Below are 57,671 nucleotides of genomic sequence, written 5' to 3'. Positions count from 1 at the left end.
AGCGCGAGCGACGCCGGACCCCAGCGCGCCGCGCGCCCCGCCGCGAGGCGCGCGGCGAGCTGGTCCGCCCGTGATGCGGTCCCCTGGGAGTGCCGCTAGGCTGCGCGCCGCATGACCTCGGAGGCCATCGTCGCTCTCGTCATCCTCGGGCTCGCGATCGCCCTCTTCGTGAGCGATCGCATGCGGCTCGACGTGGTGGCGATGACGTCCTTGCTCGCCCTCACGATCTCCGGCGTCGCCACCGTCCCCGAGGCGCTCGCCGGGTTCTCGAACCCGGCCGTGCTCATGATCGCCGGCCTCTTCGTCGTCGGGGCCGCGCTCACCGACACGGGGGTCGCCGACTGGCTGGGCCAGCGCCTCGAACGCTTCGCCGGCGGGGGGGAGGCCCAGGTGACCGTCGCGGTGATGGGCGCGACAGCGCTCGTGTCCGCCTTCATGAGCTCCACGGGGACCGTGGCGATCCTCCTCCCGGTCGTCGGGACGCTCGCGCTCCGCCGCGGGATCGCGCCGGCGCGGCTCTTCATGCCGGTCGCGTTCGCGGCGCACCTCGGGAGCAACCTCACGCTCATCAGCACCCCGCCGAACCTGCTCGTGAGCGAGGCGCTCCGCGAGGCGGGGCGAGCGCCGTTCCGCTTCTTCAGCTTCACCGCCCCGGGCCTCGTCGTGCTCGCGGTCGGCGTGGCGTACATGGTCGCGATCGGCCGCCGCGCGCTGCCCAGCAAAGGAGACAGGGCCGAGGCGGGCGCGCCGCGGTCGCTCTCGCTCGACGATCTCTCGATGGAGTACGGCCTCGGCAGCGCCCTGCGCGCCGCGCGCGTCGCGCCCGGATCGCGCCTCGCCGGCCTCACGCTCGGGGAGGCGAACCTGCGGGCGGACTTCGGCGTGACCGTGGTCGGCATCGCGCGCCCCGGGCCCCACGGCCTCGAGGCGCAGCGCGTGGTGCCGCAGACGGCCTTCGCCGCCGGCGACGAGCTGCGCATGCTCGGCAGCGACGCGGCGATCGCGGCGCTCGCCGACCGCTTCGGGCTCGAGGCGCTCTCGGCGCGCCCCGTGTTCTCGCTGCCGCCCGAGGAGTCCCTCGCCGAGGTGGTGCTGCCGCGGCGCTCCGGCCTGACGGGGAAGACCCTGAGAGAGGCCAGGTTCCGCGACCGCTACCGCGCCAGCGTGCTGTCGATCCGGCGGGGCGACGGCTGGCTCCCGGTGTTCCACGCCACGCCCGAGCTCAGGGATCTCAAGCTCCGCGCCGGCGACACGCTGCTCGTGAAGGGGCGGCTCAAGCACCTGAAGAACCTGCGCGACGAGCGGCGCGATCTCGTGCTCGTCGCCGAGCCCGACGCGCGCGGCGACGTCCTCGTCGATCGCGCGCGCGCCGCCTTCGCCCTGTGCATCACCCTGGGCATGCTCGTCTGCATGGCGTTCGGGTGGCTGCCCAACGTGATCGCCGTGCTGCTCGCCGCGCTCCTCCTCGTGCTCGCGCAGTGCGTGCGCCCGGTGGACGCCTACCGCGCCGTGAACTGGGAGAGCGTCGTGCTCATCGCCGGCATGGTCCCCCTCGCCGCCGCGCTCGAGCGCACCGGCGCGATGGGGGCCGTCGTCTCCGCCGCCGAGGGGCTCCTCGCGGGGGCGCGCCCCACGGTGGTGCTCGGCGCGCTCGTGCTCTTCACCTCGACCATCGGGATGGTGCTCTCGAACACCGCGACCGCCGTGCTCATGGCCCCCCTCGCGGTCCGGCTGGCCGGGGCGCTGGGCCTCGCGCCGGAGCCGCTGCTCCTCGGGGTGGCGTTCGCGTCCTCGGCCGCGTTCGCGACGCCGATCGCCTCCCCGGTGAACATCCTCGTCATGGGGCCGGGCGGCTATCAATTCAAAGACTTCACCCGCGTCGGCCTGCCATTGCAGCTCCTCGTGCTGGCCACCACCCTGATCGTCGTCCCGCTCGTCTGGCCCTTTTGAGCGCCGGTCAACGCGCCTCCGCCGCCCGCCGGGGACTGCCGCTCGCGAAGGACGCGAGAGCGCCGCGGACGTCGTGTCATGACCTCTCGGACATTTCCCCGCTCCCCGGCCACAGGCACGCTCGCGTCTCGCCTGCACGCTGCCGCGCGCAGCCCGCCGGACCGCGCGGGCGACGGCTCTCCAATCTTGCGCATTCCGGAGCGATCATGTAGCGCAGGATTTACGGTGATCGCTCGCAGAGAACTCATGCACATCGCGGCGTGCCCGCCGCGTGGGCCGATGGCCGTCGCCCTCGTGCCGCCGCCGCGGGGTGACGCATGAGGGAGCGGCTCGAGAGCCTGCTCCTCGTCCTGGCCGTCGGCTCCGTCGTCGCCATCGGCGCCAAGCGCGTCGGGGTCCCTTACAACGTCGCGCTCGTCTTGATCGGGCTCGTCCTCGTCGTCCTCGACGTGCTGCCGAACACGCCGATGGACCCGGAGGTCATCCTCATCGCCTTCCTCCCGGTGCTCGTCTTCGAGGGCGCCCTGGCCGCCGACGCGGACATCCTGCGCGCCGCGAGCCGGCCAATCCTCGCGCTCGCCGTGCCGGGGGTGCTCATCTCGCTGCTCGGCACCGCCGCGGTGGCGACGCTGGTGCTCGATCTCCCGTTCGCGGCGGCGCTCCTCCTCGGCGCGCTGCTCGCCATCACCGACACCGTGAGCGTGCTGCTCGCCTTCCGGAGCGTCCGCGTCCCGCACCGGCTGGCCGCGATCATGGAGGGAGAGAGCCTCTTCAACGACGGCACGGCGCTCGTGCTCGTGCTGATCGCCTCGCGCGTCCTCGCGAGCGGCACGTTCGACCCGGTCGACACCTTCCGCGCGCTCTCGATGGCGATGCTCGGCGGCGCCGTCCTCGGCGGCGCGTTCGGCGCCCTCGGCGCGGTCCTGCTCCGCCGCACGCCGGACCACCTGACCGCGATCCTCGCCTCGCTCGTGCTCGTGTTCGCCACGGCCCTGCTCACCGAGCGGCTCCACGCCTCGCCGGTCATCGCCGTCGTGGTCGCCGGCGTGGTCGTCGGCAAGGCCGCGCGCCGCCACCTCGAGCCCTCGCGCGTGCTCGCGCTGGAGGGGTTCTGGGAGACGACCGGCTTCCTCCTCAACGTGCTGCTCTTCCTGCTCGTCGGCATGCAGATCCAGGCGGACATGCTCGTGCGCGAGGCGGCCTCCATCGGCCTCGCGCTCATCGCCCTGCACGCGGGCCGGGCGGTCGCCGTCTACGGCTGCTTCGGCGCGCTCCGGGCGATGACGCGGGAGGTCGTGCCGCTGCGCTGGCAGCACGTGATGCTGGTCGGCAACATCAAGGGCGCGCTCTCGATGGCGGCCGTCCTCAGCCTCCCGAAGGACATGCCGTTCCGCGAGCGGCTGATCACGATCGTCTTCGGCGTGACCTTCGTGACCCTGGTCGTGCAGGCGCTGCCGTTCGCGCGGCTGCTCAAGCTCCTGCGGGTCGCGGCCCCGAGCGCCGACGCCGCGCTCGACGGCGCGAAGGCGACGCTCATCGCCGCGCGGCGCGGCCAGGCGGAGCTCGACGACCTGCTCGCCGCGGGCCTCCTCTCCCGCAAGGAGCACGCGGAGCGCCGGGCCGCGTTCCAGCGCCGGGTGATCGCGGCCGAGGCGGCGCTCCAGTCGCCCCAGGGCGAGGCGGAGCGCGACCACCTCACCGATCTCGCGCTGCTCACGGCGGAGAAGGCGGCGCTGCTCGACGCGGCGAGGCGCGGGCTCATCGCCGACGAGACGGCGAACGCCCAGGTGGGCGAGATCGATCGCGAGATGATGAAGCTGCACGAGCACGAAGGAGGCCACTGAGATGCGCGTTCTCATCGCGGGCGCCGGGCGCGCGGGCCTGAGCGTCGCGGTCCACCTCGCGAAGACGGGCCACGACGTGACCATCGTCGATCGCGACGAGTCGATCGCCAACAGCGCCTTCGAGCGCCACGGCCTCGTCTCGCTCGTCGGCGACGCGACCGACGCCGGGCTCCTCAAGGAGGCCGAGGTGGGGCGCGCCGACGTGGTCGTGGCCATGCTCCGCCGCGACGCCGACAACCTCGCCGTCGCGCTCCTCGCCCAGGCGGCGGGCGCCAAGCGCGTGATGGTGCGCATGCGCGACTCCGACTACCGGGGCGTCTACGTCCGCGCGGGCGTCCAGCGGATCCTCTCCGAGATCGACGTCTTCATCGGCGCGATGGCCACCGCCATCGAGCACCCGGGCGTCCGCCACGCGATGGTGCTCGGCGCCGGCGAGTCGGTGGCGTTCGAGCTCGACATCCCGGCCGACGCGGCGGTCGCGGGCCGCTCGGTGAGCGTCATCGCCGGCAGCGCCGGCTTCCCCTCGTCGTGCGTCTTCGCCGGCGTCTACCGCCCCGACGGCCGCGTCGAGGCGCCGCGCGGCTCGTCCATCGTCGCGGGGGGCGCCACCGTGCTCCTCGTGGCCGCGCGCGACGAGCTCGCCGACGTCATCGCGTTCTTCCTCCGGCGCGAGCTGGGGAACGGCGGGATCCACGAGCGTCGCTGACGCGAGGGCAGGTGTTTCCATGGTGAGGTGCGCGGGCTACACGGGCTTGTCGGCATGGCTGGGCGCGGCGCTGGCCGCCGCCATCGCGGGGTGCGGCGGCGATGACGGGGCCGGGGCGGCGGCGGGCGGCGGCGTCGCGGCGGCGGTCTCGTACTACCGCGACGTCAAGCCGATCTTCGACGCGCGCTGCGCGGGGTGCCACAGCGCCGGCGGCGTCGCGCCGTTCTCGCTCGAGGGGCCCGACGCGGCGGTGCCCTGGGCCCCGCTCATCAAGCGGGCCGTCGTCGAGCGCACCATGCCCCCCTGGCCGGCCGACGGCGCCTGCGCCGACTACGTGGGCGATCGGTCCCTGTCCGAGCGGCAGATCCAGACCATCGCCGCGTGGGTCGACGGCGGCGCGGCCGTGGGCGACCCCGCGGAGGAGGGCCCGCCGCTCGATCGGCCGTCGAGCCCCGAGCTCGAGCGCGTGGACCGGACGCTCGAGATGCCGGTCGAGTACACCCCGCAGACGGGGCCCGACGACTACCGCTGCTTCGTGATCGACTGGCCGGAGGAGAGCGTGCGCTACGTCACCGGCTTCGGCGTCAGGCCCGGCGAGGAGCGCATCGTCCACCACGTGATCGCCTTCATCGCCGCGCCGGAGATGGTCGCCGACGTCGAGGCCCTCGACGCGGCCGACCCGGGCCCGGGCTATCCCTGCTTCGGGGGGCCGGGGATCAGGCCGCGCTGGCTCGGCGGCTGGGTGCCCGGCGGCGGGAGCCTCACCTTCCCGGCGGGGACGGGCACCCGGATCGAGCCGGGCTCCAAGCTGGTCGTGCAGGTCCACTACAACACGCTGACCGCGGGGAAGCTGCCGGATCGCTCCGCGATCGACGTGATGCTGGAGAGCTCGGTCGATCGGGAGGGCTCCACGCAGCCGTGGACGAACCCGGCCTGGCTCACCGGCGACGCCATGACCATCCCCGCCTTCGAGGCCGACGTCGTCCACCGCTGGGGGGCGCAGCCCACCCGGGCGCTCGCCGGCGGCGCGCCGATCGAGCTGCACATCGCGGGGCTCCACATGCACACGCTCGGCAAGCGCGCGCGCCTCGAGATCGAGCGGGCGGACGGCAGCTCGGAGTGTGTGCTCGACATCCCGCGCTGGGATTTCCACTGGCAGGGCAGCTACACGCTCGCCCAGCCCAAGGTGCTCCACCCGGGCGACACGCTGTCGCTCGAGTGTCACTGGGACAACACGCCCGAGAACCAGCCGATCATCGACGGTAAGCCGCGGGTCCCCGGCGATGTCGTGTGGGGTGAAGGCACGAACGATGAGATGTGTCTCGGCACCTTCTACATGACCGAGCTCTGATCTCCGCCGCGGAGCGTCGAGCCATCGAGTCCGATCACGCGCTGCGGCGACAGCGCGTCACACCCCGAGCGCTGGACGTGGCGCCCTGCGCCGTCGCTTCGGGCGTCCCCGGCGGTGTCGATACGGAGTCCATCCGGCCGCACCGGGTATATTCGTCAGGCCACCGCTGAGCCAGGCGCGCCCTCGTGAAAGAGAAAACCGCTTCGACCCTCTCGCAGGCCGCCCTGCCCCCCGGCGGGGCGGAGACGCAGCCGCGGGCGTCCGAAGAGCCGCCGCCGTCGAGCTTGATGCCGTCGAGCGCGGGCCCCTCGAGCTTCAGCCCGCCGAGCCGCTTCGAGGAGTACCGGCTCGTCCAGAAGCTCGGCAGCGGCGGCATGGGGGACGTCTACCTCGCGCACGACACGCTGCTCGACCGCATGGTCGCGGTGAAGCTCATCCGCGCGGAGACGGCGGACGCCGAGGTGCGCGCGCGGCTGCTCGCCGAGGCGCGCGCCGCCGCGCGCATCCAGCACCCGAACGTGGTCGCCATCTACCGCGTGGGCGAGCTCCGGGGACAGCTGTACATCGTGTCGGAGTTCGTCCGCGGCCAGAGCCTCGACCGCGTGACCGTGCCGATGCCCTGGCAGCGCGTGCTCGAGCTCGGCGCCGGGCTCGCGCGGGGCCTCGCGGCCGCCCACCGCCGGGGGGTGCTGCACCTCGACATCAAGCCGGCCAACGCGGTGCTCACCTTCGACGGCGAGGCGAAGCTCCTCGACTTCGGCCTCGCCAAGCTCCTCGACCCGGCGGCGGTGCAGGCGCCCGCGATCCGCGGCGTCGCGCCGCCGCCCGGGGCGGGCGACGACGCGGCGCTCGGCGACGAGCCGCTCGACGGCGGGATCCGCGAGGCGGCCGAGATGGCGGCGCTGCTGCTCGACGCGACGAAGGGCGTCGACGGCGGCACGCCCCACTACCTGCCGCCCGAGCTGTGGTGCGGCGAGCTGGCGACGCGCCGCTCCGACGTGTACTCGCTCGGCGCGCTGCTCTTCGAGCTCTGCGCCGGCGTCCCGCCGCACGACGACGTGCCGATGCTCGATCTGCCGCGCGTCGTCCAGTGCGAGCGGCCCCGGCCCCTCGCCGCGCTCGCGCCGGGCGTCGACGCGCGGCTCGCGGCGGTCATCGAGCGGTGCCTCGAGATCGACCCCGCCGCCCGCTTCGCCTCGGGCGACGAGCTGCGCGACGCGCTCGAGCAGCTGCTCGCGCGGAGCCGGCACGCCTCGATCGCGCCGGAGGGCAACCCCTACCGCGGGCTGCTCGTCTTCGACGTCGAGCACCGCGCGGTGTTTTACGGGCGCAGCTCCGAGACGGGGACGATCCTCGACCGGCTGCGCTCCGAGCCCATGCTCGTCGTGGCCGGCGACTCTGGCTCGGGCAAGTCGTCGCTCTGCCGGGCCGGCGTGCTCTCGCTCGTGCTCGAGGGCGCCCTCGGCGGCGGGCGCGCCTTCCAGGCGGCGATGATGGTGCCCGGCCGGCGCCCGCTCGCCGCGCTGGCCGCCGCGCTCGAGCCGGTCCTCGGCGCGCCCGCCGAGCGCATCGCCGAGGCCGTGCGCGCGGCGCCGGGCTCGCTCGTCCGCGACCTCCGCGCGCGCCTCGGCGAGCGCGGCGGGCTCGTGCTGTTCATCGACCAGCTGGAGGAGCTCGCGACCCTCAGCGGCCCCGCCGAGGCCGCGCTCGTCGGCGAGGTCCTCAGCGCCTTCGCGGCGCGCTCGCCGTCCCTGCGCCTGCTCGCCACGGTGCGCGGCGACTTCCTCGCGCGCGTCGCCGGCATCTCCGGCCTCGGCGACGAGATCGAGCGCGCGCTCTACCTGCTCCGCCCGATGTCCGCGGACAAGCTCCGGGAAGCGATCACCGGGCCGGCGCGGGCCAAGGGGGTCGCGTTCGAGTCGGACGCGGTCGTCGACGCCCTCGTCGAGTCCACGGCCCGCGCCGAGGGCGGGCTGCCGCTCCTCCAGTTCGCGCTCGCCGAGCTCTGGGACGCCCGCGCCGCGCCCGACGCGCCCCTCAGCAGCGCGGATCTCGCGCAGATCGGCGGGGTCGAGGGCGCGCTCGCCCGCCACGCCGATCGCGTGCTCGGCCGCATGCCGCCCGCGGTCCACGCGGCGGCGCGGCGGCTGCTCGGCGAGCTCATCACGCCGCAGGGCACGCGGGCGCGGCGCGCGGAGGCCGAGCTCGCGCGGCCGGGCGGCGACGAGGCGGCGCGCGCGGCGCTCGAGGCGCTCGTGCAGGGCCGCCTCCTGTTCGCCCGCGAGGGCGAGCAGGGGACGGTCTACGAGATCGCCCACGAGGCCTTGATCCACGGGTGGGGGACGCTGCGCCACTGGCTCGAGGAGCAGCGCGAGCAGCGGGCGATGCGCCTGCGCCTCGACGCCTCCGCCGCCGAGTGGGAGCGGCTCGGCCGGCGCCGCGACGCGCTCTTCAGCGCGCGCCAGCTGATGGAGGCGAAGGGCCTCGATCCGGGCGATCTGCCGCCGCGCGAGGCGGCGTTCCTCCGGGCGTCGCGGCGCGCCGTCCTGACGCAGCGCGTGGCCCGGTGGGCGCTCGCCGTGGGGGTCCCGCTCGTCGCGGCGCTGCTCTACGGCGCGCTGGAGCTCAGGGCGGCGCGCCAGCTCGCCGCGCGGGCGGACCGGAAGATCCAGGAGGCCGCGGACATCTCGGCCGCGGCGTCGCGCGAGGGCGCCGCGGCCGAGGCGCTCCGCGCCGAGGCGCTCGCGGCGTTCGACGGCCGGCGCCGCGACGAGGGGGAGGCGCTCTGGGAGCGCGCGCGCAGGCGCGCCGCCGAGGCCGAGCGGCTCCACCTGCAGGCGAGCCAGAAGCTGGAGGCGGTGCTCACGCTCGACGGCACCCGCCGCGACGCGCGCGAGCTGCTCGGCGACGTGCTCTACGAGCGCGCGCTCGCCGCGGACGGCCGGGGCCACCCCTCGCTGCGCGACGAGCTGCTCCAGCGCATGACCACCTACGATCCCGACGGCGTGCGCCGGCAGCGGTGGAGCGCGCCCGTCGAGGTGGCCATCGAGACCGACCCCCCCGGCGCCGACGTCACGCTGGAGCGGTACGAGACCGACGCGGAGGGGCGCCGGCAGCTTGTCGACCTGCGGGTCCGCGGGTCGACGCCGCTCTCGGGCATCGCGCTCGCGCAGGGCTCTTACCTGCTCACGTGCGAGGCGCGGAACCGCACCATCGTGCGGTATCCGTTCCTGGTCCGCCGCGGCGAGCCGCGGCGCCTCTCCATCCCGCTGCCGCCCGCGGGGGACGTCCCTCCCGGGTTCATCTACATTCCGCCCGGACGATTCCTCTTCGGCGCCGCCCTGGACGACATGTACCGGTGGGCGTTCCTCTCGACCGTTCCCCTTCACGAGATCAGCACGGGCGCCTACCTCATCGCGCGGCACGAGACGACGTTTCAGGAGTGGCTCGACTACGTCCAGACGCTCCCGAGAGAGTCCCGCGAGCAGCCGTCCATCATCCAGGCGGGCAACGGCGCCATGACCGGCGCCCTCGGGCTGCGCCGTCTGCCCAGCGGCGTATGGCAGCTAACGATCCAGCCCACGGTGCAGGCCTACACGGCGCGCGCCGGCGAGCCGCTCGTCTATCCCACGCGGGAGGTCCGGGCGCAGCAGGACTGGCTTCGTTTCCCGGTCACGGGCATCTCGTTCGCGCAGGCGACCGAGTATGCCGCGTGGCTCCACAAGACGGGGCGTGTCCGCGGAGCCCGGCTGTGCACCGATCACGAGTGGGAGCGCGCGGCGAGGGGCGCCGACAGTCGGATCTTCCCGCACGGGGACACGCTCTCTCCCGGCGACGCCAACTTCGATGAGACCTATGGCAAGGAGAGCTCCACGATGGGTCCAGATGAGGTGGGCTCGCACCCTGCCTCACGTAGTCCCTTCGGGGTCGACGACATGGCGGGGAACGTCCTCGAGTGGGCCATTTCGTCGATAGAGGTCGACAAAGTGCTTTTGCGCGGCGGGGCTTACCTCTACGATCAAACATCGGTCCGGAGTGACAACCGGACCGTCGTTGACGGCACCTTCCTCGATCCGGTGATTGGGCTCCGCATCTGTGCTTCCTTTCCTCCACCTCCGTAAAGGGTGACGAGGATCTGCGGCGCCCGGGCAGCGCCGAGAGATGCCGCGCCCCTCGCGGGAGCGGAGCCCGACAGCCGGGAGGAAGATCGTCGGCGCGCAGGGCGTCATGGCTTGAGCGTCAGCGTTCGGAGGCGATCATGTTTCAGCGAGGGTTCCTGGCAGGGGCGATGGTCGGGCTCATCTCCGTGGGTGTCGGTTGCGTCGCGGAGGTCGAGGGCGGCGAGGGCGACGAGGCGCCGGCGGAGGGCGCGCTCGAGCTGCAGGCGCTCAACGATCTCACCTTCAACGGCACCTACCTGAACGGCACCCAGCTCAACGGGGTCCGCTTCAACGGGGTCCGCTTCAACGGGGTCCGCTTCAACGGGGTCTCGCTCGACGGCGCGACGCTGGTCGGGACGCGCGCGAGCGACGGCAAGCCCGTCCGCGGGGTCGACTTCATCGGCGCGGAGGCCGAGGCGGTCCTGGACGATCGATCGATCGTGATCGTCCGCATCACGAACGTCGTCGAGCGCGACGGGATCGCCTATTACACGGTGAAGTACAACGCCGGCGGCGCGGGCTGGGCGAACGTCTGCGGCGAGGGCGTCGAGGCGATCGCGGTGAAGGGGACCTGGGATCCGGTGACCGGCGCCTTCTCGGACGACGGGGGCCAGTTCACGTTCGCCTGCCAGGGCGCGGCGATCGCGAAGTGCGCCGAGTGGGGCTACAGGGACTGGCAGACCACGGCGGAGTGCGACGGGAAGCGCTGCGAGAGCAGGGATCTCTCGTACTTCCACAAGGCGTGCGTCCGCATGGTGCGCGCGGACTACTGCGGCGACGGCGCGCCGCACACGCGGGCCGGGACGGCGATCGACGTCTGGGATGCGCTCGGCATCCAGCGCGAGACGGCGGGCTCTGGCATGAGCCTCGAGGCCGAGTGGACCGTGGACGGCGCCGCCTGCATCCGGCGCACGCGGTGGCGGGGCGTCGTCGGCAATCCGGATCGCGACTACGTCATGGCGCATTGCCCGGAGCGGTGGGCCGGGGCCGATCCGAGCTGCGGCGGGCCCGGCTCGACGTTTAACAAGGAGAGCGGCTTCACGACGCCGCTCGCCGAGCGGCGCCTCCTGCGGAACGCGTCGTTCACGACGAACGTGAGCCCGCTGTAGCGCGGGTCGCGGCGCTCAGCTCTTCGCTGCGGCGAGGATCGCGGCGGCGTGCTCCTTGGGATCCACCTCGAGCCAGACCTGCTTGATCTTGCCGTCCTTGCCGATGAGGAAGGACTGGCGAGCGGAGAGCTCGTTGCGCAGCGGCACGCGGAACGCGGTGGAGACCGCGCCGCCCTCGTCGACGACGAGCGGGAACGGGAGCTCGTATTTCTCGACGAAGGCCTGGTGGCTCTGCGCGTCCTGGGTCGAGACGCCGTAGACCTCCAGCCCGGCGGACTGGAGATCGGCCCAGCCGTCGCGCAGGCCCTTGGCCTGGATGGTGCAGCCCGGCGTGTCGTCCTTCGGGTAGAAATAGACGAGCACCTGCTTGCCTTGCAGGCTGGAGAGCTTCACCTCTCGGCCGTCGTGCAGCTTGAAGGTCACGTCGGGCGCGGCGTCGCCGGGCTTGAGCGCGGCGGGCTTGGCGGAGGCGCCCGTCGTCTCGGAGGGCTTCTCGGCGGCCTTGCGGGGCGCGCCGGAGGGCTCGTCGCAGCCGGCGGCGAGGGCCAGCGCGGCGAGCGCGATGGCGAGGGTGGAGGCGAGGTGCGTCGTGCGCGTCATGATGGCGTGCATCGTTCCACCGGCCTCCGCGAACGGCAAGCGCGCGTCGGGCGGCGGCGCGCGCCGCCGCTGAGGTTGCCAGGGCCATGCGGACGTTGGCAGGGGATCGGGGGCGCTTGCGAGCGCGCGAGAGGATCGAGGAGAGACACCGCCAGCTCGTCAGGAGACTTGGTGAGCCGACTCGGTGTCTCCGGCGATCGAAGGGGTGAGCGTCAGGCTCGTTGTCCAATCCGCGCCTCGCCGCTCAGGGCCGGCGCAGGCGGCGACCCGCGCGCGCCACCCCGCGCCGGCGCCGACAGCAGGCGAGCAATGCAAAACGTCCTGACGAAAAGCTAAGGTGGCGCCCGAGGCGCGCTCCACGCTATATCTGCGTTTGCCATGCGCTGGACACCTGGGAAACGCAGTGCGAACCTCCGAGATCTCCGCGGCGTCTCCGGCGGAGCGAAGCTCGGCGTCGGCGGGACGGTGATCCTGCTCGTGCTCTCCCTCGTCTTCGGGAAAGATCTCCTCTCCTCGGGGCTCGGCCAGGGCGTCTCGCTCCCCGGCGCGCAGCGCGAGCGCGCGAGCTCGCCCGAAGAGGAGCGGCTCGTCGACTTCGTCTCCTTCGTCCTCGATGACACCGAGGCCGTGTGGAAGCAGGTGTTCAGCCGCATGGGGCAGACCTATCCGGCGCCGCAGCTGACGTTGTTCACCGACTCCGTGAGGTCGGGCTGCGGCGTCGGCGAGGCGGCCATGGGGCCGTTCTACTGCCCGGCCGATCGCACGGCGTACATCGACCTCGGCTTCTACCGCGAGCTCAAGGCGCGGTTCGGCGCGCCGGGCGACTTCGCCCAGGCGTACGTGCTCGCCCACGAGATCGGCCACCACGTGCAGAACGTGCTCGGCATCGAGCGAAAAATGCGCCAGCAGCAAGCGGCGCGCCCGAACGAGCGGAACGCGCTCTCCGTGCGCATGGAGCTCCAGGCGGACTGCTTCGCCGGCGTGTGGGCCCACTCGACGGCGAAGCGCGACCTGCTCGAGGAGGGCGACGCCGACGAGGCGCTCCAGGCCGCGTCCGCGATCGGCGACGATCGGCTGCAGAAGAGCGCGACCGGCAGGGTCAACCCGGAGACGTGGACGCACGGCTCGTCCGCGCAGCGGGTCGCCTGGTTCAAGCGCGGCATGCGGGGCGGCCGCGTCGAGGACTGCGATACGTTCGCGGAGGCCTCGCCCTGAAGGCGCGGCGCGCGTCCGAGGCGGCCCGCCCCCGCGCCGGACCGCGCCGGCGCCGACGGCCGCCGATCCTGCCCACGGCCCGCGCGCCTCGGGCGGCCGCCGCCCGGAGGGGCGCGTTCCAGACGACCGCGAATACGGCCGGCTGAGCCCGCGGCGCCTCGTCCGGGCCGGCAGCGCCGTGAGGCGCATGAAGAGCGGCTCGCGACAGCTCCGCGCGACGGTGTACCCTGCTCGCCCGCCGATGGTCTCGCCGTACGGTGCCCCTCGCTTCCCGCCGCAAGGCCGCTCGCTGCGCGATCGATCCCGCCCGGTGGCGCCGTGAGCCTGCGCGAGGCGACCGACCCCTGGACCGCGGCGCCGCGATCGATCGCGGAGATCGTCGAGGACAGCCTCCCCCAGATCGAGGTGCGCTGCCGCCCGCGGGCCATCGCCACGGTCGTCGCCCGCGTCACGGCCGACCTGGGCGACGAGGATCCCCCGCGGCCCGCGCTGCTCGCCGCGCTGGCCCGGTGCGCCGACGGCGCGGCCGCCGAGGTCGACCGGCTGCGCAGCGCCGAGTCCGCGCTCGTTGTCGCCTACCAGTCGGCCGCCACCCCGGCCGAGCGGCGCGAGCTCCTCGCCCGGCAGCTCCGCGTCTGGGCGCGCGAGCGCAAGAAGACCGGCGCCGCCTCCCCCCTCGGCTGGGCCGCCGCGCGCGTCGAGCAGGCCGGCGACCTCTCGGCGCTCGCCCGCAACCTCGACCTCGAGGCGGCCCAGGAGCGCTTCGCCACGGCCATCGCCGACCGCCTCGACGAGATCGAGGTCGCCTACCACGCGCTCACCCACCTCGCGCAGGACCTCGACCCGCCCGACGCGCTGCACGTCGTCCGCGACGGCGGCGTCCTCCGGCTCGCCATCGCGCACGCCGAGCCGAGCCGCCCCGCGCCCGTCCGCCGGGCCGCCATGCTCGCGGCCGTCGCCCTCCTGCACCGCATCCCGGCGCGCGAGCGGCTCGGCCACCTCGGGCTCGACGCGGCCCGCTCGGTGCTGGCGTGGTCGCGCGGCGTGGGCGCGTCCCGCTGGGTGCAGATCGCCGCGCTCGAGATCGGCGTCCTCCTCTTCCCCGACGAGGCGTTCTCGCTGCTCGCCGAGCGCATCCGCGCGCGCGACCCGGCGGACAAGGACGGCCCCATCCTCCGCCGCAACGCCCTGCGCCTCCTCGGCGCGGCCGCGCGCCCGTCCGCCCCCGTGATCCCGCTCGGCGAGGCGCGCGCGGCGAGCGCGGCGCGGCCCGCCGGCGCCGCCCAGGACCCGCGCCGCTGGAACGGCGCGCAGGCTGGCAACGGCAGCAAGCCGAGCGCCGCGCCGGAGGCAGCCTCGTCCGGGGGCGCCGTCGAGGGCCCGGGCGGCGCCGAGCTGCCCGACGCGCCCGCGCCCGACTCGGCGCCCCGGCTCAGCGCGGAGACCGCCGCGAGCGCGCCGCCTGCACGCGCGGCCGCCGCGAGCGCGGACCCGCTCGCCATCGCGCTCCTCGCCCGCGACGACCCGAGCGAGCACGTCCGCCAGGAGCTCGTGCGCCAGCTCCTCGCCCTCGGCAGCGCCGAGGCCCTCACGGCGCTCGCCGAGGTCGCCGAGGGCGACGGGTCGCCGCGCGTCCGCGGCTACGCCATGCGGGAGCTCTCGCGCTTCGCGACCGACCACGCGGACGCCGTCCCGCACGCCGAGCGCGTCGTCCGCTTCGCCCTCGTCAAGCCCGGCCCGCCGCTCGCGTCCCGCGCGGCCCTCGAGGCGGTGCGCACGCTCTGCGCCGGGCCCTACGCCCCGCTGCCGCCGGCGACGTTCGTCGACCTGCTCGCCGAGTTCGCGAGCCGCCCGGCGATCTCGCCGGATCTGTCCGACGAGGCGGCCGCGGCGCTGCGGCTGCTCGAGGTCGAGAGCCGCCCGGTCGCCGAGCACATCCGGCAGGCGCTCGTCGCCGCGGCCTCGGAGCTCCTCGAGGGCGAGAGCGCGCCGGTCGAGATCCCGGGCGACGCCGAGCCCCGGGACATCGAGCGCGCGCTCCTGGTCGCCTCGCGCGGCGACATGACCTACACGCTCCGGCGCCGCGGCCGGGGCCGGTACGTGCTCACGCGCGGCGAGCCGCGCGGCTTCCGCCTCTGGCGGCTCATCCACGAGATGCGCACCCCGATGCCGGACAAGCGCAAGGGGTGGATCCACACGAGCGGCCGCCTGTTCGCGGGCGAGCTCGTCGCGCCGCCGGTCGGCATGGCGGAGGTCACGCCCACGCGCGTGCCGGGCGAGCGCCACGTCTACCCGCCCGTCGGCGGCTGGGGGCCGTTCGTTCCCCGCATCGACGATCTGCTCGCCGCGGCCAGCCTGACCCAGCGTGAGATCCGCCTCATCACGGCGCGCGGGACGGTCACGGTGCGCGCGCCGGCCAAGCTCGCGCACCGGCTGCGCGCGCGCGCCCTGCTGACGTGGCGCTACGACCGCTACGCGCAGGCCCGCATGCGCGCGCTCGTGGCGCAGGAGCCGGCCGAGCAGAAGAAATTCACGCTGATGACCGGCGAGCTCGGCTTCACGGTCGCGCTCGGCGACACCGGGGGCGAGGTCGACGGCCGCCCGTTCGCGCTCGAGCCGCACCTGCCGGGCAAGTACCTCGCCGTCGCGCTGCCCTCGGCGCTCCAGCTCGGCCGCGACTGGCTCGTCGGCCCGTCGGTGCCCGTCTGGATCGACAGCTTCCTCTCGTACCTCGTGTCGCCCGCGGGCAACGTCCCGACACAGCTCGCGTGGATCGTGTTCCTCGTCCTCGCGTACATGGTGCTGCGCGCCGCGTGGATCATGACGCAGATCGAGCGCGCGCGCCGGGGCATCCCGCTCACCATCGGCGGTTGGGGCACGCGCGGCAAGAGCGGCTCGGAGCGGCTGAAGGCCGCGCTGTTCCACGCGCTCCGGTACGACGTCGTCGTGAAGACGACCGGCTGCGAGGCGATGTTCATCCACGCGATGCGCGACCTGCCCGCGCAGGAGATCTTCATCTACCGCCCCTACGACAAGGCGACCATCTGGGAGCAGCGGAACATCCTCGCGGCCGGGAGGAACCTCCGCGCCCAGGTGTTCCTGTGGGAGTGCATGGCGCTCCAGCCGCTCTTCGTGGACACGCTCTGCTCGGAGTGGATGCGCGACGAGATCACCACGCTGACGAACGCGTACCCGGATCACGAGGACATCCAGGGCCCCGGGGGCGAGGACGTCGCGCGGGTGATCGCGCGCTTCATGCCCACGGACGGGCTGTCGTTCACGACCGAGGAGCAGATGCTCCCGCTGCTCAAGGACCAGGCGCAGCGCAAGGGGACGAACCTCGTCGCGATCCCGCCCATCGACGCGGATCTCTTGCCGGTGGATCTCCTCGATCGCCTCCCGTACCAGGAGCACCCGCGCAACGTGGCGCTGGTGCTGGCGCTGGCGGATCACTTCGGGGTCGATCGCGAGTTCGCGCTGGTCGAGATCGCGGATCACGTGATCCTCGACCTCGGCGTGCTGAAGACGTACCCGACGGTGCAGTACCGGGGGCGGAAGCTGACGTTCTCGAACGGGATGAGCGCGAACGAGCGCGCCGGGTTCATGTCGAACTGGACGCGGCTCGCGTTCGACAAGCACGACATGGACGCGACGCCCGGCAAGGCGACGGTGATGGTGGTGAACAACCGCGCGGATCGGGTCGCGCGGTCGCGCGTGTTCGCGCAGATCATCGTCGAGGACATCGGGGTCGATCACGTGGTGCTGATCAACTCGAACCTCGGCGGGATGATGCAGTTCATCACGGAGGGGCTCGACGCGCGGTTGCGCGACATGGTGATCACGGGCGACGGGGGCAAGGAGCGCGCGCTCGAGCGCTTCGACGAGCAGATGAAGAAGGTCGGCGTCCCGGCGCGCGCGGGCGCGTTCGAGGACGATCTCACCCGGATGCTGCGCGCGCTGCCGACGATCGACGAGGCGGCGGCGGCGGCGATCGTGGGCGGCCCCGAGGTCCTGGGCAAGAAGGGGGAGCCCGAGGCGATCGAGGCGGCGGTGAAGAAGGCGCTGGAGGCGCACGCGCCGCCCGCGGGCGAGGACGACATCCGCCCGGACATCGTCCACCACGCGGCGCGGCTGTCGCGGCGGCTGGCCCGGCGCGACAAGGCGCGCGCGGAGGTCGAGGCGGCGCTGTCGCGGGGCGCCGACGCCGAGGCCAACCAGGCGTTCCGGGCGGCGTTCCGCGAGCTGTTCCTCGAGCGCATCGCGGTCCTGTGGAACGCCGACGCCAAGGGGGACAAGGTGATCGACTTCATCACGCGCGAGGTCCCGCCGGGGTTCGACGCGCGGCTGATGGGGTCGCAGAACATCAAGGGCACCGGGCTCGACTTCGTTTACCGGTGGCTGTCGATGGACCGGGTGCGGACCGCGATCGAGCGCATGCAGAGCAACCCCTCGGCGCGGCGCGAGGTGCTGACGTTCTTCCTGTCGTACTCGGATTTCGGCCTCATCGATCTGCGCGAGGCGCTCGCGGCGGTGCGCGCGGCCAAGGAGCAGGGCGGCGCCGGGTGGGCGGAGCACGCGAACCTGATCGACGGGGCGATCCGCAGGCTCGAGGCGCTCGACAAGGAGAAGACGGCGGCGCTCGTGGTGACGGGCAAGACGGGGGTGGGGACGAAGGTGCTGCTCCGGATAGAGCAGTTCGTGGATCACATGGACTCGGTGCGCCGGACGCGGTGGGCGAAGATCGTGATGGACGATCTGTTCGCGATGCGCATCGGCCACGGCCAGGCCGCGCTGCTGCTGCGGGAGATCGTCGGGCGGCAGAAGGGCGGCTGGCTGGCGAAGGACCTCGCCAAGTGGGTCGAGAAGCGCAGGGCGTGGCTGGAGAGCCGGCGGAAGAAGCCGAAGAAGGCCGAGGCGGCCGCGCCGCCGGGGGCGCCGGCGACGGAGCAGGGGTGAGGGGGGAGTCGGGCGACGGCGCGAGCTCGACCGCCTGGGGAACTGGGGGAAGGGGAGCCGCCGGGGGAGGAGGGCGGCGGTGGGCCGCTTCGGACCTTCCGGGGGAAGGGAGGCAGCGTCTCGCCTCCGGCGGGCGGATGCCGTACGCTGTCCGCGATGGGACATCCTGCCAGGCGCACCGGGCTCTCGCCCGCGGAGTACCTCGCGTTCGAGCGGGCCTCCGATCAGAAGCACGAGTACGCGAATGGCGAGATCTTCGCGATGTCGGGCTGCACCCGCGCGCACAGCCTGCTGGCCGGGAACATCCAGCGCGAGCTCGGCAACGCGCTGCTCGATCGCGCCTGCGAGGTCCACACCTCCGACCTGCGCGTCAAGATCACGTCCACGGGGCGTTACGTGTATCCCGACGCCTCCGTGGTCTGCGGTGATCCCGCGTTCGAGGATGCGGAGCTCGACACGCTGATCAACCCGAGCGTGATCGTCGAGGTGCTCTCCGATTCGTCGGAGGCCTACGATCGCGGCGACAAGTTCGCGCAATACCGGAGCGTCCCCTCCATCGTGGAGTATGTGCTCGTCTCCCAGAAGGAGGTGCGCGTCGAGCACTTCCAGCGGCAGCCGGACGGCCGGTGGCTGCTCGCCATCCTGGGCCCCGGCATGCAGCTCGAGCTCGAGTCGGTCGGCGTCGTCGTCGACGTCGATCGCGTCTATCGCAAGGTGCCGCTCGGGCCCTCCGAGCTCGACTGAGCGGCCCTCCCCGGGAGGCCCCGGGCGCGCTCGCGCCCGGGGCGGCGCGCGTCACTGCGCTGGACGGCAGTACTCGTCCTGCGGGGTGACCGACTCCACGACGACGGTCGTGCCCTTTCTGATCACGAACTCGCTCAGGCCGACCTCCTGGCCCTCTGGGCTCCAGTCGTATGTGTAGCCGAGGCGCGTCCACGGATATCCATCCTCGCCATAGGACGTCGCCTTCAGGGCGTTGAACCAGTCCTCGTGTTCTTGCGGCGTGCCGTCCGGGAAGTCGAGATCGGCGGTCGTGTCGTCGATCTCCAGGTCCGGCGTCGGGCGGAACATCGACTCCGCCGGCACCCAGAGCGCCACGACGCGATCCTTGCCGCTGTCCGGCGGCAGGCCGAGCAGCTGCTCGAGCCGCAGCGAGAGCGCCGCTCCTTCGAGGCCGCTCGCGCGGCAGAACGCCTGGAGCTCGGGCGCCGCCGTGCTCCACACCTCGACGCCGAGCTCCGTCTCCTCGCCCACGAGCTCGTCATAGCCCGCGTAGGACGTCCAGGTGAGCATCAGCACGCGATCCTCGGCGTCGCGGACGAGATCGGCGGTCTCGTCGTCGATCGCCGTCAACGTGTCCACGCGCTCGCTCTCCTCGGCGATCTCGGCGTCGGCGACGGCCGCGTGGTACAGCGCGAGCAGGCTCGCCTCGCCGCCCGCGCCGCCGCTCCCGCCCGCGCCGCCGCTCCCGCCCGCGCCGCCGCTCCCGCCTGCGCCGCCGCTCCCGCCTGCGCCGCCGCTCCCGCCTGCGCCGCCGCTCCCGTCCGTGTCGTCGCCGCCGCACGCGACGAGCAAGGCGCACGCGCAAGCCCCCACCGCCAACCAGGTTTTGCCCATATCTCCTCGATGCCTCCCGCCCGTCCCGCCGGCTCAGCGAGAGCCGACCGGACATCAGCCGCCGCAGGCTACAGCAACGAGGTGACCGGCGGGCCACGGCGTTGAGGTGACGGCGCGAGGTCGTCGCCCGCGCTCTCCCGGCGCGCCGTCACGCCGCGTCGTGAAAGATGATACCCACCGTGTGGCGATGCCCCGAGCGCACACGGCTGACGCCGTGCCGCATGTTGACCCGGTACACGCCGCGCGTGCCCTGCACGGGTCGATGGCGGACGGCGAAGACCGCCGCGTCGCCCTGGCGCAGCGGCACCACCATCGGTCGAGATTGCATCCGCGGGCGCTGCTCCGTCATCACGAGCTCGCCGCCCGTGAAATCGCGCTCGGGCTCGGAGAGGAGGATCGCGACCTGGAGCGGAAAGACGTGCTCGCCGTAGAGATCTTGATGCAGGCAGTTGTAGTCGCCCTCGCCATACTGCAAGAGGAGCGGCGTCGGCTGGACCTGGCCCGCGGCATGGCAGCGCTCGACGAAGCCCGCGAGCTCCTCCGGATACCGCACGTCGAGGCCCATCGCCGCGCTCCAGCGGTTCGCGACGGGCGCGAGGCGCGGATAGAGGCGGGTCCGCAGGGAGTCGACGAGCGCGGGAAGCGGGCGCGCGAAGTACTTGTACTCCCCGCGCCCGAACCCGTGCCGCGCCATCACCACCCGGCTGCGAAAGAGCTCGTCGCGCGCGTACAGCGCGGCCAGGTCGCCGCACTCGGCCCCGGTGAGCAGGCCCTCGATCACCGCGCAGCCGTGCGCGTCGAGGTCCTGCGACACGCGCGCCCAGTCCACCGACGCCACCCGCTCATCGTGGTCGTCCCCGTCGTCCACGCCGCGCGCGAGGGCGACGGCCCTGCGCGGCGCGTTCACGCGCCCGCCTCCCGGTCGAGCAGCGCGCGCTTGCGCTCGACGCCCCAGCGGTAGCCCGACAGCCCGCCGTCGTTCCGCACCACCCGATGGCACGGGATCGCCACGGCGAGCGCGTTGGCCGCGCACGCCCGCGCCACGGCCCGGACCGAGCTCGGAGCGCCGATGGCGCCGGCGATCTCCGCGTAGCTCGCGGTCGTGCCCGCCGGGATGTCCCGCAGCGCCTGCCAGACGCGCTGCTGGAACGCCGTCCCGCGCACGTCGAGCGGCAGCTCGACCGGGGCGCGTGGGCTCTCCACGAGGCCCACCACCTTCGCGACGAGCTGCTCGAACCCGGCATCGCCGCCGATCAGGTGGGCTCGCGGAAACCGGCGCTCGAGATCGTGCAAGAGCTCCTCCGGATCGTCGCCGAGCAAAATCGCGCACACGCCGCGCGCGGTGGCGGCGACCAGGATCGCGCCGAGCGAGCACTCCCCGATCGCGAACCGGATCTCCATCTGCGCTCCTCCGGCGCGGTACCTCGTGGGCGTCATGCCCAGCACCTGGTTCGACTGCTCGTAGAAGCGCCCGCCCGAGCCGTACCCGGCCGCGTAGATCGCCTCGGTCACGGTGCCGTTCCTGCCGAGCTCGGCCTTCACCCGCCGGGCGCGGTGCGCCGCCGCGTACGCCTTCGGCGTCACCCCGGTCACGGCCTTGAAGATGCGGTGCGTGTGGAAGACGCTCAGCCCCGCGTGGCGCGCCAGCGCCTCGAGGCTCGGCGCCTCGTCGCTCTGCTCGATGAGCCGGCACAGCGCGGCCACCTGGGCCGCCTGGCGCTCGGCCAGCGGGGGTTGGTCCGGCTTGCAGCGCAGGCACGGCCGGAAGCCCGCCCGCTCCGCGGCGGCCGCGGTCGGATGAAAGCCGACGTTCTCGGGCCTCGCGGGGCGCGCGCCGCACGACGGACGGCAGTACACGCCCGTCGTCTTGACCGAATAGAAGAACCTGCCGTCCGCGCTCGCGTCGCGGGCGATCACGGCGGTCCAGCGAGGGTCGCTCTCCACCTCGGCGGCGAGGGAATGGGTCTTTCCCGGCATGTCGTCTGTCTCCTTCCGGCGCATCTTGCGGGTCACGAGGCGAGCTTAACCCCCGCCCGGAGGGCCGCACTCCGGGTCTTGCTCTCGAATCCACGGGCGCCGGCGGGGCGCCGGGGCGACGCCGAGCGAGCGCGGCGCGCCGCCGGGATCGCCTCGGATCTGCGCGCCGGGCGCGGGCGGTCAGCTGCTGGGCTCGATCCGGGACAGGATCCCCTCCAGCGCCTCGACCGCGCGCATCGGCAGCCGCACCGAGACGGCGGTGGAGATCGTGGTCTCTTCCGGGTTGATCTCGACGGTCGGCACCCCCGAGCGCGCGGCCTCGAGGACGGGCCCGGTGATGTAGGGGAAGAGGCTCGACGTGCCGATCGAGACGACCACATCGAAGCCCTGCGCGAGCTCGCGCTTGAGGATCTCGACCTTCTCCAGGGGGAGCATCTCCCCGAAGAGGACGACATCGGGCCGGAGCACCGCGGCGCACTCCGGGCAGCTGGGGCAGGGGGCGAGGTGCGCGTAGTCGTCGACGTGCGCCTCGTACGTGCAGCGCGTGCAGAGGATGCGGCGGATATCGCCGTGGATGTCGATGACGTTGGTGGAGCCGGCGAGCCGGTGGAACCCGTCGACGTTCTGGGTGAGCACCCAGCAGCGCGGGGTGCGGCGCTCGATCCGGGCGATCGCCGCGTGCGCGGCGTTGAACCGCGCGCCCCGGCACGCGCGCTCGATCTGGTGGATGTACTTCCACGTGACCTCGGGGCGCCGCTGGAACATCCAGCCCGAGAGCGCGTCCTCGATGGCGAGCCCCTCGTCGGTCCCCTTCTCGCTGTAGAGCCCTCCGATCCCGCGGTAGGTCGGGATGCCGGAGGCCGCGGACACGCCCGCGCCGGTGATGAAGAGGGCTGACCGGGCCGAGGCCAGAAGCGCGCTTGCTTGCTCGATCGACATCAGGGGCGCAGTTTACCCGCGTTGCCCGGGCCTGCGCCCGCGGATCGGCCCGGCGCGCGCGAGAGGTGCTCGGGCGCGCGCCCCGGTCCGGCGAGGGCCGGCCGCGGCTCCACCGCCCGGGCCCGCGGAGCCCGGCCGCGCCGGCCGCGTCCGCCACGGAGCCCGGCCGGCGCGGCCGCGATCACGCGCTCTTGCCGTCGAATTTCATCGTCTTGAGCGACTCGATGTCGACGTCGTCCAGACACCGGACATTGATGGCGCACATCTCTTTGCCGTCAGGCCCGATTCCCCGAGCGAACGACTCGATGCCGCAGACCGAGCAAAACGTGTGGTGAATGACCTTCTTGTTGAACTGGTAATCGGTGAGGACGTCTCCTCCTTGCTTGAGCGTGAACTGGTCTGCCGGCGTGAAGGCCAGCATCACACCCAGCTTCGAACAGCGCGAGCAGTTGCACACGCCCACGGGAGCGCTCAGGTCCACCTTGACCTCGTAGCGAACCTTCCCGCAGTGACAGCCACCAGCATAGGTCTTGAGCTCCGTCATGGGCGCATGGTGCCACAGCGAGCTGTCCGCGTGCCGCAAAAACGAGAGGCGCCGCGGCGGCTCGCGCACGGGAAGGGGACCTGCCCGCGCCGCAGCGGCCGCTCGCCGACACCGGGTTCTGCGGCGAAGCATTGGCTTCTGTCGGAAACTTTTCTCAGGGTTCAGGCTGCCAGCGTTCAGGCTGGTGCAGCGTGCCGGGCTCCCGGAGGCCGGGCTCCCGGAGAGGGATCGACTCAGGCCGTGTGCGTCGCCTACTGCTCCTCGTAGTTCCAGGTCAGCCCGCCATCGACGAAGTACGTCGAGCCGGTCACGTAATCGGCGTCCGCCGAGGCGAGGAACACGGCGAGCCCGGCGACGTCCTCCGGCTTCCCCAGGCGGCCGAGCGGGATCTGCCCGAGCAGCGCGCCCAGCTTGTCGCGATCCTTGAGCAGGTCGGCGTTGATCTCCGTCTCGATCGCGCCCGGCGCGATGGCGTTCACGGTGATCCCGGTGCCGCGCAGCTCGACCGCGAGCGTGCGCGTCAGCATGCGGACGCCGCCCTTGCTGGCGCAGTAGGCCGCGAAATTGGGGAACGGTAGATCCTCGTGCACCGAGCTGATGTTGATGATCTTGCCGGGGCGCCCCGCCTCGCGCAGGTGGCGGACCATCGCCTGGCTCCCGAAGAACACCGCCTTGAGGTTGGTGTTCACCACCTGATCGTAGTCCTCCTCGGTCACCTCCCAGAACGGCGCCCGCTTCTCCATGCCCGCGTTGTTGACAAGCACGTCCAGCCGGCCGAAGCGCGCGACGACATCGCGGATCAGCTCCTGCACGCTCTGGACGGAGGCGACGTCGACGGAGAACAGATGACCTCGCCGTCCGGCGGCCTCGACCTCGGCCAGGGCTTCCTCGGCGCCCTCCTTGCTCTTGTGGTACGTGAGCGCCACGTCGGCGCCCTCGCGGGCGAAGCGAACGGCGATGCTGCGGCCGATGCCCCGGCTGCTGCCTGTGACGAGCGCGATCTTGCCTTGCAATCTCATGGCGGCCTCCTGTCTCGACGGGGGACCGTGCCCCCGCGCCCCGCCGCTGTTGCCAGCGGAGCGTCACTCTGCACTTCCCGCGATCCGCGCGCGCCCTTCTGCTCGCTGCTCCGCTTGGTCCTCTCGGGCGTGGCCTCTCGCCGACCCGGGCTTCTCTAGCATGTTTGCGTCGCAGGCCAGCGAAGGCCGGCCGCCCGGCGCACGCCGCCTCGGGCCGCAAGCACGCAAACGGACGAGGCCGGCGAGCGCCCGCGCTGGCCGCGCGCTCGAGCCATCGACTCCGCGCGCGCCGCGCCATTCGCCACGCGCGCTGTCGCAAATTGCCACGCAGCCGGACCCGATCGCGCGCAGGACGCGCCGCTCTCGGCTCAAATCGATGGCAAACCGCTTGCAAGGCGCGGGGGAGAGGGAGCCGCCCGGCACGGTCGGCTCGCCCCGACCGGAGGCGCTCCATGACCGATCGCGCATACGACAAAGACACGGCCTGGACCCACGCAGTGCTCCCGCCCATCGCCCCTCTCGCCGCCGGGCACAGAACGACGGTGTGCGTGGTGGGCGCGGGGATCGCCGGGCTCACGACCGCGTACATGCTGGCCAAGGAGGGCCGCGGCGTCATCGTCCTGGATGACGGCGTGATCGGCGGGGGCGAGAGCGGCTTCACGACAGCCCACATCGTCAACGCGCTCGACCGCCGCTGGACCGAGCTCGCGAAGCTCCACGCGCCGGAGCGCCTCCGGCTGGCCGCCGAGAGCCACACCACCGCGATCGACACGATCGAGCGGATCGTGCAGGACGAGGGCATCGACTGCGACTTCCGCCGGGTGCCAGGGTACCTGTTCGCGGCGCCGGGGCAGCCGTCGAGCACCATCGAGGACGAGATCAAGGCGGCTCACCAGGCCGGCCTCGAGCGCGTGCACGGGGTCGACCGGGCGCCCCTCGAGAGCTTCAACACCGGCATCGCCGCGAAGTTCCCCGATCAAGCCCAGTTCCACATCCTCCGCTACCTCGCGGGCCTCGCCCGCGCGGTCGAGCGCCACGGGGGCAGGATCTACACGAGGGCGCACGTGGTCGACGTCGACGAGCAAGCCGAGCCCGACCACGTGGTCGTCAAGACGGACCGCGGCGTCAACATCGTCGCCAACGAGGTCGTGCTCGCCACGAACTCCCCGTTCCTGCCGTGGATCTCGGTGCACATGAAGCAGGCCGGCTACAGGACGTACGTCATCGCCCTGCGCGTGCCGCGGGGCTCCATCCCCCCTGGCCTCTACTGGGACACCGAGGATCCGTTTCACTACGTCAGGCTCAGCAACCTCGATGGCGCGGACGGCCCGGACGAGCTCCTCATCGTCGGCGGCGAGGACCACAAGACCGGTCAGGCCGACGACGCGGATCAGCGCCACGCCCGGCTCGAGGCGTGGGCGAGGGAGCGCTTCCCCCAGGCGGGCCAGGTCGTCCATCGCTGGTCCGGGGAGGTCATGGAGACCGCCGACGGGCTCGCGTTCATCGGCCGCCTCAAGAAGGAGTCCCGCATCCTGCTCGTGACCGGCGATTGCGGTAACGGCATGACCCACGGGACCATCGCAGGCCTCCTGTTGAACGATCTCGTCCACGGCCGCGAGAACGCGTGGGCCGAGCTCTACGACCCGGGCCGCCTCAACCTCACCCTGCAATCCGCGTCGGAGTACCTCAAGGAGAACCTGAACACCGCGGCGCAGTACGCCGACTGGCTGACGGGGGGAGACCTCGACGACGTGGAGAAGCTGCCCCCCGGGATGGGCGCCATCATGAGAAGGGGGCTCACGAAGCTCGCCGTCTACCGCGATCCGCAAGGCCATGTCCACGAGCGGTCGGCCGTGTGCACCCACCTCGGGTGCATCGTCGCCTGGAACCCGGCCGAGCGGACGTGGGACTGCCCCTGCCACGGGTCGCGCTTCGAGTGCACCGGCCGCGTCATCCACGGTCCGGCGACGAGCGACCTCAGGCCCGTCGAGACCGCCACGCCGGGCGAGGCCGAGGCGCCCGCCGACAAGCGGCTCGCCCGGACCGGATGAGCGCGCCGCCGCCCCCGGGACACCGCGCGCGCCCCGGCGCGCCCTGCCGCGGAGGCGCCCGCCCAGCAGCGGCTCGGCGGCGTGAGCGCGGGCGGGCGGGCTGTCCAGACGCTCCCGCGCTCGTCGCGGTAGGTGAGGAACTGTGACACGACGGCGTGTCCAGGTATACGGAGAGCCATGCAGGAGAGCCAGAAGCCCGGGCCCGCCGCCCCGCCCGGCGAGGCGCCGTTCCTCGCGGGCGACGGCGAGATGGCGCAGCTCATGCGCGATCTCGACTGGTCGCGCACCCCGGTCGGCGCCGTCGACCGGTGGCCGCAGAGCCTGCGCACCGCGGTCAGCATCTGCCTCGCGTCGCGGCACCCCATCGAGATCTGGTGGGGGCCCGAGTACGCTCGCTTTTACAACGATGCATACCGCCCCATCCTCGGCGCGACGAAGCACCCGCAGTTCCTGGGTCGCCCGGGGCGCGAGTGCTGGAGCGAGATATGGGACGTCATCGGCCCGATGCTCGACGGGGTGCGCGCCACCGGGCAGGCGACATGGTCCGAGGATTTCCAGCTGATCCTCTCGCGCAACGGCTACCAGGAAGAGACGTACTTCACGTTCTCGTATGCTCCTGTCCTCGTCGAGGACGGCACGGTCGGAGGCATCTTCTGCGCGTGCGCCGAGACGACGGGGCGCGTGCTCAGCGAGCGCCGCCTCCGGGCGCTGCGCGCCCTCGGCGCCCAGTCCGCCGCGGCGGCGATGGTCTCGTCCGAGGAGACCATCGCCCGCTCGTTGAGCACGCTCGTCGAGAGCTCCGCCGACGTGCCGTTCGCGCTCGCGTACATGATCGAGCCGGGCGGGGCGGCGGCCCGCCTCGCGGCCGCCGAGGGGCTCGCCCCCGGCGGCCCGGCGAGCCCCGAGCGCATCCCGCTCGCCGACGGGGGCGGGATCTGGCCGCTCGCGGACGTCGCGCGGAGCCGCGCGTGCCTGCGCGTGGACACCCCCGCCGAGCGGTTCGGCGCGCTGCCCGGCGGCGCCTGGCCCGAGCCGTGCCGCGAGGCGGTCGTGCTGCCGCTCTCGCGGTCCGGGCACGCCGCGCTCCAGGGCTTCCTCGTGGTCGGCGTCAGCCCGCGCCGCGCGCTCGACGCCGCGTACAGCGACTTCTTCGAGCTCGCGGCCGGCAACATCGCCACGACGATCTCCGGCGCGCGGGCCTACCAGGAAGAGCGGCTCCGCGCGGAGGAGCGGGCCGAGCTCCTCGCGCGCGAGCAGGCGGCGCTCGCCGAGGCCGAGCGGCACAGGTCGCGCCTCGAGACGCTGTTCATGCAGGCCCCGGCCGGCATCTGCGTCCTGCGCGGGCCCGAGCACGTCTACGAGCTCGCGAACCCGCGGTACCTGGAGCTCGTCGGCGATCGCGACATCCTCGGCAAGCGCCTCCGCGACGCGCTGCCCGAGACCGCGCCGGCGGTCGTCCCGGTGCTCGATCGCGTGTACCAGACGGGCGAGCCGTTCTTCGGCAACGAGTTCGCCGTGTTGCTCGCGCGCGGCGGCGAGCCCGAGGAGCGCTTCTTCAACTTCATCTACCAGCCCATCTACGACGCCATGGCCAGGGTCGAGGGCATCGCCGTGCTCGCCTTCGAGGTGACCGACCAGGTGCGCGCGCGGCGGCGCGCCGAGCAGCTCGCCCACGCGCTCGCGATCACGAACCAGGATCTCGACCAGTTCGCCTACGTCGCGTCCCACGACCTCAAGGCGCCCCTCCGGGGCATCGCGAGCCTGTCGGAGTGGATCGAGGAGGGGCTCGCCGACAAGATGAACGACGAGGCGCGCCAGCAGATGCGCATGCTCCGCGGCCGCGTGCACCGCCTTGAGGCGCTCATCGAGGGCATCCTCAGCTACTCGCGCGCGGGGCGCATCCGCGACAGGCTCTCGCCCGTGGACGTGGGCGCGGTCGTCGCCGAGTGCGTCGAGCTCCTCGCGCCGTCGGCCGAGGCGCGCATCGCCGTCGGCGACGGCATGCCGACGATCCTCGCCGAGCGCGTGCCGGTGCAGCAGGTGTTCATGCACCTCATCGGCAACGCCCTGAAGCACGCGCGCCGCGCGGACGCCGTCGTCGAGATCGCCTGCGCCGACGCGGGAGAGTTCTACGATTTCACGGTGAAGGACAACGGCCCCGGGATCCCGCCGCAGTTCCAGGAGCGCATCTGGGGCATCTTCCAGACGCTGGAGGCGCGCGACAAGGTCGAGGGCACCGGGATCGGCCTGTCGGTGGTGAAGAAGATCGTCGAGACGCGCGGCGGCCGCGTGGCGCTCGAGTCGGAGCCGTATGCCGGCGCGACGTTCCACGTCTTCTGGCCGAAGCGCCCGAAGACGGCCTCGTGACCGGCGCGGCGGCGGCCGCGCTCAGCCGCCCGCTGGCGCAGACTCAGTGTTTGCCGAGGCGCTTGACCTCTTGTCCCGCGAGCAGCGCGTGCGCCTCCGCCAGCACCTCGGGGATGCGGTGCCGCTGCGCTGCGCCGGCGAGGACCTGCGCGAGGTCGAGCTCCCGAACGCGCTCGGCGCGATTGCCGGGGAACCAGTGGTCGCCGTTCCCGAGCAGGTTGTACCGCGCCTTGCCGTAGGCGGTCATGTCGAACGCCCTGACGTAGTTGTACAGCCGCAGGATCTCGCGGACGTTCACGTGCCCCGGGACGGCCTCCCACTCGGGCAGGCCGACGTGCCATGTGTCGACCCACGCGCGGCCGAGCACCCGCGCGAGCTCCTCGTCGAGCCGGCGCAGGATCGGCGCGAGCGTGTCCTCTGCGGCGCCCTCGCGCTCCAGGAGCGGCAGGACCTTCACGTGCTCGTCGAAGTCGGACGGGCGCGCCGCGCCGACGCTGATCGTGTGGACCTCGGGGCGGGCGAGGCAGAAGAGATCGTTGAACACGATCGGCGACAGGGGCTCGCAGAGCCGCACGAGCTTGTCGCTCGGCTCGTACAGCCGGCCCCCCTTGTCGGTGGGGCTGATGATGAAGACCCCCATGTCGCGTTCGGCCGCGGCCTGGATGGCCGGCCAGGCGGCCTGGTTCACGTAGTACCAGTGCAGGTTCATGTAATCGAAGCGGCCGTCCTGCACCATCGCCATGATCACGCGCAGCGAGGCGTGCGTCGAGAAGCCCACCGCGCGGACGCGCCCCTGGCGCTTCAGCTCGAGCGCGGCGTCGAGGCAGCCCCCTTTGCGCAGCGACCACGAGAGGCGCGTCTCGTCGTTCACGCCGTGGAGCGCGAACAGGTCGACGTGATCGAGGCGGAGGAGCTTCATCGAGCGCTCGAACGTCTCGAGGAACTTCTTCGGCTCTGCCTCGGGGCCGACCTTCGTCTGGACGATGATCCGGTCGCGCGGCAGCTTCGGCAGAATGTGCCCGAGCTGCTCCTCGCTCGTGCCGTAGCCGCGCGCGGTCTCGATGTGGTTGATGCCGAGCTCGAGCGCCCTTGCGATGCACGCCTCGACGTTGCGCTGGCTCCCCGGCGAGATGCGGTCCTTGTCGTTCCAGGAGTGCTGGTACCGCATCCCTCCACACGAGAGGACGGGCATCTGGATCTCGGTGCGACCGAATCGGCGATAGAGCATGCGTGTCACCTCAGGCCCGGGAGGGGAAATCTACCGCACCGTGACAGCCCCCGGCAGGCGCCGCAACGCGAGGAGCGCGAGCGGCGGCGGCGAAAGGAGCGGAGGCGCCGCCACGGCGACCCGCGTCGGAGGCCGACGCCGCCGCCGTTCGCGCCTCCCTCGGGCTCGACGCGCCCCGCGAACCGGTCGATTTGTGTTGACATAACCATTGTGAGCGCTCACATCGATGTGAGGGTTCTCCCTTTGCTTCGGCCTGGTCCCCCAATGCGAGCGAAACCACAGCCTCGGAGCTGGGCACCGCGCACTTCGTGCGATCAGGGGTTCAGCCGCCGCCCCCGACACCACCGACGAGCATCCGAAGCGCTGAGGCCTCGAGCGCTCCAAGCCCTTTGGGCGAGCGCCCGTGCCTCGCTCGTGATCGGCCTCGGCGCAGGGCTGGTCGCCTGTAGCTCGGACAGCTCCCCCGCCGCCGCGGGGGGCGCGACGATGGTCGACGGCAGCAGCGCAGCCGGTTGCGTGCCCGCTCCTTTCGCGCAGAACCCGCGCAGCATCGCCGAGGTCGTGCGAATGGTGAATGCGCTGGAGAAGCCGCTCGACCTTCCGTGCTTCCTGGCGCACCTCGCTGGTCCGCTGCAGATGACCGCCTCCCTCAGCCCTACCAGCGCCCAGCCGTCGTTCGATCGTCGCAGCCCGCGGATCTTCGTGTTCCTGGATCCTCTCGTGTTCACCGTCGTGCCCGAGGGGCCGGGGCGGGGCCTGCTCGAGTTCGGCGAGCGCCGAGGCGACGCGCGATCGTTGAAGGGGGAAATCGAGTTCCCGGTGGCGAGCGAGCTCACGCCGGAAGCGCCGTTCGAGCATATCATCTTCAACGAGCAGTACTCGACCTGCGCTTTTTGCCACGCCGACGAGACGCGCGCGCCCGACGTCCCCTTCGCCCGAGCCTTCGAGTCGGTGGCGCTCCGCCCGCCCGACAGGGCGGTGGTCAGCGTCGACGAGCTGCGGTCGGAGGTGCAGTCGTGTGACGCCGCGAGCGACCCCTACCGCTGCGCCATGCTCCACGCCCTGTTCGACCGGGATGCCGTCATTCAGCGCGACTTCCCCGAGAGCTACGGTACGCTTTGACGTCGGTGAAGGCCCTCCGCCGGCGCCGCAACGCGAGCAGGGCGAGCGGCGAGAGGAGCGGGAGGAGCCGCCACGGCGACCCGCCCCGCGGGTCGACGGCGCAGCCGCCGCCGCTGTCGCCCTTCTCGTCGGGCGCCCCGCCGCCCGTGGCCCCCGAGGCGCCCGTGGTCCCGGCGCCGCCGCTGCCGGCGCTCGTGCTCCCGGGGGTGCCGCCGCCGGTCCCGCTGCTGCACGTGCCGTTCGGGCAGCCCTCGCCGGGCGCGCAGAGGCCGGGATCCTCGTCGGTCTCGCCGTCGCAGTCGTCGTCGAGCGCGTTGCACGTCTCGGGGCTCGGCTCGCCGGGCGTGCACGAGCCGGGGGTGCACGCGATCGCCTCGCGGGCGCACATCCCGACGCCGCACACCTCGCGCACGCCCTCGTCCACCCGGCCGTCGCAGTCGTCGTCCACCAGATTGCACGTCTCGGCCGCGTCCGGGTGGACGTCAGGGGACCTGTCGTTGCAATCGTTCGAGCTCGGCGCGAAGCCGTCGGGGGGGCACTTCGCCTCGACCGTCGCGCCGAAGAGCGACCCGTACCCGTCGCCGTCGGAGTCCTCGTACTGCGTGGTCACCGCGAGATCTTCGTCGATCTGACCGTCGCAGTCGTCGTCGCGCCCATTGCAGGCCTCGTCCTGATCGGGGTGGATGTCGACGCTGTAATCGTCGCAGTCCCCGGCGCGCGGAGCGTGGTCGGCGGGCTGGGTGCAATCGACCCTGGGCACGCCGGAGTCGCCGTATCCGTCTCCGTCGCGATCGAGGTAATACGTCGTCCCCTCGCACCCGTAGGCAAACGCGGCGATGGCGGCCGACGCGCCGTCTCCGCGAGAGCCGTTGTCGCCGTTGGCCGCGACGGCCCACACCTCGACCACGACCCCGCCCGGGGCCCCCGGCGCGATCCACTGCGCGTCGAAGCGGACGACCCCGCCGCTCGCCCGCCTGGGCGCGGAGTGGACGAGCTGGCGGTCGTCGATGAGGTGAGTGCCCTGTCCGTCGATGGGCGCGAGGCGGCCTGTCCCGGTGCGGAGATAGATGCCACCGGCGTTGATGTTGGCGGCCTGGATCGTGACCTGCAGAGTCACAGCCTCGCCGGCCGCCGGGCTCTCGGGGCTATGGTCGATGGTGATCGTGGGCGCGGCGCCGCCGGTGTGGCAGCCGTTGCACCCCTCCACCGCCGTCCCGCCGCGGCGCGCATGGGCCTCCGACGCGACCAGCGTGGTCAAGAGGGCCAAGCTCACCGAGAGGGCCGGTGAAGAAAGCGATGTACTTCGCATGCGTCTCGCGCGCAGCTCGGGCTCGCGAGCTCCGCGCGCACCGCTGCGACGCTCAGGGATAGCCGCACGCGATGGATGCGACAAGGAGGTATGCGCAGAGCGAAACATTGTGCTGCAACCACCCGGCGCGGCGGCGTCTCTCTGTTGTCTGTCGCGCGCTCGCGCCGTTCGCGCGGCCGGGACGGCGGGTGTCGACGAGCGGCTTGCCGCTCGGCGCGGTGCGTTGGCGCGTCAGGCGAGCCGCGCGTGTTGCGGCCGTGTGACGTCGCAAACCACGCCGTGGTACTTGAGCAGGCCCTCATCGAGGGTCACGACGGTGGCGTCGGTGCGGTGGGCGGCCCACAGGTACACGAGGTCGGTCGCGTTGGCGAAGGGCCTGCGGCCGCGCATGCGCTTCGTCAGCAGGGCGAGGAACTCGGCGATGACGCCCTCGTCCTCGGGCGCGACAAGCTCGACGGCGAGGCCTCCCAGCGCGCTCGCGGCCGCGGGCGCGCCCCGGCGCGACGTCGCGAGCCGTTGCTCGGCCACGTACACCTCCAGCCACAGCTCGGGCGGCGCGAGCACGCGCGCCGCGCCCGCGGCCACGGCCGCGCGGGCGCGCTCGAGAAACGCGAGCGCGTCCGCGTGCCCGGGCTCGGCGGGCTTCATCGAGGCGATGGCGACAGAGCTATCGAGCACGAACCGCATGAGACCTCACCGGCGGCGGCGAGAGCCATAATGGCACACCCTGGCACGGCGGGGCGCCCCGGAGGCGGAAAACCCGCTGGTTGTGCACGGTACATGCCTTGCCTATCACCGGACATGCGAACATTGCTGCGCCGTATTCTCGTCGCGTCCCAGTGGGGCGCGAGCCTCGCGCTGGCATCCGCCTGCGGCCCGCACGTCGAGTCTGGCGGGGGCTCGGCCTCGCCTGAAAGCACGTCGTCGCAGTCCGGCGGGGGCTCGACCTCGCCTGAAGGCACATCGTCGCAGTCCGGCGGGGGGTCGACCTCGTCTCAAAGCGCATCGTCGTCGTCCGGGGGCGGCGGCGAGCCCGGCCCTTCGCCGCTCGAGCCGTATCCGGATCCGACCTGCTTCGGTCCGGAATACGACGACGGCTATCACGGCCGGTGCTGTTACGAGGTGCACTGCGCCGCGCCGGTCGACGGCGTCTGCCCCCCGGCCACGACCACCGAGATTCCGCTGGACCTCGGAGGAATCGCGCCCGGCTCGGGATCCTGCATGTGCTACCGCGAGGACCTCACCGATGCGCTCGAGGGCCCGTACGCAAACCGCGACGCGTCGGCGCCCGAGAGCTGCTGTTATTTCGTCGGGGTCATCAGCTGCGAGGGGCGACCCCTCCTCGTCCGGGGCGAGCCCCGCGTCGCGCCGCTCGCGCGCGCCCCGAGCGCCTGGTCCCAGACCGACGTGCGGCGCTTCGAGCGCGCGCTTGCCGACACCGACGTGGGCGAGCTTGCGCCCGCCGAGCGCCGCGAGCTCGCCCGGCGCTGGGCCGAGCGCGGCCAGAACGAGCACGCCTCGGTGGCCTCCTTCGGCCGCTTCGCGCTCGGGCTGATGGCGATCGGCGCGCCTCCCCAGCTGCTCGAGGCGGCGCACCGCGCCGCGGTCGACGAGGTGCGGCACGCGCGCCTCGCGCTGGCGATCGCCTCGGCCTACGCGGGCGAGCCGGTGGGCGTCGGCCCGCTGCCGCTGGGCGGCGCGCTCGACGACCTCGGCTCGCTCGAGGCCCTCACCCTCGCCGCCGTCGTGGAGGGCTGCATCGGTGAGACCCTCTCGGCCATCGAGGCGGAGGTCGCCGCCCAGGCCGCGCAGCCGCCGGCGGTGCGCATGGCGCTCCTCTCGATCGCGCGCGACGAGGCGCGCCACGCCGAGCTCGCCTGGGCGTTCGTCCGCTGGGCCATCGCCGAGGGCGGCGCGGGCCTGCGGGCGCGCGTCGCCGCGGCCTTCGCGCGCGCGCTCGACCAGGTGGCCGCCGAGGCGCCCGGCGGCGCCGGCGGCGAGCTCCCGTCCTCCCACGGCTTCCTGCCCGCCGACGAGCTCCACCGGCTCCGGCAACAGGCCCTCACCGACGTGCTCCGCCCCGCCGCCGCGGCGCTCGTCGGCGCGCGCTCTTCGTCGGCAGAGCGCGAGTTCAGCGGCGCCAGCCGGAACGTCATCCTGAGCGCCGCCGCGACGTACCTGTCGACGTGAGCGCTCGCCGAGAACACCGCCTCTCGTGAGCGCCGGCGGCCCTTCGGCGCGCCCTGGTTCCGCTCAGCAGGAGTCCGCCCAGGGATCCGGAGAGAGAGAATTTAACGCAAAGGCGCAAAGGCGCAAAGGCGCAAAAAGACATGTAGTTTTGCGTCTTTGCGCCCTTCGCGCCTTTGCGTTGAATCTCTCTTCGCTCGCGACGCAGATCCCTGGTGGGATCTCTGACCCGCGGCATTAGCGGCGGGCGGTGGCCAGGCCGCTCGCCATCTCGCGGTCGCTCGCCGGCAGGGGCGACTCGCGCGCGGTGGGGGCGTCGCGCCGCTCCCGCCAGAGCAGGAACATGCCGAACGCGTAGATCGCGAGCAGCACATACAGGTTCACCGAGAGCGCGAGCTCCGGCAGCCGCCCCTTGAAGCGGTCATAGACGTACGGAAAGTCGATGGTGGCGAGCGACAGCAGGACCACGAGCGCGCCCATCTCGAGCCGGCGCTCCTGCGCCGCCGCGCGGTCGAGCGCGTAGAGCGCGGCCGGGAAGAGGTAGAGCACGTGGTGCACGTAGGTGAACGGGCTCGCCACGACCATCGTGACGAGCAGCGGCAGGAGCAGCCGCAGCGAGCGCGGCGGCGAGGGGGAGCGGCCTGCCAGCGCGAGCGCGGCGCCGAGGAGGAGCAGGACGGTGATCGCCGACGCGAGCTTGACGGCGGCCGCGCCCCCGTCGAAGAGCCGCGCGTAGAAGCCGGCGAGCGAGAAATTCGGCACCGTCCCCGGGTCGAAGAGGCCCGGGATCTTGGCCCCGTGCGACATGCGCGGTAGCCGCCGCAGGAACTCGAGCCACGCCGGCCCGGCGCCGAACGGCAGGCTGACCAGGACGAGGGCGGCGAACCCGGCGGCGAGGCCGGCGAGCGCGCGGAAGCGCCGCTCGATGACCCAGGGGATCGCGAGCAGGATCGGCGTGACCTTGATCCCCGCGGCGACGGAGAGGGCGAGCCCCGCGGGGATGTCCTTGCGCGCCATCGAGAGCGCGAGCGCGGCGCAGATGAACGCGAGGACCAGCGGGTTCACCTGCCCCATGGCCAGGCTGTTGCGCAGGTTGAGCGCCCACGCGAGAAAGGCGATGAGCGCGATGATGACGGTGGGGACCGCGGTCCGGCGGGCCGCGCCGAGCGGGTCCGGCGACGCGCGGCGGACGGCGAACACGGTGAACGTCGCGGCGAGGCCGTAGCTGATCACGGCGATGCTCGACCAGGTCTGCTGGGCGATGCTCGGGCGCAGGCGCGCGAGCCACGAGAAGGTGTGTGCGAAGAACGGCGGATACAGATAGGGGAACGTCGGATCGTGCGGGAGCCGCAGCTCCGTCGCGATCGCCTCGAGGACCTCGACGTCGTACACGTCGAGGCCCCGGCGGGCCGCGACGGCGGCCGCATAGAACGATTTGAAATCGACCGCGACTGGCTGCTTGAGGACGATATCGAGGACGCAGAGCCAGGCGGCGCCCGTGGCAAACGCGAAGATGGCGAGGTAACTCGGGAGCTCGCCCGAGAGGCGCTTTTTGACGGCGGCTGCGAACGGCATCACGGCGCGCACGTTCTGGCGTGTTCGTCCACGTTGTCAAGTGTCCTGGCCGGAGCTCCGGCGCCGCCGATTCCGCGGATCACGCCGGCGCGCTCGCGCTCGTTCTGGCGCCCTGCTTCTCTCGCTCGAGCTCGTAGAAGAGCGTCCCGTCGTACATCCGGCGCAGCTGCTCGCGCGTCAGCTTCCCCCCTTTGCCGGCGAGCGCATAGAGCACCGCCCACTCGCCCGCCGACGCGAGGAACCCGAACACGTCGAGCAGGTCGCGATCTCCCAGCGTGCGCGCCACGAGCTCGCGCGCGTTCAGGGCGCCGTCGCGGTCCTTGTCCCAGCGCGCGAACAGCTCGTCGAACTTCTGCGGATCGAACCTGCCGTCCTTGTCGTAGACGCCCGTGTCGCTCGCGTGCTTCGCTCGGTGGATGTTCTCGAGCGTGATCGAGAGCGTGGGGACGAACGATCGGGACGTCGGGAGCCCGAGCGCCCCGTTGATGACGAGCGCGAACCACGCGGAGAGCACCCGCCCGATCCCGATCGCGCGGAGCCCTTCGTAGGTCTCGCGGAGGGTGATGATGCCGTCGTGGTTCCTGTCGAAGAAGGCCGAGTGCATCTCGAGCGCCGTCCTGTCGCCGAGCGCCGCCGGCTGCGCGCCGCGCGCGTCCCCGGTCGCCGACGCCGACACGAACGTCGCCGGCCCGCGCCCCTCGCCCTGGGCCGCGCCGCGCGGCGGCGGTCCGCCGTCCGCCGCGCTCCCGGGCACCCGTGATGGCTTGGTCGGCTCGAAGGTCCTCGGTCCGCCGTTCAGCTTGTCCATGGTGCTCCTCTCCCGCGTCCGCGGCCGCGACCTTGGCGCGCGTGCCTGGCCGGGCGCGGAAGCACGATGCGGGCCGACGCCGCGCGCAACGGGGCGGGGCTCGCAACCTGCTGGTCTCGCGTCGCGGCCGGCTCCGCGACGTGAGGCCAATTGCCTCGTGAGTGGGCCAGCGGTCACAAAAATGGCCCAGGCTGGCGCACTCGGCCGTAAGGCGCCGCGTGGGGCGGTGGTCGCGTTCGTCCGGAGAGGGCTTCGTGCGCGTTCGTCCGGAGAGGGATCCGTGAAGGAGGCTTCCCACGTCCGCCGCCGCCCGGTCGTGAGCGAATGTCTCAGCGCGGGCGGCGCGCGCCGGGCCGGCCGCTCGCCGCGACGAGCACGGCCGACCCGGCGCGCTCGCCGGGTGCGCGCGCCTTGTCCTCTCGCGCGGGCGGGCGTGCTGCCGGGCCGGCGCGCCTGCGTCGGCCTGGATCACGGAGCGCGGTCCGGCGCTGGGCACAATCTTGCTTGGCGCGTCGCGACGAGGTGGAACGATATGGCAACACTCTCGACGTCTGCATGGGTACTGCATGAGCTCGGTCTCGCCGCGGGGTTCGGCGGCCCTCTCTTCGGCCGGCTGGCGCTGCACCAGGCGGTCAAGGATATCCATTCCGAGGCCGAGCGCGGCAAGGTGCTCGCCGACGCATGGCAACGATACAACCTCGTCAACGCGATCTCGCTGGGCACCGCCGCGGCCACCTGGTTCATCGGGCGGACGATGATCTCGGGGCGATCGATCGACGAGGAGACCCGCAGTCTGGTGCGCCTCAAGGACTTCCTGCTCGGCGCGACGCTCGCGACGAGCCTCGTCAACATGGTGAGCGGACGTGAGATGAGCGAGCAGGCGCCCGGCCGCGCCGTGCCGATCCGGGACGGCGACACGCCGTCGCCGCGCACGCCCGCGAAGGCGGCGGGGCTGCAGCAGCTGCTCAACGTCATGGGGCCGCTCAACATCGCCCTCACGGCGGGGGTCATCGGCGTGACCACGGTCCTCGCGATGAAGTCCGGCCGCTCGACGAAGTGGAGCTTCATCTCCCGGCTCCTGCCCTGAGCCGCCCCCTCTCCGGCGAGGCGCCCTGGCGCCCCGCGCAGCTCCGGCAGCGGGGCTCCTCTCTCCGGGGCCCGCGCCGACGCGCGCGGCGCCGCGCTCGTGGTACGATGGCCCGATGAAGGTGATGACACGCATGGCGCTCGCCGCGCTCGCCCTCGCTGCGCTCGCCCTCCCCCTCGCCGCCTGCAGCAGCGGCCACGGCGAGGAGGGCTGTCCTGAGCTCTGCGAGCGAGCGGTGGAGTGCCCGGGCGCTCCCATGACCGAGGACAGCTGCCTGGACGCCTGCGGCGCGGAGACGGAGCAGGCCGAGGAGGCTGGCTGCGAGGACGCGTGGGAGTCCTACCTCGAGTGCCGAAACCACGCCGAGGACAACTGCGATCCGGCGAAGTACGAGGAGGAGTGCAGCATCCAGCTGGAGTCGCTGAACAGCTGCCTCCAGCGCAGCTAGCCCCGCCCGCCAGCAGACGCTATCAAGGCCGGCGGGCCCCCCCTCGGCGCAGGCCGAAGAGCCGCTGCCCGTCGGCGCGGCGCGGGGCCGTCCGGCCGCGCGTCAGCCCATCTGCTGTATGCATGTCTTGAGCCCGTCCTTCAATGTCGCCAGCGTCTGCACCTGGTCGAGGTTCACGCCCAGACCCACCACGGTTTGCGCCACCGCGGGCGCGATGCCGGTGATGATGAGCCGCGCTCCGAGCAGCGAGACCGCTCGGATGATCTTCACGAAGTGGTTCGCCGTCGCGGTATCGACGGCATCGATCCCGGTGAGATCGAGGAGGATGTAGCGCGATCCGCTCTGGACCACGGCCTCGAGGAGAGCCTCCGTGACCCGGGCCGCCCGCGTCGAATCCATCACACCGACGAGCGGCAGCGCGAGCACGCCCTCCCATACCTTGATGATCGGCGCGGACAGCGCGGAGATGGCCGCCTTCTGGCGCTCGATCGTCATGAGCTTCTCCTCGAGCTCGCGCGCGATGGAGTAGCTCGTCGCTGCGAGCGACTCTTTCCACGGGGTCGCCTCGGGGCCCCAGGCCTCAGGCGATCGAATCTCGACACGACACTCAGGCGCCCCCATCCCTGCGCATGCGTGCTCGATCGCGATCAGCGGCGCGCCAAAAAAGGCAGAGGACCAGCCGCTCGCGTAGCCGGCGAGCGAGTGGCACACCGGGCCCGTTGACAGCCCGAACTCCCTGACGTGCACCTCCGCCTCGTACGAGTGACGCCAGAGCACCGTCATGTGAAACCGGCCGGCCTTCCTGTCAAAATCGATCTTCGTCGGCTCGACATGGACGATGCCTTCCCATGTGTGCATCACGGGCCCGGCCGCGAGCTGGTCGAGCTCCGTATCCCAGGAATACCGGGTCGACATCGACTCATGATCTCCTGCGCCGCACCGATAGCCGAACTGCGTGAGCAGCGCGCGCGCCATCGCCTCGCCGAGCTGCGAGTAGAGCAGCTTGCGGAGGTGTGCAAAGGCGTCCTGCCGGAAGATCAACATCCGGTCGCTGCCCAGGAGGATTTTGCCCATGGCAGGATGAAATTCCAGGACTTTGCTAAGATCGAACTCGTTGACCTTCAAGATCTCCTCCCCGCGCGGGCGGTGGTCCATGTAGCGTGGTCCGCTCAGCGCGTCATCATCTGGCGGCTAAATCTGGCGGCTAACGGGCTCATGCATCGCATGCAGAGAACATGTCCGGTGGCCAGGGAGGTTGGCAGATACAGCCTTCGAAGCCAAGAGGGCAGAGCAGAGATCGCGACGGTGGAGCGAGCATCGTGGGGGGGCGGCGCTGCGCGAGAGCACCGCGCCCGGCGGAGCGCCGCCGCCCAGCCGCGGCTACTGGAAGCGGTGGACCGGGCGCCCGCTCGGGACCTCGTCCGGGATGAGCTTCCTGAGCTGCTTCGGCGTCGCGCGCGGGTCGAGCAGCGCCTCGCCGACGAAGGCAGAGAGCCAGCGGATCTCCTGCTCCGAGAGCTCGATCGGCTCCTCCAGCAGGGGGTCGACGGCGGCGAGCACCGGCGCGAGCGGGCCCATCTCGCCCCGCAGGTCCCGATCGAGGTGAGCGTTCGTGTACTCCGTGGCCGACGTGTAGACGTCGAGGTGGTGGCGGATGGCGCCCTCCAGCGACGTGAACGAGCCGTTGTGGAAGAACGTGGGCTGGAGGGCGACGTTGCGCAGCGGCGGGGTCCTGAACTTGTACCGGTCGGCCGGGTCGCCCGTGACCTGCTCCAGCCCGAAGTCCTCATCGCCGTTCGGGCCGTCGAAGACGACGTTCGAGAGCGCCGGGTCGTCGGTCGGCGCGATCTGCGGGACGCCGATGGCGTGCTGCTGGAAGTCGCTGAACATCTCGTTCGACGGCCCCGACACCGCGTGGCAGCGGACGCACCCCGCCTCGCCGAAGAAGAGCAGCGCGCCGCGCTTCTGCTCCAGCGTCATCGCGCTCCGCCGGCCGCGGGCGAACCGGTCGATGGGCGCGTCGGCGAACGTGAGCGACATCTCGAACTCGGCGATGGCGGCGGCGATCATCTCGTAGGTGATGGGCTTCCCGCGCTTCACCGCGTCGAACCGCTTGCCGAACCGGCGGCGGTACGCCTCGACGTCGTTCACGCGCGCGGCGACCTCCTCGCGCACGACGTCGTGCGACGCCGGCGCCTCGTACCCGGTCATCTCGGGGATCTCGGTCGGCGGGATGAACGCCTGCGCGGTGAGCAGGTGGGGCAGGGACGACAGCGACATCCCCTCCGGCGAGGTGAACGAGAAGCCCTCGCTGTTGTCGAAGGGGTCGCCGGACACGGCGAAGAAGCGCGAGTTCCACATCAGGGTGGGGTAAAAGGCCGTGTTGATGACGGTGGGCGAGCGGCGCTGGTTGCGCGGCCCCGCGCGGCGCGGCCCGACGACGCCGTTGTTCTCGATCCCGATGGCGATCGACTGTGTGTCGGCGAAGCCCGCGGTGGGCGAGTGGCACCCTGAGCACGAGTTGTCGTCATTCAAGCCGAGGATGCTGTCGAAGAACAGCTCACGCCCGAGCTTCGCCAGCTTCCGGTCGAGGCTCCGCCCGAGGCGCGACTCCAGCGTGGACTCGATCTCTCCGGTGAAGCCGTGTCGGGCGAGCGTCGCCTCGAGCTGCTCATCGACGTGAGAGCCCTTGGCGAGCGCCGGGCGCGCGAGGAGGAGCGTCACAACGAGACAGGTCGCCAGGGCGGCGAGCGCCGGCACGAGAGATCGCAGGGTCATGGTGCCTCCAGCTCCCCCGGCGGGGGAGGCGCGCGTCGGGGCGCGTCCGTGAGATCAACCAGTCCTGCCCAGATCCTGGCCGAGCGGCGGTGAATCGGATGCTGGGAAATCTAATGTTGCGAGTCGGCGACCGGCAAGGACAATCTTCCATGATTCAATAGACTTACTGCGTCTCCGGGAGTCCGGTTACCGCGTTATCTGCGGTTGCCGCGCCTACATTCGGCGGCGACGCTGCGGCGTGGCGCGGCGCGGCGTGGCCGCTCGCGGCGCGGCATGACCGCGCGGCCGCGTGGCGTCGTTGTAGGTGTGTGGCCGGCGCTCCGCGTCGGTGCGGCGCCCCCGCGCAGCGCGCCTCCGAGGTCGCCCGATACTCACGCTTTGTGGGGCGCGATGGGACGTCGTATGCTTGAGGTGATGGGCCGGACAGCAACTCTGGCGGATCCGACGGCGCTCGTGGGGGGCGCGCTCACCGGGGGATATCGGGTCGCCCGCGTCCTCTCCGCGCAGGGGTTCGGCGTCGTATTCGAGGCCCGGAGCCCCTCCGGCCGCCGCGTCGCGCTGAAGGTCCTGCGGCCCGACGTCGTCACCGAGGACACGCTGTCGCGGCTCAGCCGCGAGGCGAGCGTCACGTCGAAGCTCGACAACGCCCACGTCGTGCCGATCGTCGACGCCGGCCACGACCTCGAGCGAGATCTCGCCTACCTCGTGATGCCGCTGCTCGACGGCACCGACGTCGCCGCCCTCCTCGCCGAGACGGGCCCGCTCGCGCCCGAGGTCGCCGTGCGGATCGCGCTCCAGGCCGCCGCGGGGCTCTCGGCGGTCCACGCCGCGGGCCTCGTTTACCGCGACGTCCGCCCGCCGCGCCTCTTCCTGGAGCACCTCCCGACCGGCGAGATCCTGGTCCGCGTCTTCGGCTTCGGGCTCTCGAAGGGCTACGACACGGCCGCCTCCGATCCGGGCAAGGCGAGGAGCACCGGTCCCCAGCGCGACGAGTCGGGGCCGCGGGATCGCGCCGCGGACGTCCGGGGCGACGTGTTCGGCCTGGCGGCGACGCTCTACGAGATGCTCTGCGGCGTATCGCCGTGGGCCGAGCTCGACGTCACGGCGGACACCGCCGACTTCGGCCCGGCGGACACCGCGGCGGACGCGCCGTCGCCCCTCGCGCAGCTGCCGTCGATCCAGGACCGCGCCCCGTGGATCGAGGCGCGCCTCGCGACCGCGCTCTCGCTCGCGCTGCACAGCGACGTGGACCGGCGCTACCCGTCGATCGAGGCGTTCGCCGAGGCGCTGCGCGCCGCCTCCGGCGGCGAGGAGCGGATCACGATCGACATGCTGAGGCCGCTCGATCCCGAGCTGCGCGAGGCGATCGCCGAGCGCGCCGGCGCCGAGACCGATCCGCTGGTCGGCCGCGAGCTCGGCGGCCGGTACGCGGTGCGCCGCCTGATCGGGCGCGGCGGCATGGGCGCCGTCTACGAGGCGGAGTCGCCGGAGGGGCGGCGGGTCGCGGCCAAGGTCATCTTCAAGAGCGCCGTCGGGCAGGACGACCACGCCGTGCGCCGCTTCATCCGCGAGGCGCGCGCGGTGACCGCGATCCAGAGCCCGCACGTGGTCAAGACGTTCGAGCTCGGGACGGATCTCACGCTCGCCACCCCGTTCATCATCATGGAGCTCTTGCACGGCGTCGATCTCGCCAGGCTCCTCCGGATGCGCGGGCCGCTCGAGCCGGCGCCGGTCGTGCGCGTCTTCATCCAGGCGGCGCGCGGGCTCGCGGCGGCGCACGCCGAGGGGATCGTGCACCGCGACATCAAGCCGGCGAACCTCTTCCTGCACGCGCCGTTCGAGGCCGCGATGAGCCGGGCGTCGAGCTCGATCGCGCCGCCGCCGTCCACCCAGCGCGGCGCCCTCGCGGCGGCGCCGCCGCCGTCGACCCGCCGCGGCTCGAGCTCGGTCAGGCCGCCGCCCTCCGGCCAGCGCCTCTCCGGCTCGATCCGCCCGCCGCCGTCGACGCGCCGCCCGTCCGGCTCGATCCGCCCGCCGTCCTCGAGCGACCGCCGGCTCGTGGTCAAGGTCTGCGATTTCGGCATCGCGAAGCGCACCGGCGACGGCGTCTCGCACGAGCTCACGCGCGCCGGCGGCGTGCTCGGGTCGCCGATCTACATGTCGCCCGAGCAGGCGAAGATGGCGAGGGACGTCGATCGCCGCTCCGACGTCTGGAGCCTCTCCGTCTCGCTCTACCAGGCGCTCTGCGGGAGCTGCCCCTGGGATCCGAACGCCTCGCTCGCCGAGCTGCTGCTGTCGATCTGCACCGAGCGCGCGCCGCCGCTCGCCGCGGCCGCGCCGTGGCTCGATCCGGCGCTCGCCTCCGTCGTGCACCGCGGCCTGAAGCGCGATCCCGGGGAGCGATGGCAGAGCATGGAGCAGCTGATCGCCGCGCTCGAGCCGCACGCGGAGGGGACCGAGGTCGTCACGCTCGATCAGCTGCGCGGCATCGACGCGGAGCGGCGCGCCGGCGCCACCCCGATGTCCGCGCTGCGCAGCGAGTCGAGGCTCGCCCGCTCCGCCGAGGGGGAGGAACGCTCGATCGGCGGCAGCTCGTTCACGGCGTCGCAGGCGCCCGCGGGCGCCGCGCGGCGACGCTTCGTCGGGGCGGCGGTCACGGCGGTGGCCCTCGCCGCGGTCGGCGGCGGCCTCGCCCTGCGCGCCTCGACCGGCGGCGAGGTGCGCGCGCCGCCCGCCGCGCAGCGCGAGCCCGCGCCGCCCGCCGCGCCCGCGCCGACGCCCGCGCCCGCGCCCGCGCCGACGCCCGCGTCCTTCACCGCGGTCGTGACGCTCCCGAAGGAGGCGACGGTGCGGGTCGACGGCGCGGAGCGCCCGGTGAGCGATGGCCGGCTCGACCTGACCGGCCAGGCCGGCGACACGTTCGAGGTCGAGGTGAGCCGCGGCGGCGCGACCACGAAGGAGACGGTGTTCATGCTGAGCGACGGCCGGCTCCTGCCCGATCGCATCGAGCTCGAGCCGCCCGCGACGGCCTCTGCCTCGGCCGCGGCGTCCGCGCCGGCCCCGCGCCGCGACCGGCCGCGCCGCGCGCCGCGCGGCTCCTCCGCGCCGGCCGATGGGTCCACGTCCTCCACGGGGGCGCCCGCGGCCCCGCCGGCCCCGACCGCGGTGATGCCGGTCGATCGGTGGTGATCCGGACGCCGCGCGCCCCTCGCGCCGCGCGGCGCTCCGTCGCGGTGTCCGCGCTCGCCGCGGCGCTCGCGGCGCTCGCGGCGCTTGCGCCGCCGGCCCTCGCGCAGCCCGAGCCGGCGCCGCCTGCCGCGGCGCCCGCGCCCTCGCCGTCCGCAGCGCCGCCGACGCCCTCCGCGGCGCCCGCGGCCACCGCGCCGGCCGACGAGGCGCTCGCCCGGGCCAAGGCGCTCTTTCAGGAGGGCAACGAGCTGCGCAAGATCGGCGACTGCCAGCGCGCGCTCGAGCTCTACCTGCGATCGCGCCGGCTCGTCGCGTCGGTGCCCAACACCCTCAACGCCGCGTTCTGCCTCGATCAGCTCGGTCGTTACGACGAGGCGCTCGAGCTCTACGAGGCGCTGCTCACCGATTTTCGCGCCGAGCTCGGCGAGCCGGAGCGCAGGAGCGTCGCGTCCACGATCGCCGCGCTGAGGGCGCGGATCGGCAGCGTCCTCGTCTCGTCGAACGTCGATGGCCTGGTGCTCATCGACGGCAGGCCGCGCGGCCGCATCCCCCTCTCCGGCCCGATCCGGCTGCTCCCCGGGGGCCACACGCTCCGCGTCGTCAAGGACGGCTGGCGCACGTTCGAGGCGATCGTGACCGTCCGGGTCGCCGAGACCGCCGTGGTGGACGCGAAGCTCGAGCCGCTCGCCAACACGGGGCGGCTGAAGATCGAGGACGAGCGGCTCGTCGGCGCGGATCTCTTCATCGACGGCACGCTCATCGGGCAGCTGCCGTGGGAGGGCGCGCTCGCGCCCGGCCCGCATTTCTATTCGGTGCGCAAGGGCAACCTCGGCTCCGCGCCGCGCGAGGCGAACGTCGTCGCGGGGCAGCTCGCGGTCGCCACGGTCGAGGCGGGCCCGCTCGGCGAGGAGGTCCGCGTCGTCGCCCAGCCGCTCAGCGCGGATCTGGCCATCAACGGCGTCCCGGTCGGCAAGGGGCAGTGGCGGGGGGCGCTGCCGCTCGGGCGCCACACCTTCGAGGCGCACGAGCCGGGCTATTTCGCGCGCACGCTCCGCACGACCGTCGATCGGACGACGACGGGCGATATCGTCCTGCCGCTCGCCATCGACGAGGCCCACCCGCGCTGGGGGCGGAGGGTCGGTGTCTTCCGGCTGGAGGCGGCCTCCGGCTACGCCTTCGCCTCGTCGCTCGAGAGCGACGCCGAGCGGAGCTGCGGCAGCTTCCGCTGCTCCAACGTCTCGCGCCCCTCCGGCTTCCTCGCCGGCCTGCGCGGCAGCTACGAATTCCCGATCGGCGCCGCCATCGAGCTCACGGCCGGGTACCTGAGCCTCCACACGGCGCTCGAGCGCTCCCTCGACACGACGTACCTCGCGCCGGGCGGGGGCACGGCGCGGCTCCCCATCCGGTACACGTTCCAGGACGACATCGACCTTGCCGGCGTGACCGTGATGGTCGGCGGCAGCTACCATTACGGGCTGTCGTCCTGGTTCGACGTCGGCGGCGCGCTCGGGCTCGGCGTGGTGCTGGCCGAGATGCGCGACGCGGTGACCGGCGCGGCGTCCGACGCGCGGAGGACCGTCGCCGTGGCCGTGCAGAACGCGGGCAACGGCGTCCGCGCCGCCGCCCCGTTCGCGATGCCGGAGCTCAGGCTGCGGCTGAAGCTCGGGCGAATCACCGCCAGCGCCGGCCTCGGCGTCGCCTTCTTCCTCGTCGACGGCCCGCCGCTCGAGACGGGCAGCACCTACGTCGTCGGCGCCGAGTGCGACGAGGCGGACCCGACGGTCGACTGCGCGCCGGGCAAGAAGGTCGTGTTCGAGGAGCTGGCCCACGGCACGTTCACGATGTTCCTTCCGAACGTCGCCGTGGGATACCGCTTCTGAGCGCCGGCGGCCGCGGCGCTCATCGGCTCGCCTGGTCCCTCTCGTGGCGCGCCTGCTCCCGCACGACGTCGAAGAGCCGCGCCGCGTCGAGCAGCGAGGCCGTGAGCCGGCCGAACTGGATCACATCGCCGACCGCGACCTCCGCCGGCTCGTTCTCGGAGAGCAGCTTGCCGTTCACGCGGGTCCCGTTCTGTGAGCCGTTGTCGATGAGCACGAGCTGCCCCTGCGCGCTCTGCCGGAAGTGCGCGTGCAGCTTCGAGACCGACGGGTGGCGCAGCACCACATCGCAGTTGCGCGTGCGGCCCACCGATATCTGATCGGGATACGGATTGCCCTTCGCCTTGACGACCTCGAACACCTCGCTGGTCGGACCGGGCGGAGGCGGCGGCTTGCGGTGCGCCGCGGGCGAGGCGGCGACCGTCCGGAAGGCAAATTGCTGGTTGTCCGCACCAGCCTCGGACACCACGAGGAGCAGGTTCGTCACCCTGCGGACGAAGCGGTCCCGAGGCATCAGACGCGCCAGCTCGATGATGTCCCCTGATTCTTCCACGATGCGCCGAGTATAAGCCGATCCCGAGGAGCGGAACGTGGGTGAGCGTACTTTGCCGTAGCGACACGCCCACGTCTCAGAAGCGCGGTCTCGCGGCCGCCATTGCGCTGGCGCACATTGCGTCTCCAAGGCGCCGCGCGGCGCCTCGAGTCAGAATCGGTGTTCCGATGTAAGCGCACGTGGTGCCCTGGGGGCGCACCACCCCTGTTTCTCGCCGCGCGGTCGCGCCTCGGCACCGATGCGGCGGCTCGGCGGGCAGACCGCGCTCGAAAACGCCGCGACCTGGCGTACCTTCCGCGCCCATGCACGCACTGGTTCGTGGACGCATCTCGGTCAACCCGCGCGGCTTCGGGTTCCTGAACATCGAGGCCTCTCCGGAGAAAGGAGGGGCGCCGGGCAGGCCGCCTCTGGTCCCGGCGACCGCCTTCATCACGCCGCCCGATCTGAACCCGTTCCTCGACGGCGACGTCGTGGACGCGGTGGTCGTCGAGGCGGAGCCGGGCCGCTACAGCGCGTCGCAGCTCGCCCTCGTCCATCGCGATCGCGCCGAGCTCTTCGGGACGGTCGTGTCGCACGCGAAGCGGCCGCACCTCCGGGTCGATCGCCTCGTCTCCAACACGGACTGGCCGTTCAAGCCGGGCGCCGCCGACGACCTCGCCGAGGGCACCGCGGTGGTCGCCGTCATCGAGGGCGCGGCCGTCGTCCCGGCGCGGGTCGTCGCGCCGGGCGCCGATCTCGGCATCGAGCGCTGCCTCGCCCGCAACGGCGTGCGCGCCGTGTTCCCGGGCGAGGTCGTCGAGGCGTCGCGCGCGGCGGCGGCGGCGGTGTCGATCGAGCGCGAGCTCGCGCGGGGCCGCCGCGACCTGCGCGAGCTCACCACGGTCACCATCGACGCGCCCGTCACCACCGACATCGACGACGCCCTCGCCGTGCTGCCGGCCGGGCCCGACGGCGCGCTCCGCGTGTTCGTGTCGATCGCCGACGTGGACGCGTTCGTCCAGGAGGGCTCGCCGCACGATCTCGAGGCCCGCGCCCGCGGCACGAGCGTCTACCTCGCCGGCCGCGTCATCCCGATGCTCCCCGAGTCGATCTCCAGCGAGGCGGCGAGCCTGCTCCCGGGGGTCGATCGGCTCGCGGTCACGGCCGAGCTGCGCGTCGATCCCGAGGGCGGCGTCACCGCGGTCGATCTCCACGAGAGCGTGATCCGCTCGCACGCCCGCCTCTCGTACGACGCCGTCGAGGAGTTCCTCACGACGGGCCGGTCCGCCGGCATCCCCGAGGCGGCGTGGCCGGTCGTGCGCTGGCTCCGCACCGCGGCCGCGCGGCTGTCGACGGTCCGCGCCGCGCGCGGCGGCGTCGAGCTCGACCGCGACGAGGCCTACGTGACGCTGGACGCCGAGACGCGCGAGCCGACCGCCGTCTCGCCGCGCTCGGACACCGGCGCGCACCGCCTCGTCGAGCGGCTGATGGTGGCGGCGAACGAGGCCGTGGCCAGCTGGCTCGTGGCGCGCGGGCTCCCGTGCGTCTTTCGCGTCCACGACGAGCCCACCGAGGAGCGCGTCCAGGCGCTCGAGCGCTTCGCGCACAACTTCGGCGTCGAGGCCGGGTTCGGCCCGCGCCTGAGCCCCCTCGGCCTCGCGGCGTTCGAGGCGCAGTACCGCGGCTCGGAGCTCGCGCCCGCCATCCGCACCGTGCTCGGCAAGGCGCTCGGCCCGGCCCGCTACACGGCCGCCGGGGGCCTGCATTTCGGCCTCGGCGCCCCGCTGTACCTGCACTTCACGTCCCCGATCCGCCGCTATGCCGACCTCGCCGTGCACCGCGTCATCAAGGGCTACCTCCAGGGCCGCCGCGATCAGCGCGTGGACGCCGAGGCGCTGGCGTCGCTCGCCCACCACCTGAACGCGCGGGCGCGCAGCGCCGGCAAGGCCGAGACGGAGCGGCACCGCATGCTCGTGGCGCGCCTGTTCGCCTCCCGGATCGGCGAGGAGATCGAGGGCAACATCGTGTCCATCAAGCCGTTCGGCCTCGTCGTCCAGATGGTCGAGTCCGGCGCGACGGGCACGATCGCGCTGGAGGCGCTGCCGGAGGGCCCGTACCGGATCGACGCCGCCGCCCAGGCGCTCGTCGGCGCGAGCCGCCGCTACGGCGTCGGCGAGCCGATCCGCGCCGCCATCGCGTCGACGAACGAGGAGCTCGGCCGCGTCGACCTCGTCCCCGCGGGCGCCCGCGGCGCCGCGTGACCCGGGCCGCGGCGCGCGCCCGCGGCCACGGCGGCGGCTCACGGCGCGCGCGCGGCCGCCGCTCGTGAGCACCTGGCGCAGCCGCTCCCGCGGCGCCCGGCGGCTACGGCGACAGGCTCACGACGAACGCGTCGGTGCCGTTCGCCGTGTGCTCGCCGAGCCCGAAGTCGATCCGCCCCTCGGCCGTACCGCAGAGCACGATGGCGCTGTTCACGGGCGAGATGGCCGTCGCGTTCGACTTCTGGTTGCCGGCGGCGCCGAGCACCTTGCCCCAGAGGGTCTTGCCCTGCGGGTCGAGCTTCGCGACGAAGGCGTCGAAGCCGCCGCCGCTCCGGAGCGGCTCGTCGCCGAGGGCGATCACGCCCTGCGCCGCGCCGGTCACCACCACGTTGCCGGCCGCGTCCGCGGCGATCGCCATGCTCTCCTGCGAGCCGTCGCCGGCGAACGACCGCGCCCACGCGGGCGTGCCGTCGGGGGCGAGCGACACCACGAACGCCGTCTGTGCGTCGTTGGCGTGGAGGGTCAGCTCAGGGCCGAAGTCGAGCTCGCCCAGGTACGTGCCCGTCACGACCACCGCGCCGGACGGGGTGACAGTGATCCCGGTGCCCGCCTGCGAGGCCGTGTCGCCGTAGTCCGAGAGCCAGACGCCGTTCCCGCTGCTGTCGAGCTTGAGGACGAACAGGTTCGGCCCGAGCCCGGTGTTCCGCACCTGCCGGCTCCCGACGGTCAGCGTGCCGTTGTACCGGCCGGTGAGGAACACGCTGCCCGCGGCGTCGACGGCCACGCTGGTGGCGAACTGGTTCGAGGTGTCCCCGTAGATCCTGGTCCACAGGACGGCGCCGAGCGGATCGTACTTCCGCACGAAGATGTCGGTGCCGCCCTCGCTGCTGGCGCAGACCGGGAGGGGCGGCGCCGAGCAGAGCAGCGATCCGCTGAAGTAGCCGGCGATCACGATGTTGCCGGCCGCGTCCACCGCGATGGAGCGCAGCGTCTGATCCGCGCTGTCCCCGATCTGGCGCGCCCAGCCGGGGGTGCCGTCTCTGTCCAGCGTGGCCACGAAGCTGTCGAGCGCGTTGACGCTGCTCAACGTCGCGCTGCCGAACGTGAACGACCCGTAGAACGTCCCGCCGATGACGAGCTTGCCGTCGGGCGTCACCGCGAGCCCGTTGAGCGTCTCGGCGCCGCTGCCGCCGAACCTCGCGCTCCAGCGGTGGGCTCCGGTCGCGTCGAAGCTCGCGACGTACACGTCGGCGGTGCCGATGCTCACCAGCGTCTCGTTGCCGAACTTGAGGGTCCCCGAGAAGGTGCCGCCGATATAGATGTTCCCGTCCGCGTCGACGCCGACGCCCGTCGCGCTCTGGATGTTCGGGTCGCCGTAGAGGGCCGACCAGAGCGGCGCGCTGCAGGCGAAGCCGTCGCAGTCCTCGTCGGTGTCGTCCGCGCACGTCTCGGTCGCCGGGGTGACCTCGCCGACGCACGGCCGCCACGACGTCCCCGTGATGTCGCACATCCGGAGCCCCGGCGCGCAGAGCCCGACGCCCTTCGTGTCGTCCGAGCCGCTGTAGCAGGTCTCGATCTGGCCCGGGGTGCACACGCACCCCGCGTCGGCCTCGTTCGTCTCGCCGTCGCAGTCGTCGTCCAGGGTGGTGCTGCAGTCCTCGAGCTTCGGGACCACGGCGCCCTCGCAGTCGCCGAAGCCCTGGCCGTCCGGCAGGCACCTCCGCACGCCGGCCGCGCACACGCCGACGCCCTCGGTGTCCGCGGGGCCGGGATAGCAAGCCTGCTCCTCGCCGGCGCTGCAGAGCGGCGCGCCTCCGGTGCCACCTCCGCTGCCGCCGCCGCCGCCCCCGCCCCCGGCGTCGGGCCTCGGGTTGAAGGGCACCGGGTCCGAGCACGCGCCAGGGAGCATGAGAACGAGCGCAGACCCGACGAGCATCGATCGAGCGCGCAGGGTTGTCCTCGTGACCATCAGGGGATGGAGCTCCATGTTCGGCGATGTTGACTTCAGTCCTGATGCGGCTTTCTCGTCTGGCGCTTCTTCTTCAAGTCGATGATGATCGTGCTGACGGGCGGCGGCGCGCTCGATGAGGCGCCGGGCGGGTCCGGGCGCATCGTCTCCGGCGCCTCCAGGGCGCGCGGCGGCTCGTCGGCGATCTCGGACGGGGAGAGCTGGGTGGGCCTCTCGCTCGCGCTCTGCGCGGGGAGCAGATCGTGCTGCTGGACCGCGTCGCTCTTGGGCTCGTCGCGGAGCGCCATCCACACCGCGACCACGCTCGCGATCACGAGCGCCACGCCGCCGATCGCGAGCAGGATCACGAGCTTCGGCGGCTGCTTCGGCGGAGCGCGGCGCGGCGCCCAGCCGGCGGCCGGCTGCTCGCCGTAGGGGGCGCTCGGGGCGTGCTGCGACGCGGGCGCGCCGTAGGACGCGCCGGTGTTGTGGAGCGAGGCCGGCGCGCTGTGGGGCATGCTGGCGGCGTGCGACGCGGCGGGGGCGCCGTAGGACGCGCCGGTGTTGTGGAGCGCGGCGGGGGCGCCGTGAGACGCGCCGGTGTTGTGGAGCGAGGCCGGCGCGCTGTGGGGCATGCTGGCGGCGTGCAGCGCGGCGGGGGCGCCGTAGGATGCGCCGGTGTTGTGGAGCGCGGCGGGGGCGCCGTAAGAAGCGCCGGTGTTGTGGAGCGCGGCGGGGGCGCCGTAAGAAGCGCCGGTGTTGTGGAGCGCGGCGGGCGCGCCGTAAGAGGCGCCGGTGCTGTGGAGCGCGGCGGGGGCGCCGTAGGACGCGCCGGTGTTGTGGAGAGCGGCTGGCGCGCTGTGGGGCGCGCTGCCGCCGTGGAGCGAGGCGGGCGCGCCGTGCATCCCGGCGTGGCCTGCTCCGGTGTTGTGCAGGGCCGACGGCGGCCCGTTCGGAGCGCCGGGGCCGATCTGCGCGAGGCTCGGATGGCCTCCGCGCGCCTGGGCGGCATCCATGGCGCTCGCGCCCTGGGCCCCGGGCGCCGCCACCGTGGCGGCCTCCCACGAGGTCGCTCCGCCGGGGCCGGGATCCGCCCCGATCGCGGGCGCCGAGCCCCTCTCGTTCCACCTCGCCCCCGAGGGGGCCGCCGGCCGCGGCGGCGGCTCGGCCGGCGCCTCCACCGAGGCGGGCGCCGCGAGCATCGGCGAGGGCTGCGGCGCGCCCGCCGACGGCGAGTCCCCCGCCGCGAGCCGCGCCGACGCGAACGGCGGCGGCTCTCCGCGCAGGAGCGCCCGCATGTCCGCCTGCATCGTGCGGGCGTCCGGGTAGCGCCGGTCGCGATCGAACGCGAGCGCCCTGTCCACGAGGGCGCACAGCCCCGGCGGCGCCTCCGGCGCGACGCTCGCGAGCGGCGGCGCCGCCATGGTCGCCATCTTCACGAGCAGCTCGGACTCCGTGCGCGCCTCGTGGATGCGCCGCTTCGCGATCAGCCGGAACATCGTCGCGCCCGCGGCGAAGAGGTCCGCCCGGTGGTCGACCGAGATGCCGCGCACCTGCTCCGGGGCCATGTACGACACGGTCCCGAGCGTCGCGCCCGTCCGGGTCCGCATCGCCGTCTTCACGCCATCGCGCATGCGGGCGATGCCGAAATCGAGCACCTTGAGGCGCCCGGTCCGCTCGACGAAGAGGTTGTCGAGCTTGATGTCGCGGTGGATGATCCCCTGATCGTGCGCCGCCCCGAGCACGTCGAGCAGCTCGTCCATGAGGCGCAGCATCTCGCCCGTCTCGATGTGGCCGAGCCGCTGGAGCCTGTCGGCGAGCGACTCGCCGTCGAGCAGCTCCATCACGAGGAACGGCGCGCCGTCCTCGGTCATGTCGATGTCGCGGATCTCGACCACGCCGGGGTGCCGGAAGCGATTGACCGCCTGCGCCTCCCGCTCGAACCGGGCGCGCAGGTCCTTCGAGCGCGCCACCTCGGGGTGGAGGATCTTGATCGCCTCGCGGCGCCCGATCTTGTGGGTCGCGGCGTAGACGGCGGCCATCCCGCCGATCCCGAGGAGGCGATCGATCGTCCATTTGCCCCGCAGGGTCGTCCCTACGCGCCTCTCGCAGGCCGCCCGCTCGTCGTCCATGCCCCGATCGAATGTCACAGCGCGCGGGATCGAGGTCAAGGTGAGAGCCGCGGCGGGGGCGACATCGTCTCGCTTCCCGTGCCTTCCCGGCGCCGACGAGCCTGCCACCGGCCCGGGCTCAATCGGGGATCGGGTGCATGCCGTCGCGCACCCAGGGATCGATGGTCGGCCGGAACGCCGCCTCGGTCCGGAGCCCCGCCAGCACGGACGCGAGCCCCCACTGCAGCCGATTCACGAACGTGAAGTCCTGCGGCATCTTCGGCACGTGGGGGATGGTGGGCATCTTCTCTCCCTCCTTGAAGGTGAGCCCCCGGATCCCGCGGGTCAGGTAGGCCACGGTCTCGCGCGCCTTCTCCGGGGAGCACTTCCAGGTCCCGTGCGTGCACAGCGGGACCATGAGCTCCATCGTGTAGCTCCGGTAGAGATCCCAGCTCTCGTCGTTCGGATCGTAGCCGAGCACCTCCACGCAGGCGCGGTCGAACTCCTTCCAGTCCGCGTCCATGGCGGCGCGCATGTAGCGCTTCATGCCCGCCACGAGGTCGGGCGGGAGCTGCTTGACGCAGCCGAAATCGAGGATCGCGACCCGGCCGTCCTCGTAGAAGCGGTAGTTGCCGGGGTGCGGATCGGCGTAGAGCCAGCCGTACCGCAGCATCGAGCGGAAGGTGAAGCGCCAGATCGAGAGGCCCGCGCGGTTCTTCGCCTCCTGGCTGCCGCGCTCGCAGAACTCGGCGTAGCTCATGCCGTCGACGAACTCGAGCGTGATGATCCGCCGCGTGGTGAGGCTGTGGTGGATCCGGGGAATGTAGACGTCCTCGTCCCCGGCGTTCATGCGGCGGAACAGGTCCGCCATCTCGGCCTCGCGCGCGTAGTCGAGCTCGGACAGGAAGACCTTGCGGAGCTCGTCGACGGTCTGCCGGGCGTTCAGCTTCTTGGCGATGGGCGCCATCATCGCCTCGAGCATCGAGACGCTCTTCAGGTCGTTCTCGATGGCCCTGTCCATGCCCGGGTACTGCACCTTGACGGCGACCCGCTCGCCCGCCTTCGTCGTCGCCCGGTGCACCTGCCCGATGCTCGCCGCGGCGAACGGCTCGCGCTCCCAGGCCGCGAACACCTCGTGGGGCGGCGTGCCGAGCTCCTGGATGACCATCTGCTCCGCGGCCTCGGGCGACAGGGGCGGCGCCTTGTCGAGCAGCTTCTTCAGCGTGGCCTGGAACTTCTCCTCGTACCCCGGCGGCGCGAGCCCGTCGATGTAGCTCGCCATCTGCCCGAACTTGAGCGGCAGGCCCTTCATCTCGCCGAGCGTCTTCAGCATCGCCTCGGCGGTCTTCTTCACCTCCTGGGTCATCTTCCGCCGCGCCTCGGCCTCTTCCTCTTCGGTCCGCGGCGCGCCGAGGGCGCGCTTCGCGCCCTCGATGGCGAACGGGAGGGTGCGGGGCGCGAGGCCGGCGAGGCGCGCGAGGCGCCCGAGCTTGGAGGTCGGCGGTTTGTCTCTGGGCTTGTCGTCGGCCATGCGGACTGACTCGTTAGGGTAGCGTTGGTCGGCGCGGAGCGGTCATGCGCCGACGCGGCGCCTCGGGGCGGCGCGGATCTTCGGAACCGGCCACAGGGACACGGTGTTCCTCAGCTGCTGAGCCTGCTCCGGGGAGATGTCCCCCTCCACGTGGACGCGGGCCTTCCGGTCCTCGACCACGACCCGCACCGCGCCCCGTCCGACCGGCGCCGCGCGGAGGACGTCCGTGATGTCGTCGAGCAGGCGCTGGGGCAGCCGGCCCCGGAGCAGCCGGACGTTGCGCCCCTCGACGCGCACGTAAAATAGCTCGTTCGCGCGGAGGAGGGCCACGGCGAGCGGAACGACGACGGCGAGCAGGGCGAGGGGGATCAGGAAGGACATGGCGGGTCGCCCACGACGAGAGCGCCTCCCCCAGGCTCACCCGCGGCGTCCCGATCGTGAGCCCGCGCCGGCCGTTGTCAACGCTGGCCGCGGGGGTTCTCGGCGCCCGCGAGCGCGCCCGCGAGCGCCGTCCGGGCCGGGGGCCCTGGTCAGGGGGGCGCGCGGTGCCTACCTTAGGACCTCATGACGAGCGCCGCGCCCCAGCCTGCCGCCATCGACCCGCGCCTGGATCTCCACGACGAGATCAGCCGCCTGAAGCGGGAGAGGAACGCCGTCCTCCTGGCCCACTACTACCAGGACGGCGAGATCCAGGACCTCGCAGACTTCCTCGGCGACTCGCTCCAGCTGGCCCAGCAGGCGAAGAAGACCACCGCGGACGTCATCCTGTTCGCCGGCGTGCACTTCATGGCCGAGACGGCGAAGATCCTGAACCCCGAGCGCATCGTCGTGGTGCCCGACCTGCAGGCCGGCTGCTCGCTCGCCGACGGCTGCCCCGTCGACCGCTTCCGCGCCTGGCGCGCCCGGTACCCCGGCGCGGTCGCGATCTCGTACATCAACTGCTCCGCCGAGGTGAAGGCGGAGAGCGACTACATCTGCACGTCGTCGAACGCCGAGAAGATCGTCCGCGCGATCCCCGAGGGGCAGGAGATCCTCTTCGCGCCCGACAAGAACCTCGGGCGCTGGCTCATCGAGCGGACGGGCCGCCCGATGCGCCTGTGGCAGGGCAGCTGCCTCGTGCACGAGACGTTCAGCCTGCGCAAGATCGTCGCGTTGCGCGAGCGCCACCCGGACGCGAAGCTCATCGCGCACCCGGAGTGCGAGGAGCCGATCCTGCGGATGGCCGACTACATCGGATCGACGACCGCGCTGCTCAAGTACACGATCGCGGACGACGCCGCGAAGTACATCGTCGCGACCGAGAGCGGCATCGTGCACCAGATGCGCAAGGCGTCGCCGCAGAAGGAGTTCATCGAGGGGCCGCCCGAGGGCAACTGCGCCTGCAACGAGTGCCCCTTCATGCGGCTCAACACGCTCGAGAAGGTCTACCTCGCGCTGCGCGACCTCGCGCCGCGCCTCGAGATGGCGCCCGAGCTGCGCGAGCGCGCGCGCATCCCGATCGATCGCATGCTGGCCCTCAGCTGAGCCCGCCGCGCGGCTCACCGCCTCGGGCACGCGTGGCGGCGCAGCGTGCAGATGTTGGTCCGCTCGCACGTCGTCGACATCGTGAGATCGCGGCAGGGGCGCCCCTTCTCGTGGGGCCGCTCCCGCGTCGCGCGGACCGGGTGCGGGCGCGGCTCGTGGGCCACGGCGCAGTCGTGGTCCCCCTCGCACGGCACGGGCAGCACGCGGAGCAGCGCGCACGCGCCGGCGTCGCAGTAGCAGACGATCCCCTGGTCCGTGACGGGCGGCTGCCGGTTCAGCCGCGGATCGGCGCCGCAGCGCTCGCCCGCGGGGTCGTAGCCGCAGTCCGCGTCGATCGCGCACGCGGTCGGGAACGCCTGCTCCCGGGGCAGCGCGGCGTCGTCGCCCGCCGTGGCCGCCGGGTCGTCCTGGCCGCCCGCGCTCGCGGCGCGCGTCGTCCCGACGCCGTCATGCTGCGAGCGCGCCGCCGGCGCAGGCGAGCGCGCCGCCGGCGCGGGCGCGAGCGAGCGCGGCGGCGCCGGCGGGCGCCCCAGGGCCGGATCGCCGCACGCCGCGAGGGCGAGCGCGGCGGTGAGCAGGAGGCGCCTCGCGCGCTCGCTCACCGCGGCGATCACAGCACCAGGGAGAGGCCGAGGGTATGGATGAACGAGCCTCGCGCCTGCGGCAGCCCGCCGATGGCGCGCCGCCGCCCCAGGCCGTCGATGGCCTGGGCCTCGCGCGTGGCGTCGCCGCCCCGGCCGAGGAGGAAGGCCCCCGAGCTCTCCAGCTCGATCGTGAGCCAATTGCGGATGAGGTCGAACGACACCCCGAGCCCCAGCGGGATGGCGACGTACGAGCCGCCGCGCTCGCGGATCGTGAACTCGCCCTCGGGATCGGAGACCCGCATGCGGCCGAAGTCGAACCGGTCATAGCCGACGCCGACCGAGACCCACGAGCGGGCGCGCTCGCCGAGCGGCAGCGTCGGCGCGAGGCGCGCGCCGAGCGCGAGGGCGCGCGCGGCGGGCGCGCCGTCCTCGCGCGGCTCTGCCGTGATCGCGCCGGGCTGCCCGAGCGCGCCTTGCTGCATGGCGAGCTCGTGCCGGGCGAGCACGACGAAGGCGGAGAAGCGCAGGTGCTCGACGATCTCCCAGCGCGCGTGGATCCCGAGCCCGATCGCGGGCTCCAGGCGAACGCGCGACAGGCGGCCCGCGTCGTCGCGCGTCCCGAGCCAGCTGACGAGGGCCGCGTCGGCCCCGATCTCGATGTGCCGGCCCCACGGCAGGCGCGGCGGCGGGGGCGCGGGCGGCAGCGGCGGCCGCGGCGGCTTCGCGGGCTCCTCGGCGCCGGCGTCTTGGGCGGGCCCGGCGGTCTCCGGCTCCTCGGCGCGCGCGGTCGCGGTGCAGGCGAGCGCCACCGCGCCCGCCGCCATGCCTCGTTGCACGAGGGCGCGAGCGGTTCGCATGCCCGCCCTTGTAGCAGGCTTTGGCGGCGGCCGGTCCCCGAGCTGCGGAGCCGCGCGCCCCGCTGCCGCGGAGCCGCGCGGCCGGCCCGCTCCCCCGGGAACATCGCGCGCCGGCGCCCCCGGGCGGCGCTCGCCCTCGGGCGGGTGGCAGGGGCCCGCCGGGTCGGGCAAACTCGCGTTCATGCGTGCAAAGCTCCTCGTCTCCCTGTCTGTCCTGGTCCTCGCGCAGCTCGGCTGTTCCGCCGAGCGCAAGCCCGACAGCGAGCCGGCTCCCGCGGCGGCGCCCGCCCCTGCCGCCGAGGGCGCCTCG

41 protein-coding genes (1 of these 41 running past the window's edge) are annotated in these 57,671 nt (G+C 73.0%); 20 read left to right on the top strand and 21 right to left on the bottom strand.

From position 1 onward, the window contains the following. The first annotated feature begins 111 nt into the window (after positions 1–111). The 6 genes from WMF26_RS42620 to WMF26_RS42595 all read left to right on the top strand — a co-directional run bounded on the left by WMF26_RS42620 (position 112) and on the right by WMF26_RS42595 (position 11,120). Complete coding sequence (locus tag WMF26_RS42620; protein WP_437997389.1) at positions 112–1,950, top strand: SLC13 family permease; 1,839 nt, start codon at positions 112–114, stop codon at positions 1,948–1,950. 317 nt (positions 1,951–2,267) lie between these two features. Further along, positions 2,268–3,794 carry a cation:proton antiporter gene (locus WMF26_RS42615; RefSeq protein ID WP_437997388.1) on the top strand — a complete coding sequence of 509 codons (1,527 nt, stop codon included), beginning with the start codon at positions 2,268–2,270 and terminating at the stop codon, positions 3,792–3,794. A gap of 1 nt (position 3,795) precedes the next feature. Next, positions 3,796–4,500 carry a potassium channel family protein gene (locus WMF26_RS42610; RefSeq protein ID WP_437997387.1) on the top strand — a complete coding sequence of 235 codons (705 nt, stop codon included), beginning with the start codon at positions 3,796–3,798 and terminating at the stop codon, positions 4,498–4,500. A gap of 19 nt (positions 4,501–4,519) precedes the next feature. After that, entirely contained in the window at positions 4,520–5,851 is a 1,332-nt protein-coding gene (locus WMF26_RS42605) for a monooxygenase (protein WP_437997386.1), read from the top strand. A gap of 185 nt (positions 5,852–6,036) precedes the next feature. Beyond that, positions 6,037–9,972, top strand: coding sequence for an nSTAND1 domain-containing NTPase (locus WMF26_RS42600; RefSeq protein ID WP_437997385.1), 3,936 nt, complete (start codon positions 6,037–6,039; stop codon positions 9,970–9,972). Positions 9,973–10,109: 137 nt separating this feature from the next. Further along, positions 10,110–11,120, top strand: a complete 1,011-nt coding sequence (locus WMF26_RS42595; RefSeq protein ID WP_437997384.1) for an ADYC domain-containing protein — start codon at positions 10,110–10,112, stop codon at positions 11,118–11,120. Positions 11,121–11,135: 15 nt separating this feature from the next. On the opposite strand, the gene WMF26_RS42590 is transcribed toward WMF26_RS42595, so the two are convergent. Beyond that, positions 11,136–11,720 carry a peroxiredoxin gene (locus WMF26_RS42590; RefSeq protein ID WP_437997383.1) on the bottom strand — a complete coding sequence of 195 codons (585 nt, stop codon included), beginning with the start codon at positions 11,718–11,720 and terminating at the stop codon, positions 11,136–11,138. A gap of 378 nt (positions 11,721–12,098) precedes the next feature. On the opposite strand from WMF26_RS42590, the gene ypfJ reads away from it, so the two are divergent. From ypfJ to WMF26_RS42575, 3 genes are all read left to right on the top strand, one after another. After that, on the top strand, positions 12,099–12,935 hold the full coding sequence (ypfJ, locus tag WMF26_RS42585) for a KPN_02809 family neutral zinc metallopeptidase (protein ID WP_437997382.1): 837 nt from the start codon (positions 12,099–12,101) through the stop codon (positions 12,933–12,935). Between the two features lie 318 nt (positions 12,936–13,253). Continuing rightward, positions 13,254–17,891, top strand: coding sequence for a capsule biosynthesis protein CapB (locus WMF26_RS42580; RefSeq protein WP_437997381.1), 4,638 nt, complete (start codon positions 13,254–13,256; stop codon positions 17,889–17,891). A 156-nt stretch (positions 17,892–18,047) separates the two neighbouring features. After that, positions 18,048–18,635 (top strand): Uma2 family endonuclease, encoded by a 588-nt coding sequence (locus tag WMF26_RS42575; RefSeq protein WP_437997380.1) that lies wholly within the window; start codon positions 18,048–18,050, stop codon positions 18,633–18,635. 51 nt (positions 18,636–18,686) lie between these two features. Here the strand turns inward: WMF26_RS42575 and WMF26_RS42570 are convergent, their stop codons facing one another. From WMF26_RS42570 to WMF26_RS42545, 6 genes are all read right to left on the bottom strand, one after another. After that, the gene (locus WMF26_RS42570) at positions 18,687–19,508 is read right to left on the bottom strand and encodes a hypothetical protein (RefSeq protein WP_437997379.1); all 822 of its coding nucleotides are present in this window, start codon (positions 19,506–19,508) and stop codon (positions 18,687–18,689) included. 148 nt (positions 19,509–19,656) lie between these two features. Further along, entirely contained in the window at positions 19,657–20,415 is a 759-nt protein-coding gene (locus WMF26_RS42565) for a 2OG-Fe(II) oxygenase (protein WP_437997378.1), read from the bottom strand. Next, the gene (gene ada, locus WMF26_RS42560; protein WP_437997377.1) at positions 20,412–21,485 is read right to left on the bottom strand and encodes a bifunctional DNA-binding transcriptional regulator/O6-methylguanine-DNA methyltransferase Ada; all 1,074 of its coding nucleotides are present in this window, start codon (positions 21,483–21,485) and stop codon (positions 20,412–20,414) included. Before ada ends, WMF26_RS42565 begins: the two co-directional genes overlap by 4 nt. Positions 21,486–21,665: 180 nt before the next feature. Continuing rightward, positions 21,666–22,424, bottom strand: a complete 759-nt coding sequence (locus WMF26_RS42555; protein ID WP_437997376.1) for an NAD-dependent deacylase — start codon at positions 22,422–22,424, stop codon at positions 21,666–21,668. A 181-nt stretch (positions 22,425–22,605) separates the two neighbouring features. After that, the gene (locus tag WMF26_RS42550; protein WP_437951793.1) at positions 22,606–22,968 is read right to left on the bottom strand and encodes a GFA family protein; all 363 of its coding nucleotides are present in this window, start codon (positions 22,966–22,968) and stop codon (positions 22,606–22,608) included. A 251-nt stretch (positions 22,969–23,219) separates the two neighbouring features. Then, entirely contained in the window at positions 23,220–23,987 is a 768-nt protein-coding gene (locus WMF26_RS42545; RefSeq protein WP_437333808.1) for an SDR family NAD(P)-dependent oxidoreductase, read from the bottom strand. A 452-nt stretch (positions 23,988–24,439) separates the two neighbouring features. Here WMF26_RS42545 and WMF26_RS42540 point away from each other — a divergent pair, with 452 nt between their 5' ends. Next, a complete protein-coding gene (locus WMF26_RS42540) occupies positions 24,440–26,038 on the top strand; it encodes an FAD-dependent oxidoreductase (RefSeq protein ID WP_437997375.1) in 1,599 nt (532 codons plus the stop codon). Between the two features lie 177 nt (positions 26,039–26,215). Further along, positions 26,216–28,405: a sensor histidine kinase gene (locus WMF26_RS42535; RefSeq protein ID WP_437997374.1), complete on the top strand. Its 2,190-nt coding sequence runs from the start codon at positions 26,216–26,218 to the stop codon at positions 28,403–28,405. A gap of 43 nt (positions 28,406–28,448) precedes the next feature. On the opposite strand, the gene WMF26_RS42530 is transcribed toward WMF26_RS42535, so the two are convergent. After that, positions 28,449–29,633: an aldo/keto reductase gene (locus tag WMF26_RS42530; RefSeq protein WP_437997373.1), complete on the bottom strand. Its 1,185-nt coding sequence runs from the start codon at positions 29,631–29,633 to the stop codon at positions 28,449–28,451. Positions 29,634–30,149: 516 nt separating this feature from the next. On the opposite strand from WMF26_RS42530, the gene WMF26_RS42525 reads away from it, so the two are divergent. After that, positions 30,150–30,755, top strand: a complete 606-nt coding sequence (locus tag WMF26_RS42525) for a hypothetical protein (protein WP_437997372.1) — start codon at positions 30,150–30,152, stop codon at positions 30,753–30,755. On the opposite strand, the gene WMF26_RS42520 is transcribed toward WMF26_RS42525, so the two are convergent. Both WMF26_RS42520 and WMF26_RS42515 read right to left on the bottom strand, forming a co-directional pair. After that, positions 30,715–32,013: a putative metal-binding motif-containing protein gene (locus tag WMF26_RS42520; RefSeq protein WP_437997371.1), complete on the bottom strand. Its 1,299-nt coding sequence runs from the start codon at positions 32,011–32,013 to the stop codon at positions 30,715–30,717. The two genes, WMF26_RS42525 and WMF26_RS42520, sit on opposite strands and share 41 nt — an antisense overlap. A 282-nt stretch (positions 32,014–32,295) precedes the next feature. Next, a complete protein-coding gene (locus WMF26_RS42515; RefSeq protein WP_437951786.1) occupies positions 32,296–32,751 on the bottom strand; it encodes a PIN domain-containing protein in 456 nt (151 codons plus the stop codon). A 114-nt stretch (positions 32,752–32,865) separates the two neighbouring features. Between WMF26_RS42515 and WMF26_RS42510 the strand changes: the two genes are divergently transcribed. Then, positions 32,866–34,254 (top strand): hypothetical protein, encoded by a 1,389-nt coding sequence (locus WMF26_RS42510; RefSeq protein ID WP_437997370.1) that lies wholly within the window; start codon positions 32,866–32,868, stop codon positions 34,252–34,254. 234 nt (positions 34,255–34,488) lie between these two features. Here the strand turns inward: WMF26_RS42510 and WMF26_RS42505 are convergent, their stop codons facing one another. Together WMF26_RS42505 and WMF26_RS42500 are read right to left on the bottom strand one after the other, a co-directional pair. Next, entirely contained in the window at positions 34,489–35,826 is a 1,338-nt protein-coding gene (locus tag WMF26_RS42505; RefSeq protein ID WP_438002484.1) for a glycosyltransferase family 87 protein, read from the bottom strand. A 79-nt stretch (positions 35,827–35,905) separates the two neighbouring features. After that, a complete protein-coding gene (locus tag WMF26_RS42500; protein WP_437997369.1) occupies positions 35,906–36,634 on the bottom strand; it encodes a caleosin family protein in 729 nt (242 codons plus the stop codon). Positions 36,635–37,166: 532 nt separating this feature from the next. Between WMF26_RS42500 and WMF26_RS42495 the strand changes: the two genes are divergently transcribed. Beyond that, the gene (locus WMF26_RS42495; RefSeq protein ID WP_061623088.1) at positions 37,167–37,721 is read left to right on the top strand and encodes a hypothetical protein; all 555 of its coding nucleotides are present in this window, start codon (positions 37,167–37,169) and stop codon (positions 37,719–37,721) included. A gap of 115 nt (positions 37,722–37,836) precedes the next feature. Further along, complete coding sequence (locus tag WMF26_RS42490; protein WP_437997368.1) at positions 37,837–38,169, top strand: hypothetical protein; 333 nt, start codon at positions 37,837–37,839, stop codon at positions 38,167–38,169. A gap of 102 nt (positions 38,170–38,271) precedes the next feature. Here WMF26_RS42490 and WMF26_RS42485 read toward each other — a convergent pair whose 3' ends face one another. Together WMF26_RS42485 and WMF26_RS42480 are read right to left on the bottom strand one after the other, a co-directional pair. Continuing rightward, entirely contained in the window at positions 38,272–39,324 is a 1,053-nt protein-coding gene (locus tag WMF26_RS42485) for a XylR N-terminal domain-containing protein (RefSeq protein ID WP_437997367.1), read from the bottom strand. Between the two features lie 225 nt (positions 39,325–39,549). Next, the gene (locus WMF26_RS42480; RefSeq protein ID WP_437997366.1) at positions 39,550–40,947 is read right to left on the bottom strand and encodes a cytochrome-c peroxidase; all 1,398 of its coding nucleotides are present in this window, start codon (positions 40,945–40,947) and stop codon (positions 39,550–39,552) included. Between the two features lie 414 nt (positions 40,948–41,361). Between WMF26_RS42480 and WMF26_RS42475 the strand changes: the two genes are divergently transcribed. Continuing rightward, positions 41,362–44,136, top strand: a complete 2,775-nt coding sequence (locus tag WMF26_RS42475; RefSeq protein WP_437997365.1) for a serine/threonine-protein kinase — start codon at positions 41,362–41,364, stop codon at positions 44,134–44,136. Then, positions 44,133–46,016: a PEGA domain-containing protein gene (locus tag WMF26_RS42470; protein WP_437997364.1), complete on the top strand. Its 1,884-nt coding sequence runs from the start codon at positions 44,133–44,135 to the stop codon at positions 46,014–46,016. The genes WMF26_RS42475 and WMF26_RS42470 overlap by 4 nt, the downstream gene beginning before the upstream one ends. 19 nt (positions 46,017–46,035) lie before the next feature. On the opposite strand, the gene WMF26_RS42465 is transcribed toward WMF26_RS42470, so the two are convergent. Next, complete coding sequence (locus WMF26_RS42465; protein WP_437333794.1) at positions 46,036–46,566, bottom strand: FHA domain-containing protein; 531 nt, start codon at positions 46,564–46,566, stop codon at positions 46,036–46,038. Between the two features lie 302 nt (positions 46,567–46,868). On the opposite strand from WMF26_RS42465, the gene WMF26_RS42460 reads away from it, so the two are divergent. Then, a complete protein-coding gene (locus WMF26_RS42460) occupies positions 46,869–48,806 on the top strand; it encodes a ribonuclease R family protein (RefSeq protein WP_437997363.1) in 1,938 nt (645 codons plus the stop codon). 103 nt (positions 48,807–48,909) lie between these two features. Here WMF26_RS42460 and WMF26_RS42455 read toward each other — a convergent pair whose 3' ends face one another. From WMF26_RS42455 to WMF26_RS42440, 4 genes are all read right to left on the bottom strand, one after another. Further along, positions 48,910–50,793 carry a hypothetical protein gene (locus tag WMF26_RS42455; RefSeq protein WP_437997362.1) on the bottom strand — a complete coding sequence of 628 codons (1,884 nt, stop codon included), beginning with the start codon at positions 50,791–50,793 and terminating at the stop codon, positions 48,910–48,912. 17 nt (positions 50,794–50,810) lie between these two features. Further along, positions 50,811–52,886: a protein kinase domain-containing protein gene (locus tag WMF26_RS42450; RefSeq protein WP_437997361.1), complete on the bottom strand. Its 2,076-nt coding sequence runs from the start codon at positions 52,884–52,886 to the stop codon at positions 50,811–50,813. Positions 52,887–53,004: 118 nt separating this feature from the next. Beyond that, positions 53,005–54,396, bottom strand: coding sequence for an ABC1 kinase family protein (locus tag WMF26_RS42445; RefSeq protein WP_437997360.1), 1,392 nt, complete (start codon positions 54,394–54,396; stop codon positions 53,005–53,007). A 42-nt stretch (positions 54,397–54,438) separates the two neighbouring features. After that, positions 54,439–54,777 carry a DUF3634 family protein gene (locus tag WMF26_RS42440; protein WP_020740483.1) on the bottom strand — a complete coding sequence of 113 codons (339 nt, stop codon included), beginning with the start codon at positions 54,775–54,777 and terminating at the stop codon, positions 54,439–54,441. Positions 54,778–54,960: 183 nt separating this feature from the next. Here WMF26_RS42440 and nadA point away from each other — a divergent pair, with 183 nt between their 5' ends. Further along, the gene (nadA, locus tag WMF26_RS42435; protein WP_061621779.1) at positions 54,961–55,920 is read left to right on the top strand and encodes a quinolinate synthase NadA; all 960 of its coding nucleotides are present in this window, start codon (positions 54,961–54,963) and stop codon (positions 55,918–55,920) included. Between the two features lie 14 nt (positions 55,921–55,934). Here the strand turns inward: nadA and WMF26_RS42430 are convergent, their stop codons facing one another. Both WMF26_RS42430 and WMF26_RS42425 read right to left on the bottom strand, forming a co-directional pair. After that, entirely contained in the window at positions 55,935–56,522 is a 588-nt protein-coding gene (locus WMF26_RS42430) for a hypothetical protein (RefSeq protein WP_437997359.1), read from the bottom strand. 8 nt (positions 56,523–56,530) lie between these two features. Next, complete coding sequence (locus WMF26_RS42425) at positions 56,531–57,361, bottom strand: hypothetical protein (protein ID WP_437997358.1); 831 nt, start codon at positions 57,359–57,361, stop codon at positions 56,531–56,533. Positions 57,362–57,542: 181 nt separating this feature from the next. Here WMF26_RS42425 and WMF26_RS42420 point away from each other — a divergent pair, with 181 nt between their 5' ends. Beyond that, on the top strand, positions 57,543–57,671 hold the start of the coding sequence (locus tag WMF26_RS42420) for a DUF4920 domain-containing protein (protein ID WP_437997357.1). The gene runs 417 nt beyond the window's last position; the window shows 129 of its 546 coding nt (coding positions 1–129); the start codon lies at positions 57,543–57,545; its stop codon lies beyond the right edge, outside the window.

The sequence above is a fragment of the Sorangium sp. So ce185 genome, assembly GCF_051526825.1.
GTDB classification, from domain to species: domain Bacteria; phylum Myxococcota_A; class Polyangia; order Polyangiales; family Polyangiaceae; genus Sorangium; species Sorangium cellulosum_D.
Note: the sequence above shows the minus strand (reverse complement) of the source record. Positions and strands in the feature narration are given on the sequence as shown.

What these genes read in the sequence shown, in the direction of transcription:
- WMF26_RS42620 (WP_437997389.1), top strand. Translation starts at nt 112, where the DNA reads ATGACCTCGGAGGCCATCGTCGCTCTCGTCATCCTCGGGCTCGCGATC.
- WMF26_RS42615 (WP_437997388.1), top strand. Translation starts at nt 2,268, where the DNA reads ATGAGGGAGCGGCTCGAGAGCCTGCTCCTCGTCCTGGCCGTCGGCTCC.
- WMF26_RS42610 (WP_437997387.1), top strand. Translation starts at nt 3,796, where the DNA reads ATGCGCGTTCTCATCGCGGGCGCCGGGCGCGCGGGCCTGAGCGTCGCG.
- WMF26_RS42605 (WP_437997386.1), top strand. Translation starts at nt 4,520, where the DNA reads ATGGTGAGGTGCGCGGGCTACACGGGCTTGTCGGCATGGCTGGGCGCG.
- WMF26_RS42595 (WP_437997384.1), top strand. Translation starts at nt 10,110, where the DNA reads ATGTTTCAGCGAGGGTTCCTGGCAGGGGCGATGGTCGGGCTCATCTCC.
- WMF26_RS42590 (WP_437997383.1), bottom strand. Translation starts at nt 11,720, where the DNA reads ATGACGCGCACGACGCACCTCGCCTCCACCCTCGCCATCGCGCTCGCC.
- ypfJ (WP_437997382.1), top strand. Translation starts at nt 12,099, where the DNA reads ATGCGCTGGACACCTGGGAAACGCAGTGCGAACCTCCGAGATCTCCGC.
- WMF26_RS42575 (WP_437997380.1), top strand. Translation starts at nt 18,048, where the DNA reads ATGGGACATCCTGCCAGGCGCACCGGGCTCTCGCCCGCGGAGTACCTC.
- WMF26_RS42570 (WP_437997379.1), bottom strand. Translation starts at nt 19,508, where the DNA reads ATGGGCAAAACCTGGTTGGCGGTGGGGGCTTGCGCGTGCGCCTTGCTC.
- ada (WP_437997377.1), bottom strand. Translation starts at nt 21,485, where the DNA reads ATGCCGGGAAAGACCCATTCCCTCGCCGCCGAGGTGGAGAGCGACCCT.
- WMF26_RS42555 (WP_437997376.1), bottom strand. Translation starts at nt 22,424, where the DNA reads ATGTCGATCGAGCAAGCAAGCGCGCTTCTGGCCTCGGCCCGGTCAGCC.
- WMF26_RS42550 (WP_437951793.1), bottom strand. Translation starts at nt 22,968, where the DNA reads ATGACGGAGCTCAAGACCTATGCTGGTGGCTGTCACTGCGGGAAGGTT.
- WMF26_RS42545 (WP_437333808.1), bottom strand. Translation starts at nt 23,987, where the DNA reads ATGAGATTGCAAGGCAAGATCGCGCTCGTCACAGGCAGCAGCCGGGGC.
- WMF26_RS42540 (WP_437997375.1), top strand. Translation starts at nt 24,440, where the DNA reads ATGACCGATCGCGCATACGACAAAGACACGGCCTGGACCCACGCAGTG.
- WMF26_RS42535 (WP_437997374.1), top strand. Translation starts at nt 26,216, where the DNA reads ATGCAGGAGAGCCAGAAGCCCGGGCCCGCCGCCCCGCCCGGCGAGGCG.
- WMF26_RS42530 (WP_437997373.1), bottom strand. Translation starts at nt 29,633, where the DNA reads ATGCTCTATCGCCGATTCGGTCGCACCGAGATCCAGATGCCCGTCCTC.
- WMF26_RS42515 (WP_437951786.1), bottom strand. Translation starts at nt 32,751, where the DNA reads ATGCGGTTCGTGCTCGATAGCTCTGTCGCCATCGCCTCGATGAAGCCC.
- WMF26_RS42510 (WP_437997370.1), top strand. Translation starts at nt 32,866, where the DNA reads ATGCGAACATTGCTGCGCCGTATTCTCGTCGCGTCCCAGTGGGGCGCG.
- WMF26_RS42505 (WP_438002484.1), bottom strand. Translation starts at nt 35,826, where the DNA reads ATGCCGTTCGCAGCCGCCGTCAAAAAGCGCCTCTCGGGCGAGCTCCCG.
- WMF26_RS42500 (WP_437997369.1), bottom strand. Translation starts at nt 36,634, where the DNA reads ATGGACAAGCTGAACGGCGGACCGAGGACCTTCGAGCCGACCAAGCCA.
- WMF26_RS42495 (WP_061623088.1), top strand. Translation starts at nt 37,167, where the DNA reads ATGGCAACACTCTCGACGTCTGCATGGGTACTGCATGAGCTCGGTCTC.
- WMF26_RS42490 (WP_437997368.1), top strand. Translation starts at nt 37,837, where the DNA reads ATGAAGGTGATGACACGCATGGCGCTCGCCGCGCTCGCCCTCGCTGCG.
- WMF26_RS42485 (WP_437997367.1), bottom strand. Translation starts at nt 39,324, where the DNA reads ATGGACCACCGCCCGCGCGGGGAGGAGATCTTGAAGGTCAACGAGTTC.
- WMF26_RS42480 (WP_437997366.1), bottom strand. Translation starts at nt 40,947, where the DNA reads ATGACCCTGCGATCTCTCGTGCCGGCGCTCGCCGCCCTGGCGACCTGT.
- WMF26_RS42475 (WP_437997365.1), top strand. Translation starts at nt 41,362, where the DNA reads ATGGGCCGGACAGCAACTCTGGCGGATCCGACGGCGCTCGTGGGGGGC.
- WMF26_RS42460 (WP_437997363.1), top strand. Translation starts at nt 46,869, where the DNA reads ATGCACGCACTGGTTCGTGGACGCATCTCGGTCAACCCGCGCGGCTTC.
- WMF26_RS42455 (WP_437997362.1), bottom strand. Translation starts at nt 50,793, where the DNA reads ATGGAGCTCCATCCCCTGATGGTCACGAGGACAACCCTGCGCGCTCGA.
- WMF26_RS42450 (WP_437997361.1), bottom strand. Translation starts at nt 52,886, where the DNA reads ATGGACGACGAGCGGGCGGCCTGCGAGAGGCGCGTAGGGACGACCCTG.
- WMF26_RS42445 (WP_437997360.1), bottom strand. Translation starts at nt 54,396, where the DNA reads ATGGCCGACGACAAGCCCAGAGACAAACCGCCGACCTCCAAGCTCGGG.
- WMF26_RS42440 (WP_020740483.1), bottom strand. Translation starts at nt 54,777, where the DNA reads ATGTCCTTCCTGATCCCCCTCGCCCTGCTCGCCGTCGTCGTTCCGCTC.
- nadA (WP_061621779.1), top strand. Translation starts at nt 54,961, where the DNA reads ATGACGAGCGCCGCGCCCCAGCCTGCCGCCATCGACCCGCGCCTGGAT.
- WMF26_RS42425 (WP_437997358.1), bottom strand. Translation starts at nt 57,361, where the DNA reads ATGCGAACCGCTCGCGCCCTCGTGCAACGAGGCATGGCGGCGGGCGCG.